The sequence below is a fragment of the Enterobacter cloacae complex sp. ECL414 genome, assembly GCF_021869685.1.
GTDB lineage: Bacteria > Pseudomonadota > Gammaproteobacteria > Enterobacterales > Enterobacteriaceae > Enterobacter > Enterobacter kobei.
This window is the reverse complement of record NZ_CP091481.1, coordinates 2,013,876-2,066,872: the sequence shown is the minus strand read 5'-3', so window position 1 is coordinate 2,066,872 and position 52,997 is coordinate 2,013,876. Positions and strand designations below refer to the sequence as shown.

The 52,997-nt window shown below is 53.9% G+C and carries 72 protein-coding genes and 3 pseudogenes (2 of these 75 cut by a window edge); 54 read left to right on the top strand and 21 right to left on the bottom strand.

Going from position 1 to position 52,997, the window contains the following annotated elements:
- From L3068_RS09860 to L3068_RS09825, 8 genes are all read right to left on the bottom strand, one after another.
- A protein-coding gene (locus L3068_RS09860; protein WP_236904802.1) for a hypothetical protein crosses the window boundary here: on the bottom strand, positions 1-370 show its 5' portion. Its footprint begins 227 nt before the window's first position; 370 of the gene's 597 nt are visible here — the first part of the coding sequence; the start codon lies at positions 368-370; its stop codon lies beyond the left edge, outside the window.
- Positions 367-885, bottom strand: coding sequence for a phiTE_015 family protein (locus L3068_RS09855; RefSeq protein WP_236904801.1), 519 nt, complete (start codon positions 883-885; stop codon positions 367-369). Before L3068_RS09855 ends, L3068_RS09860 begins: the two co-directional genes overlap by 4 nt.
- An 82-nt stretch (positions 886-967) precedes the next feature.
- The gene (locus tag L3068_RS09850; protein WP_236904800.1) at positions 968-1,318 is read right to left on the bottom strand and encodes a DUF7740 domain-containing protein; all 351 of its coding nucleotides are present in this window, start codon (positions 1,316-1,318) and stop codon (positions 968-970) included.
- Positions 1,302-2,675, bottom strand: a complete 1,374-nt coding sequence (locus L3068_RS09845; RefSeq protein ID WP_236904799.1) for a replicative DNA helicase — start codon at positions 2,673-2,675, stop codon at positions 1,302-1,304. The genes L3068_RS09850 and L3068_RS09845 overlap by 17 nt, the downstream gene beginning before the upstream one ends.
- The gene (locus tag L3068_RS09840; RefSeq protein ID WP_236904798.1) at positions 2,672-3,757 is read right to left on the bottom strand and encodes a replication protein; all 1,086 of its coding nucleotides are present in this window, start codon (positions 3,755-3,757) and stop codon (positions 2,672-2,674) included. The genes L3068_RS09845 and L3068_RS09840 overlap by 4 nt, the downstream gene beginning before the upstream one ends.
- Positions 3,750-3,896 (bottom strand): hypothetical protein, encoded by a 147-nt coding sequence (locus L3068_RS09835; protein WP_015571544.1) that lies wholly within the window; start codon positions 3,894-3,896, stop codon positions 3,750-3,752. The genes L3068_RS09840 and L3068_RS09835 overlap by 8 nt, the downstream gene beginning before the upstream one ends.
- A gap of 80 nt (positions 3,897-3,976) precedes the next feature.
- Positions 3,977-4,198, bottom strand: coding sequence for a CII family transcriptional regulator (locus tag L3068_RS09830; RefSeq protein WP_103786716.1), 222 nt, complete (start codon positions 4,196-4,198; stop codon positions 3,977-3,979).
- A gap of 40 nt (positions 4,199-4,238) precedes the next feature.
- On the bottom strand, positions 4,239-4,460 hold the full coding sequence (locus L3068_RS09825; protein ID WP_023296412.1) for a helix-turn-helix domain-containing protein: 222 nt from the start codon (positions 4,458-4,460) through the stop codon (positions 4,239-4,241).
- A gap of 98 nt (positions 4,461-4,558) precedes the next feature.
- Here L3068_RS09825 and L3068_RS09820 point away from each other — a divergent pair, with 98 nt between their 5' ends.
- The 29 genes and pseudogenes from L3068_RS09820 to add all read left to right on the top strand — a co-directional run bounded on the left by L3068_RS09820 (position 4,559) and on the right by add (position 19,912).
- Complete coding sequence (locus L3068_RS09820) at positions 4,559-5,191, top strand: LexA family protein (protein WP_045269903.1); 633 nt, start codon at positions 4,559-4,561, stop codon at positions 5,189-5,191.
- Between the two features lie 424 nt (positions 5,192-5,615).
- Positions 5,616-5,828: pseudogene (locus L3068_RS25315) on the top strand (HNH endonuclease); the annotation flags it as partial.
- 9 nt (positions 5,829-5,837) lie between these two features.
- A complete protein-coding gene (locus L3068_RS09815) occupies positions 5,838-6,035 on the top strand; it encodes a helix-turn-helix domain-containing protein (RefSeq protein WP_230201750.1) in 198 nt (65 codons plus the stop codon).
- Between the two features lie 111 nt (positions 6,036-6,146).
- Positions 6,147-6,773, top strand: coding sequence for an Nmad5 family putative nucleotide modification protein (locus L3068_RS09810; protein ID WP_236904797.1), 627 nt, complete (start codon positions 6,147-6,149; stop codon positions 6,771-6,773).
- A 115-nt stretch (positions 6,774-6,888) separates the two neighbouring features.
- Positions 6,889-7,044, top strand: coding sequence for a hypothetical protein (locus L3068_RS09805; protein WP_013095952.1), 156 nt, complete (start codon positions 6,889-6,891; stop codon positions 7,042-7,044).
- A 161-nt stretch (positions 7,045-7,205) separates the two neighbouring features.
- Complete coding sequence (locus L3068_RS09800; protein ID WP_236904796.1) at positions 7,206-7,475, top strand: hypothetical protein; 270 nt, start codon at positions 7,206-7,208, stop codon at positions 7,473-7,475.
- A 151-nt stretch (positions 7,476-7,626) separates the two neighbouring features.
- Positions 7,627-7,836 (top strand): cell division protein FtsZ, encoded by a 210-nt coding sequence (locus tag L3068_RS09795; RefSeq protein WP_006809788.1) that lies wholly within the window; start codon positions 7,627-7,629, stop codon positions 7,834-7,836.
- A gap of 69 nt (positions 7,837-7,905) precedes the next feature.
- Positions 7,906-8,877, top strand: coding sequence for a hypothetical protein (locus L3068_RS09790; RefSeq protein ID WP_236904795.1), 972 nt, complete (start codon positions 7,906-7,908; stop codon positions 8,875-8,877).
- 8 nt (positions 8,878-8,885) lie between these two features.
- Positions 8,886-9,083 carry a hypothetical protein gene (locus tag L3068_RS09785; protein ID WP_001303341.1) on the top strand — a complete coding sequence of 66 codons (198 nt, stop codon included), beginning with the start codon at positions 8,886-8,888 and terminating at the stop codon, positions 9,081-9,083.
- Positions 9,080-9,238, top strand: a complete 159-nt coding sequence (locus tag L3068_RS09780; protein ID WP_227440458.1) for a phage-type recombination accessory function protein — start codon at positions 9,080-9,082, stop codon at positions 9,236-9,238. The genes L3068_RS09785 and L3068_RS09780 overlap by 4 nt, the downstream gene beginning before the upstream one ends.
- Positions 9,235-9,960: a Rad52/Rad22 family DNA repair protein gene (locus L3068_RS09775; RefSeq protein WP_236904794.1), complete on the top strand. Its 726-nt coding sequence runs from the start codon at positions 9,235-9,237 to the stop codon at positions 9,958-9,960. The genes L3068_RS09780 and L3068_RS09775 overlap by 4 nt, the downstream gene beginning before the upstream one ends.
- A complete protein-coding gene (locus L3068_RS09770; RefSeq protein WP_236904793.1) occupies positions 9,961-10,494 on the top strand; it encodes a single-stranded DNA-binding protein in 534 nt (177 codons plus the stop codon).
- Between the two features lie 246 nt (positions 10,495-10,740).
- Positions 10,741-10,893 carry a DUF1317 family protein gene (locus L3068_RS09765; RefSeq protein ID WP_160180358.1) on the top strand — a complete coding sequence of 51 codons (153 nt, stop codon included), beginning with the start codon at positions 10,741-10,743 and terminating at the stop codon, positions 10,891-10,893.
- On the top strand, positions 10,890-11,117 hold the full coding sequence (locus tag L3068_RS09760; protein WP_059444759.1) for a hypothetical protein: 228 nt from the start codon (positions 10,890-10,892) through the stop codon (positions 11,115-11,117). Before L3068_RS09765 ends, L3068_RS09760 begins: the two co-directional genes overlap by 4 nt.
- A complete protein-coding gene (locus L3068_RS09755) occupies positions 11,087-11,605 on the top strand; it encodes an NUMOD4 motif-containing HNH endonuclease (protein WP_080400678.1) in 519 nt (172 codons plus the stop codon). Before L3068_RS09760 ends, L3068_RS09755 begins: the two co-directional genes overlap by 31 nt.
- 8 nt (positions 11,606-11,613) lie before the next feature.
- Positions 11,614-11,817, top strand: a pseudogene (locus tag L3068_RS09750) (hypothetical protein); the annotation flags it as partial.
- Positions 11,817-12,113 (top strand): DUF4406 domain-containing protein, encoded by a 297-nt coding sequence (locus L3068_RS09745; RefSeq protein WP_047723671.1) that lies wholly within the window; start codon positions 11,817-11,819, stop codon positions 12,111-12,113. The pseudogene L3068_RS09750 and the gene L3068_RS09745, both read left to right, overlap by 1 nt.
- Positions 12,110-12,301 carry a DUF1382 family protein gene (locus L3068_RS09740; protein ID WP_166479196.1) on the top strand — a complete coding sequence of 64 codons (192 nt, stop codon included), beginning with the start codon at positions 12,110-12,112 and terminating at the stop codon, positions 12,299-12,301. Before L3068_RS09745 ends, L3068_RS09740 begins: the two co-directional genes overlap by 4 nt.
- A gap of 91 nt (positions 12,302-12,392) precedes the next feature.
- Positions 12,393-12,584 (top strand): hypothetical protein, encoded by a 192-nt coding sequence (locus L3068_RS09735; protein WP_236904792.1) that lies wholly within the window; start codon positions 12,393-12,395, stop codon positions 12,582-12,584.
- A gap of 236 nt (positions 12,585-12,820) precedes the next feature.
- Positions 12,821-13,042: a TraR/DksA family transcriptional regulator gene (locus L3068_RS09730; RefSeq protein WP_236904791.1), complete on the top strand. Its 222-nt coding sequence runs from the start codon at positions 12,821-12,823 to the stop codon at positions 13,040-13,042.
- On the top strand, positions 13,039-13,710 hold the full coding sequence (locus tag L3068_RS09725; protein WP_431356361.1) for a hypothetical protein: 672 nt from the start codon (positions 13,039-13,041) through the stop codon (positions 13,708-13,710). Before L3068_RS09730 ends, L3068_RS09725 begins: the two co-directional genes overlap by 4 nt.
- Positions 13,688-14,002, top strand: coding sequence for a DUF4222 domain-containing protein (locus L3068_RS09720; protein WP_236904790.1), 315 nt, complete (start codon positions 13,688-13,690; stop codon positions 14,000-14,002). The genes L3068_RS09725 and L3068_RS09720 overlap by 23 nt, the downstream gene beginning before the upstream one ends.
- A complete protein-coding gene (locus L3068_RS09715; RefSeq protein WP_236904789.1) occupies positions 13,992-14,261 on the top strand; it encodes a DUF7694 domain-containing protein in 270 nt (89 codons plus the stop codon). Before L3068_RS09720 ends, L3068_RS09715 begins: the two co-directional genes overlap by 11 nt.
- A 40-nt stretch (positions 14,262-14,301) precedes the next feature.
- On the top strand, positions 14,302-14,472 hold the full coding sequence (sra, locus tag L3068_RS09710; RefSeq protein ID WP_236904788.1) for a stationary-phase-induced ribosome-associated protein: 171 nt from the start codon (positions 14,302-14,304) through the stop codon (positions 14,470-14,472).
- A gap of 108 nt (positions 14,473-14,580) precedes the next feature.
- Complete coding sequence (locus L3068_RS09705) at positions 14,581-14,829, top strand: excisionase family protein (RefSeq protein WP_022650951.1); 249 nt, start codon at positions 14,581-14,583, stop codon at positions 14,827-14,829.
- Positions 14,830-14,861: 32 nt separating this feature from the next.
- On the top strand, positions 14,862-16,142 hold the full coding sequence (locus tag L3068_RS09700) for a site-specific integrase (protein ID WP_039023865.1): 1,281 nt from the start codon (positions 14,862-14,864) through the stop codon (positions 16,140-16,142).
- A 44-nt stretch (positions 16,143-16,186) separates the two neighbouring features.
- A pseudogene (malX, locus tag L3068_RS09695) lies at positions 16,187-17,593 on the top strand (maltose/glucose-specific PTS transporter subunit IIBC); the annotation flags it as partial.
- A gap of 48 nt (positions 17,594-17,641) precedes the next feature.
- Positions 17,642-18,814, top strand: a complete 1,173-nt coding sequence (locus L3068_RS09690; protein WP_117581503.1) for a MalY/PatB family protein — start codon at positions 17,642-17,644, stop codon at positions 18,812-18,814.
- Between the two features lie 96 nt (positions 18,815-18,910).
- The gene (gene add / locus L3068_RS09685; protein WP_014883584.1) at positions 18,911-19,912 is read left to right on the top strand and encodes an adenosine deaminase; all 1,002 of its coding nucleotides are present in this window, start codon (positions 18,911-18,913) and stop codon (positions 19,910-19,912) included.
- Between the two features lie 52 nt (positions 19,913-19,964).
- On the opposite strand, the gene L3068_RS09680 is transcribed toward add, so the two are convergent.
- Positions 19,965-21,005: an oxidoreductase gene (locus tag L3068_RS09680; protein WP_048996078.1), complete on the bottom strand. Its 1,041-nt coding sequence runs from the start codon at positions 21,003-21,005 to the stop codon at positions 19,965-19,967.
- Positions 21,006-21,248: 243 nt separating this feature from the next.
- On the opposite strand from L3068_RS09680, the gene blr reads away from it, so the two are divergent.
- The 12 genes from blr to gstA all read left to right on the top strand — a co-directional run bounded on the left by blr (position 21,249) and on the right by gstA (position 31,524).
- Positions 21,249-21,374, top strand: a complete 126-nt coding sequence (gene blr, locus L3068_RS09675) for a division septum protein Blr (protein WP_168112406.1) — start codon at positions 21,249-21,251, stop codon at positions 21,372-21,374.
- A 231-nt stretch (positions 21,375-21,605) separates the two neighbouring features.
- Positions 21,606-21,821, top strand: coding sequence for a transcription modulator YdgT (gene ydgT / locus L3068_RS09670; protein WP_013096896.1), 216 nt, complete (start codon positions 21,606-21,608; stop codon positions 21,819-21,821).
- An 86-nt stretch (positions 21,822-21,907) separates the two neighbouring features.
- Positions 21,908-22,348: a DUF2569 domain-containing protein gene (locus L3068_RS09665; RefSeq protein ID WP_023337192.1), complete on the top strand. Its 441-nt coding sequence runs from the start codon at positions 21,908-21,910 to the stop codon at positions 22,346-22,348.
- Between the two features lie 76 nt (positions 22,349-22,424).
- Positions 22,425-23,006 (top strand): electron transport complex subunit RsxA, encoded by a 582-nt coding sequence (gene rsxA, locus L3068_RS09660; protein WP_014883581.1) that lies wholly within the window; start codon positions 22,425-22,427, stop codon positions 23,004-23,006.
- Positions 23,006-23,584, top strand: coding sequence for an electron transport complex subunit RsxB (rsxB, locus tag L3068_RS09655; protein ID WP_023337191.1), 579 nt, complete (start codon positions 23,006-23,008; stop codon positions 23,582-23,584). The genes rsxA and rsxB overlap by 1 nt, the downstream gene beginning before the upstream one ends.
- The gene (gene rsxC / locus L3068_RS09650; protein WP_117581506.1) at positions 23,577-25,694 is read left to right on the top strand and encodes an electron transport complex subunit RsxC; all 2,118 of its coding nucleotides are present in this window, start codon (positions 23,577-23,579) and stop codon (positions 25,692-25,694) included. Before rsxB ends, rsxC begins: the two co-directional genes overlap by 8 nt.
- Positions 25,695-26,747 (top strand): electron transport complex subunit RsxD, encoded by a 1,053-nt coding sequence (rsxD, locus tag L3068_RS09645; RefSeq protein WP_023332821.1) that lies wholly within the window; start codon positions 25,695-25,697, stop codon positions 26,745-26,747.
- A gap of 10 nt (positions 26,748-26,757) precedes the next feature.
- The gene (rsxG, locus tag L3068_RS09640; RefSeq protein WP_048996073.1) at positions 26,758-27,378 is read left to right on the top strand and encodes an electron transport complex subunit RsxG; all 621 of its coding nucleotides are present in this window, start codon (positions 26,758-26,760) and stop codon (positions 27,376-27,378) included.
- A 2-nt stretch (positions 27,379-27,380) separates the two neighbouring features.
- A complete protein-coding gene (locus tag L3068_RS09635; protein WP_023337188.1) occupies positions 27,381-28,067 on the top strand; it encodes an electron transport complex subunit E in 687 nt (228 codons plus the stop codon).
- Entirely contained in the window at positions 28,064-28,699 is a 636-nt protein-coding gene (nth, locus tag L3068_RS09630; RefSeq protein ID WP_008500570.1) for an endonuclease III, read from the top strand. Before L3068_RS09635 ends, nth begins: the two co-directional genes overlap by 4 nt.
- 605 nt (positions 28,700-29,304) lie before the next feature.
- Complete coding sequence (dtpA, locus tag L3068_RS09625; protein WP_014883575.1) at positions 29,305-30,813, top strand: dipeptide/tripeptide permease DtpA; 1,509 nt, start codon at positions 29,305-29,307, stop codon at positions 30,811-30,813.
- Between the two features lie 105 nt (positions 30,814-30,918).
- On the top strand, positions 30,919-31,524 hold the full coding sequence (gene gstA / locus L3068_RS09620) for a glutathione transferase GstA (RefSeq protein ID WP_014883574.1): 606 nt from the start codon (positions 30,919-30,921) through the stop codon (positions 31,522-31,524).
- A 77-nt stretch (positions 31,525-31,601) separates the two neighbouring features.
- Here the strand turns inward: gstA and pdxY are convergent, their stop codons facing one another.
- The 5 genes from pdxY to anmK form a co-directional block, all read right to left on the bottom strand.
- Entirely contained in the window at positions 31,602-32,462 is an 861-nt protein-coding gene (pdxY, locus tag L3068_RS09615; RefSeq protein ID WP_014883573.1) for a pyridoxal kinase PdxY, read from the bottom strand.
- Between the two features lie 66 nt (positions 32,463-32,528).
- Positions 32,529-33,803, bottom strand: a complete 1,275-nt coding sequence (tyrS, locus tag L3068_RS09610) for a tyrosine--tRNA ligase (protein ID WP_014883572.1) — start codon at positions 33,801-33,803, stop codon at positions 32,529-32,531.
- A 125-nt stretch (positions 33,804-33,928) separates the two neighbouring features.
- The gene (gene pdxH / locus L3068_RS09605) at positions 33,929-34,585 is read right to left on the bottom strand and encodes a pyridoxamine 5'-phosphate oxidase (protein WP_008500575.1); all 657 of its coding nucleotides are present in this window, start codon (positions 34,583-34,585) and stop codon (positions 33,929-33,931) included.
- A 57-nt stretch (positions 34,586-34,642) separates the two neighbouring features.
- Positions 34,643-34,966, bottom strand: a complete 324-nt coding sequence (gene mliC, locus L3068_RS09600; RefSeq protein ID WP_014883571.1) for a C-type lysozyme inhibitor — start codon at positions 34,964-34,966, stop codon at positions 34,643-34,645.
- 93 nt (positions 34,967-35,059) lie between these two features.
- Positions 35,060-36,184: an anhydro-N-acetylmuramic acid kinase gene (anmK, locus tag L3068_RS09595; RefSeq protein WP_117581508.1), complete on the bottom strand. Its 1,125-nt coding sequence runs from the start codon at positions 36,182-36,184 to the stop codon at positions 35,060-35,062.
- A gap of 255 nt (positions 36,185-36,439) precedes the next feature.
- Between anmK and slyB the strand changes: the two genes are divergently transcribed.
- Together slyB and L3068_RS09585 are read left to right on the top strand one after the other, a co-directional pair.
- A complete protein-coding gene (gene slyB / locus L3068_RS09590) occupies positions 36,440-36,907 on the top strand; it encodes an outer membrane lipoprotein SlyB (RefSeq protein WP_014883569.1) in 468 nt (155 codons plus the stop codon).
- A gap of 200 nt (positions 36,908-37,107) precedes the next feature.
- Complete coding sequence (locus L3068_RS09585) at positions 37,108-38,469, top strand: sensor domain-containing diguanylate cyclase (RefSeq protein WP_117581510.1); 1,362 nt, start codon at positions 37,108-37,110, stop codon at positions 38,467-38,469.
- A gap of 37 nt (positions 38,470-38,506) precedes the next feature.
- On the opposite strand, the gene slyA is transcribed toward L3068_RS09585, so the two are convergent.
- Complete coding sequence (slyA, locus tag L3068_RS09580) at positions 38,507-38,947, bottom strand: transcriptional regulator SlyA (protein WP_021241135.1); 441 nt, start codon at positions 38,945-38,947, stop codon at positions 38,507-38,509.
- 186 nt (positions 38,948-39,133) lie between these two features.
- Here slyA and L3068_RS09575 point away from each other — a divergent pair, with 186 nt between their 5' ends.
- From L3068_RS09575 to L3068_RS09565, 3 genes are read left to right on the top strand one after another with little or no spacing between them, the layout of a single operon-like run.
- Complete coding sequence (locus L3068_RS09575; RefSeq protein ID WP_014883567.1) at positions 39,134-39,370, top strand: DUF1656 domain-containing protein; 237 nt, start codon at positions 39,134-39,136, stop codon at positions 39,368-39,370.
- Positions 39,371-39,372: 2 nt separating this feature from the next.
- The gene (locus L3068_RS09570; protein ID WP_014883566.1) at positions 39,373-40,233 is read left to right on the top strand and encodes an efflux RND transporter periplasmic adaptor subunit; all 861 of its coding nucleotides are present in this window, start codon (positions 39,373-39,375) and stop codon (positions 40,231-40,233) included.
- Positions 40,233-42,266, top strand: a complete 2,034-nt coding sequence (locus tag L3068_RS09565; RefSeq protein WP_117581512.1) for an FUSC family protein — start codon at positions 40,233-40,235, stop codon at positions 42,264-42,266. Before L3068_RS09570 ends, L3068_RS09565 begins: the two co-directional genes overlap by 1 nt.
- Here L3068_RS09565 and sodC read toward each other — a convergent pair.
- The 3 genes from sodC to L3068_RS09550 form a co-directional block, all read right to left on the bottom strand.
- Positions 42,245-42,763, bottom strand: a complete 519-nt coding sequence (sodC, locus tag L3068_RS09560) for a superoxide dismutase [Cu-Zn] SodC (protein ID WP_014883564.1) — start codon at positions 42,761-42,763, stop codon at positions 42,245-42,247. The two genes, L3068_RS09565 and sodC, sit on opposite strands and share 22 nt — an antisense overlap.
- Before the next feature lie 80 nt (positions 42,764-42,843).
- Positions 42,844-43,740 carry an aldo/keto reductase gene (locus L3068_RS09555; RefSeq protein ID WP_014883563.1) on the bottom strand — a complete coding sequence of 299 codons (897 nt, stop codon included), beginning with the start codon at positions 43,738-43,740 and terminating at the stop codon, positions 42,844-42,846.
- A 48-nt stretch (positions 43,741-43,788) separates the two neighbouring features.
- Positions 43,789-44,028, bottom strand: coding sequence for a DUF1289 domain-containing protein (locus tag L3068_RS09550; protein ID WP_045135104.1), 240 nt, complete (start codon positions 44,026-44,028; stop codon positions 43,789-43,791).
- A gap of 149 nt (positions 44,029-44,177) precedes the next feature.
- On the opposite strand from L3068_RS09550, the gene eptA reads away from it, so the two are divergent.
- The 5 genes from eptA to rnt all read left to right on the top strand — a co-directional run bounded on the left by eptA (position 44,178) and on the right by rnt (position 48,849).
- Positions 44,178-45,803: a phosphoethanolamine transferase EptA gene (gene eptA / locus L3068_RS09545; protein WP_023332812.1), complete on the top strand. Its 1,626-nt coding sequence runs from the start codon at positions 44,178-44,180 to the stop codon at positions 45,801-45,803.
- Between the two features lie 41 nt (positions 45,804-45,844).
- Positions 45,845-46,444, top strand: a complete 600-nt coding sequence (locus tag L3068_RS09540; protein WP_014883560.1) for a TetR/AcrR family transcriptional regulator — start codon at positions 45,845-45,847, stop codon at positions 46,442-46,444.
- A gap of 53 nt (positions 46,445-46,497) precedes the next feature.
- Entirely contained in the window at positions 46,498-47,595 is a 1,098-nt protein-coding gene (locus tag L3068_RS09535; protein WP_014883559.1) for an alkene reductase, read from the top strand.
- A gap of 100 nt (positions 47,596-47,695) precedes the next feature.
- The gene (gene gloA / locus L3068_RS09530; protein WP_014883558.1) at positions 47,696-48,103 is read left to right on the top strand and encodes a lactoylglutathione lyase; all 408 of its coding nucleotides are present in this window, start codon (positions 47,696-47,698) and stop codon (positions 48,101-48,103) included.
- A 95-nt stretch (positions 48,104-48,198) separates the two neighbouring features.
- Positions 48,199-48,849, top strand: coding sequence for a ribonuclease T (rnt, locus tag L3068_RS09525; protein ID WP_023332811.1), 651 nt, complete (start codon positions 48,199-48,201; stop codon positions 48,847-48,849).
- Positions 48,850-48,893: 44 nt separating this feature from the next.
- Here rnt and grxD read toward each other — a convergent pair whose 3' ends face one another.
- Entirely contained in the window at positions 48,894-49,241 is a 348-nt protein-coding gene (gene grxD, locus L3068_RS09520) for a monothiol glutaredoxin 4 (protein WP_003832760.1), read from the bottom strand.
- A 338-nt stretch (positions 49,242-49,579) separates the two neighbouring features.
- Between grxD and L3068_RS09515 the strand changes: the two genes are divergently transcribed.
- Together L3068_RS09515 and sodB are read left to right on the top strand one after the other, a co-directional pair.
- The gene (locus L3068_RS09515) at positions 49,580-50,353 is read left to right on the top strand and encodes a C40 family peptidase (protein WP_014883556.1); all 774 of its coding nucleotides are present in this window, start codon (positions 49,580-49,582) and stop codon (positions 50,351-50,353) included.
- A gap of 122 nt (positions 50,354-50,475) precedes the next feature.
- Complete coding sequence (gene sodB, locus L3068_RS09510; protein WP_032636815.1) at positions 50,476-51,057, top strand: superoxide dismutase [Fe]; 582 nt, start codon at positions 50,476-50,478, stop codon at positions 51,055-51,057.
- Positions 51,058-51,096: 39 nt separating this feature from the next.
- Here sodB and L3068_RS09505 read toward each other — a convergent pair whose 3' ends face one another.
- Both L3068_RS09505 and cydH read right to left on the bottom strand, forming a co-directional pair.
- Positions 51,097-52,263 carry an MFS transporter gene (locus L3068_RS09505; RefSeq protein ID WP_117581514.1) on the bottom strand — a complete coding sequence of 389 codons (1,167 nt, stop codon included), beginning with the start codon at positions 52,261-52,263 and terminating at the stop codon, positions 51,097-51,099.
- Positions 52,264-52,426: 163 nt separating this feature from the next.
- Positions 52,427-52,516: a cytochrome bd-I oxidase subunit CydH gene (cydH, locus tag L3068_RS09500; RefSeq protein ID WP_014883553.1), complete on the bottom strand. Its 90-nt coding sequence runs from the start codon at positions 52,514-52,516 to the stop codon at positions 52,427-52,429.
- A 297-nt stretch (positions 52,517-52,813) separates the two neighbouring features.
- On the opposite strand from cydH, the gene purR reads away from it, so the two are divergent.
- Positions 52,814-52,997, top strand: partial view of an HTH-type transcriptional repressor PurR gene (purR, locus tag L3068_RS09495; protein ID WP_014883552.1) — the 5' portion only. Its footprint extends 842 nt past the window's final position; only the first 184 of its 1,026 coding nucleotides appear in the window; the start codon lies at positions 52,814-52,816; its stop codon lies off the right edge, out of view.

Below are 52,997 nucleotides of genomic sequence, written 5' to 3'. Positions count from 1 at the left end.
CATGGGTGCGCTTGAGCTCTGCTTCACAATCAAGTCGATGATTAACCCAGCGCGCCTCGCACTCAATGTCGCAAAACGCGGCATTTCCTTCCCACACGCGCCGCTCTGTCTCGTCATCAACGTGACAACTGCAGTAGGCACATTCTTGCCAAAAACCAAACTCTTCAACCAAATCGCGGGCAGGCACATGGCCCTGTTCTGCGTATTTATCAGCGCCAGGGATGCGCTTGCAGGTTACGCAGTTGAATTCCTCTTCCAGTTCGTTTGCGCCCTCACGGCGAGCTGCGACGTTTGTTTTAGCAAAGCGGATAACGCCATACTCGTCACCCTGGACGTGGTACGCTTTTAACACTTGGATTGATTTGCTCATGCTGCACCTCCCTGGCGAAGCTGGGCGGCGAACTGGTCAGCTGCATTAGCTTGAGCTTCGGCAATAGCATCAAAGAAGGCATCGTCACCTTTGCGACGCAAGACTGCGGCAAACATCTCCACACCCTGCGCCCGCACTTCAGCCAGGAAAGCCTGGTACGCAGGAATCTGCAACACCGCCAGTGAACGAATCATTTTCTGCACTTCCGGCGGGCATTGCTCATAGTGTTCGTCTGTGATGAACACGGCGTCGTTGTGAATTGTTTCAACTGCACTCAGCTCCGCAGCCAGCGCCGCGCACTTGGCTTCGAGTTCGGCGACATGGCATCGTGCATCAACATCGTTGTTTTCTGCGGATTTGAGTTTTGCATCCAGACCTTCACGGCTCGCCTGCCATGATTGCCAGAGCTGTTTAGTAAACTGGCTTTTATATTCCCCTCTAAACAAGTCAAAACGGTCTTTTTTGAATGGGAAGTTAGAATCAACCCATGCTTCAAACGCTTCTCTGCTGCTCATACTGATGCTCTCCCGCCCCTGACAGAAGCCAGGCACTGATTGAATAGGTTGTTAAGAGGGTTAGGTGTGCATGTGAATTTACTCATGCCGCCTCCTCGCTAAATTCGATAACGTCTTCTGCCGTGATATCCAGTTCGCGCATCTCGCGCCCCAGCGCCTTCTCCATCCGCTCTACGCATCCACGAATGCGGGTCATCTGCACTTCCGGGAACTGGCTGCGGCTCATTTCAGTGAGAGTGTTGAACAGGTTGCGGTTCTTAGCTTGGCGGGCTTTAACCTTTGCGCAGGCCCGGAGAGATTCGCCGATCTTGCGACCGTCAGCACGGGCTGCTGCGCGGCAGAGTTCAAGTATCAGAAGCGTTTCAGGGAACTCACGGTACTGTGAGTTCATGATGATTTGCATTGCCGTTGAGTCGTTAGCACTCGTAGTCATTTTCAATCTCCTGCTGCTCGCTATGCGTGAACGCCACCGGATCCAGCCCGGAATAGCGGCTGCTGAAGTGGTAGGTTTTCTCTGCGCCGGGGGCGTGGCGGGATTTAACGCAGATGATTTCGGTGATGCCTTTCAGTTCGGTGTTCGGGTTGTATTTCTCATCCCGGTAGATCATGAAAATCACATCGGCTTCCTGCTCGATAACACCGGACTCGCGGAGGTCAGCTGCGACCGGGCGCTTATTAGCACGTTCTTCGACCTTACGGTTAAGCTGAGCCAGTGCGATGACCGGGCAACGCAATTCTTTCGCCAGGTTCTTCAGGCCGGTGGCGATCTCCCCTACGCTGCGGTTCATGTTCTCAGGGTCAGACATGCGCATCTTCTGGAGGTAATCGACAATGACCACACCAAGTCCACCCAGTTTCTTGCTCATTCGCCTGGCTTCCGCTCGCACCTGATGAACGCTGAGGGATGGCTTGTCGTTGATATAGATCGGGGCTTCGATGAAATCCTTCATGCAGTGGCCGACCTTTCCCCAGGCACCATCCATCACGCCGCTCTGCTTGCTGAGTAAATCCTCTTTGCTTACCCGTGCCCGGTGGAACGCGACACGTTCGGAGATCTGATCAACTGGCATTTCCAGGCTGAAGAACAGCACAGGCTTTTTGTTTTTCAGGCCGACTGTCTCGGTCACGGTGGTGCTGAACATGGTTTTGCCCATGCCAGGGCGCCCGCCAACGACGATAAAATCGGTGTTATTGAATCCCCCAAAAGCGCTATCAATGGTCGCCATGCCCAGCTCGGTTTTGTGCTTCCAGATATCACCGCTGATAATCGACTGGATAGTCTCTAACGACATGTCGATCCCGGTGGTGATGTGTTCAGTTCCGTAGTCAGCGCTGTGCTCAATTCCAGAGATGTCGGCCTGAATGTTGCCAATGATGTCAGCAATACCCTCGGTAGTTGGTTCAGATAGCTTCTGGATCCCAACCTGCAACGCCTGGGTCATGCGGCGGCCAAGGTACATTTCACGAAGCTTTTCGCAGTAGGCCGACAGGTTGGCGAAAGACGGAGTGTTTTTGCTGCATTCAGCCAGGTAAGCGAAACCACCCGCACTCTCAAGCACTCCACGCTGCTCAAGGTCGCTGGTCAGCGTAAGCAGGTCTATCTTCGAACCGGATTCGTTGAGTCGCTTATAGGACCGCAGAGCCACCTTGTGAGGTGTTGCTGTGAAGTGGTCCTCAGTCAGCCCCTCAATCGCGTCAGTCGCCATGTCAACGCCGTCTGTGCGGCCCGCTGCGAGCATGATCCCGCCGATGACGGCCTGCTCAACGTACAAATCGATAAAACGGCTCATGCTTTGACTCCCTTGCGCTCACGGTGCTCGTTGATGGCCTGCTCGTAGACAGATCCCCAGTTCTTCGGATTCAGTATCCAGTCGAGAGTCAGCCATGGCTGATCGCCTCTGGTGCCGAACAGGGAAGACTTGCTAATCAGCTCGAAGGCCATTCCCATGTGCTTCAGTTCTCGCCAGTTGCCCTGGGTGGTTTTGCCGTTCCACACAGCTTCCAGGTCTCGATAGGCCGGACGGCGGCGGTTCCACTCATGCAGTGAAACGGCCTTTGAAGGGAATTTTTCATTCCAGAGCTTGATGATCTCTTCGTGCGGACAGGCTGCCGGATTGCTTCCCTGGCCATCAGCCCATATCAGGGCGTCTGACAGGTATCCATCAAAGCGGGTCATACGGCACAGGTTCTCTGGCTTGAAGCTGTGACCCCAGTTCACATGGGCCCAGCGGATAACGAGTTTCAGCTCTTCAGCGGTGTAGCACTGGTCTTTGCTCTTCACCGTGGAGAGAGCTTTCTCGAAAGGCGCCAGTGCAGCACAACGACTACCGGTTAGCTCGTTGAAGTAATCCATCACTTCCTGAGCGAGTGAGTTTTCCCCCTGGGGGGATTTAGGGGGATCATTTCTTTCTTTCTTTTGAATAGTTTCTTTTGTGTTTAGCTGAGTTGGCTTATTGGTATTAGCTGACTTGGCTAATGTTTCATTAGCTGTTTCGGCTAATGATTTGCCATTTTGGCTAATGCTGAAATTCCAGTCAGAAATCACCTTATTCACCCCGATCGCCAGGCCGTTGGTAACGATGATGTTCATTGCAATCATCTCGTTCTTGGCCTTGCAGACGTGCGTATGGTGAATGCCGGTCATTGCTGCAATCTGGGTATTGGTAATACGGTCAAACTTTTTCCCGAACCCGTAAGTTTTGCGGATCACCGCCAGAACGACCTTCAGCTGGCGAGCCGTTAAATCAGCAGCCATAACCGCTTCCAGCAGCTCGTTAGCGATGCGGGTATACCCATCATCGATATCTGCCACCTGACGCTCCACGACCGTTACAGACGGTCTGAAAGGTATTACTTTTGCGAGGTTATCCACGACCACTCTCCTTACGTTTCAGTTCTTCCAGGATGGCGCGCATCTTCTCTGCCACAATCGGGTTAACCGAGCGGATGAAGCGGTCGCGGGTTATGTTTTTATGTACAGCGGTATGGTAATAGCGTGGATTTTTTGCCATTATTCCTCCTGCAACTACTCTCGTTTTTGCACCTGAAAGCCGTTGGTGTTCCAGCACCGCGGCTTTTCCCCTTTCTACGTTCATGCTTCAAAATCTCCTTTCAATCCATCCCGATTAGAAATCAGGATGGCCAGCAGCAGAGACATGTTCGGTACCAGGTTTTCCCGCCACCGGCTTACGGTTGATTTGTTCACGCCAGCTACTTCGGCGATCCTGGTTGTCCCAAGATCTGCGATTTGCCGCTGCACCCAGCTCTCAATTCGTCGTGCCTCCGCTTTGTTGCGTGTCGTTAAGGTTTCCATTTGCGATACTTCCTCTGAATTAATTGGTTATGGCCGCCGGTCAGGCGGCTGTTGATTTATTTGGCTCGTCGCCAAAGAGAAGCCATTCAGGCTCGCACTTAAGAGCGCGAGCCAGCTCAACCAAGTAACGCGGGCGCTTTGTTGTCCCAGCCTCAATGGCCTGGAGAGATTGCTGTTTCATGCCAGCCAGCTTCGCCAGCTGATCCTGCGACAGATTCATCTCTTCACGTTTTTGCTTGAGTCGTTGAGAAATTGTTTCCATATCTCCTCCACAGTTTTATCTGTATTCTCTGACAGTTATTTCTGTTTGTCAATTACAGTTTTAACTGTGATTATCAGGGAGGACAGAGAGAGGTATTTATGAGCCTTGCGGATCGCGTAAAGCAGAAGAGAATTGAGCTGGGGTTAACCCAGGCAGAAGCAGCTGAAATGGCCGGTATACGGCAGCAATCCTGGCAGAGCATTGAAGACGGGAAAACACTTAAACCTCGGAATATAATTGGTATAGCCAAGGCTCTTAAATCCGATGCTGACTGGCTGATGAATGGCGGCGCCTTTATGCCGGTGGCAGAGGTTAACAGCAGGAGAGTTCCGTTGATAAGCTATGTACAGGCAGGTGCCTTAGCTGAAAAAAATCCCATTGAGGCTTTCGACGGGAACCTCGAATACATCCTCACGGACTCTGATATTTCTGAATATACCTTCGCGCTGCGCATTGAAGGCGATTCGATGGAGCCTGACTTCAAGGCAGGGGACATTATCATCGTTGACCCGGAGATTGAGCCAACGCCAGGTGAGTTTGTGGTTGCCAGGAACGGCGGAGCACAGGCAACCTTTAAGAAATACCGCCCAACATACATTGACCCTATGGGCTGCCAGCACTTTGAGCTGGTCCCCCTAAATGATGATTATCCTGTCATTAACAGCGATCACCAGCCATTGACTATCATTGGCGTTATGATTGAGCATCGCATCTACCGCAGAAAGCGATAGCATCCCTCCTCCTATAAAAAATCACCGGCTCAGGCCGGTTTTTTTTCGCCTGAACAAAAATATTTTCCATTCAAATACAGAAACATATGTATTTAGCGCCATAAAATACAGTTTTGTCTGTTGACGATAATACAGTTTTATCTGTATCTTTACCCCATCGAAACGAAACATCGACAGCTGAGCGAAGTTAGCCAGCGGCGGACAGCAAGTCGCCTGCTTTTTAACAACATGCAGATTTACAGCGTCAATGACCTGTTATGACCCCTACACGTAAACGTGCTGTATCACCGGGTGCGATCCGGTCGGTGAGAGAGTATCCCCGCGCGAGAGCGAGAACGGCGTGAGAACGGGCAACACTGGCAGGGAGTTGGCGCTGACTACACACGAATACTTAACCTAATGATTTTTATCAAAAGAGGTCGATATGTTAAGTGCATGTGTCGAACACAAACAGAACAGAAAATACGGAATTACCACGACTAAGGTTAACGGTAAAACGGTATCAATAAAGCTTCACAGGAAGGCTTATTGCGAGGCAAACGGACTCACATTGGATGACATTCGCGGCTTAATTGTTATGCACGAGTGTGACAACCCAAAGTGTATCAATCCTTCTCACCTACGAATTGGCACCCATCAGGACAATATGAGTGATATGGCACTTAAGGGTAGAAGTTGTCACCGTCACGGCGAGTTAAACCCAAGAGCGAAATTAAGTAGTTCTGACGTTGATGAAATAAAACGGCTTAAGGGAAAGAAAACGCAAAAACAGATTGCCGATATGTTCAACGTCAGCAAATCACATATCGGCAGAATTCAGAGGGGCGATCGCTGGGGTGGTTAACGCCACCTTGCCGCACCGGAATGGTTTGCTGCTCAGTTCCCGAACATCGGGGAAGCTTTACCAGCAGCTCTTTGCGAGGGGCTGACGGTAAATAAAGAGAGAGGTGAGGGTATGTCTTCAACACGATTAACAAATGCTTTCCGGGAGCGCATCGCAAAGAACGCGCTGATCAAATCAGGTGTTATCGCAGAGCTTGAGGCTCTCCAGGTTAAGCGGCACGAGATTGCACGTGATGCCAGGGTGTTCGCGTTTGGCGGGAAAGAGAAAGCTGAAAAGCTTGATCGGCTTTACGAAAAGTTCGAGCGGCTCGAAAAGGAAATAACTGATTCAGGAGTTTCAATGTACAGCTCCGATGGCAAGAGCCAGAACATTTTTATCTCCATCGGTGGAAGGCGGCTTGGGTGGTGCTCATATGGCGATGACAGCGAGGGATCAGGCATCAAGCTTCTTACTCCAGCTCGAGATCGCTGCATGTTTGCGGCTGACCACGAGATTGCTACACGGTTCGATGAAGTTTTCGCGGCAGAGGCAAAACTGGAAGCTCGCAAAAAAGACATCGAAAGCACGGTATGGGCGGCACTGAACTCGGTCACCACCACCAAGCGGCTGATTGAAGTCTGGCCTGAGAGCAAAGAGCTGATCCCTGACGGCGTAGACACCGCCAAGCAAACACTCCCGGCGCTGAAGGTTGAAGACCTCAACCGTCTGATCGGGCTTCCTACAGAACAGGCTGCTTAACGCGGCCTTTTTTACGCGGGTAACGACAGAGGGTAAGGCGATGGCAATAGATGCGACGTTAAAAGTTAAACAAATTAACTCTATTAACCCATACGGCGACGGATGGAATAGGCATATGGAAATCGATATCGACAGTATCGAGTTAGTTGAATGTGTTAAGCCGGAAGAAATTATTTCTGAGTACACGGCGGCATCACTTCTTGATGCAATGGATGAATCTGATGTGGTTCGCTGGCTTGAAAACGAAGGTTACACAGTAACAAACGATTGACCCGCTCCGGCGGGTTTTTTATCGGGCATACCTCAGTCGCTTCACCGAGGCGGCTTAGTTATGACAATCGGCGGCCATCCACCGCCCATTGAAACACTGAATAAATGCGTTGAAGTCTTGTATTAACCGTTCCGTTCGCCGCGATAAGGCCAAGAGGATTTATGACAATTGATTTTGAAGTGAAAGCTACAGGTATTGATGTTTCAACAAGTGGTTACCGTGACCACGTCATTTTAGAAGTTCGCGGCGTGGAACTCTCCGATCTTGTCTCTGAAATTGAAGAAAAAGCGCTCTTTCAGGAAATCGATCTTTATGACTACATAGACTGGGCTGAGGCCGCTGGGCATACCGATGACATTCTGGATCGCCTTGACGCTGATGAAGTAATTGAGTGGCTTCGCAGGAAAGGTCATCTGGAGGCTGAGTCATGACAGTCACCCACAACGGCAAGCAGTACACCGCTAAAAAGCTCAACGATAACGAGTGGCAGCTGACGTAGGTATCGGCACCGCGTGAAAAGCTGACGCTTAACCGCTGGCAGATGCATATCGCTGGCCTCCTGAAACAGGTTGAGGTGAAGGTATGATCAACCACTACGGCACCACCCCGCTCATTCGCCAGTGCGTCACGCCCGGCATGATGGCTATGCATGAAGGCCGCACCTATCGCGTATCAGCAGTCATACAGGAGCGCAAATGGGTATACCTGCACACCGATGCAGAAATCATCCGTCTCAGTGACTGCGTGATTGACGTCCTTCTGGACGGTCACGGCAACCCTATCCAGCACTAACCCCCTATTAAACCGATCGGCCTGGCTTTCTGCGGGCGGGATCTGCACATCCAAATTTCAGGAGAAACCATGAGCGAAGTAACGGACTTAACTGTCATCGAAATCAAGCCGGAGCAGGCGCCAGCACTTTACAGCGCGGGTGGACTTAATGGCTTTCTCGAGCAAATCCGCGAACTGGCTAAAGAAGTGCCAGATGTTACCACTAAAAAAGGCCGTGACCGCATTGGCAGCTTGGCGCGCATGGTTGGCTCCAGCAAAACAGCTATTGAGAAGCCTGGTCGTGAATACCTCAAGCGATTGAAAGAGGCGGTTAAACCGGCAGAAGAGGAGTTGCGCGTATTCACCCGAGAGTGCGATGCCATTCGTGACGCAATCCTTAAGCCCCGCGATGAGTGGGAGGCCGAACAGGAACGCATTAAGGCTGAAGAAGCCATGAACGCGCTGCACGCCGAAGCGCTGGAAATGAACATCAAGTTCGATCAGGAGTTGGCGGCCAAGTTCGAAGCTGACCACGAAATGGCTCTGTTGATGAACAAGGATTTCGACCGTGACCGCGAAGAGCAGCGCCGCCTGGCGGAACAGGCTCAGCGTGAGCATGAAGAGCGAATTAAGCGGGAAGCCGCGGAACAGGCCCGCCGCGATGCCGAAGCGAAGCACAAAGCGGAGATTGAAGCCGCGGCACGCCGTGAAGCTGAGGAGAGAGCGCGTGCTGAAGCTGCGGAGCGCCAGCGCATTGAAACGGAAAAGCGTGCAGAACACGAGAAGAAGGAAACCGAAGCGCGGGCGGAACGCGAAAAAGCCGCGGCGGTTGAGGCTGAGCGCCTGAAGGCAAAACAGGCAGAAGAGAAACGCCTGGCCGAAGAGAAGCGCATCGCCGACGAACAGGCAAAACGTGAAGCTGACGTGAAGCACCGCAAGACGGTCGGCACCAACATCGTTAACGCGCTCACCAGCAACACCAGCTTAACCCGCGAACAGGCTATCGAAGTGCTCATCGCTCTGAAAGATGACCTGATCCCCTGCGCGAAAATTCATTACTGAGGTGAATCATGAATATTACATGCGAGTGCGTAGACATGCGCACATCTGTCGGCCCCCACAACACCATCAAAGTTGAGATGGAAGGCGTTGTGCTGGCCGGTACCGTTAAAACCCGTGACGTACTACCCCAGCTCGACGGCGCAGAAGTCATTGAGTGGCTGGCTGAGCAGGGTTACGTCATCACCCATCAGGAGCGTGCAGCATGACGGCAGCAGAACGGTGGGATGAAGAGTCATTCCTTCGCCTTATGCGCGACGTGCTGCCGGAAAAGCCGGAGGGTGATGACGAGCCAGTTAACCTGGCCGCCGAGCGGCAGAACCCGGTCATTAGCTGGGATGAGTTTGTGGGGAATTACACATGAAACTTGATGAATTAGATGCGCCATTCGCCAGCGAGGATATTGAGTGGCGCATTCAGCAGGTGGGTAAAAACAATAACGGAATCTGGGCAAAGGTGCTGGCCTATGTAACTAACCGCGCAATCATGAAGCGGCTGGATGAAGTATGCGGCAAAGCTGGCTGGCGTAACGAATACCGCGATATTCCGAACAATGGCGGCGTTGAGTGCGGTATTTCCATCAAAGTTGAAGGCGAGTGGATCACCAAGTGGGACGCCGCAGAAAACACACAGGTTGAAGCTGTGAAAGGTGGTCGCTCTGGCGCCATGAAACGCGCCGCTGTGCAATGGGGGATTGGTCGTTACCTCTACAACCTGGAAGAAGGGTTTGCAGAGGTTTCAGCAACGCGCGCGCCTGGGTTCCAGTACGCCAAATCAAAAGAGGTTGGCGTGTTCTACTGGAAAGCACCAGCGCTCCCAGGATGGGCATTGCCATCAGGAACACAGATTGAGCAGAACCAGCAACCTCATGATGGTCACCAGCAGGAAGACCAGGCACCTCAGTCAGTGGATGCGGACAAAATCCTCGCCGAATTCTCTGACTACGCCAGCTCGGAAAATGATAGCGATCGGCTTAAGCATCGCTATGAAGACACATGGAAATTGCTGAACGGATTTGCTGAGCACCAGAGCAAATGCAAAGACGTTACTGGCATTCGACTCAAAGAACTTAAACAGGCGGCGTAAATGGCTAGCAAAGGCGTAAATAAAGTGATCCTCGTCGGTAACCTTGGGCAAGACCCCGAGGTCCGTTACCTGCCATCCGGCGGCGCAGTATGTAGTGTGACGCTGGCAACTTCGGAGTCATGGCGAGATAAAGCCACCGGCGAGCTTAAAGAGCAAACGGAATGGCACCGCGTCGTTCTGTTCGGAAAGTTGGCTGAGGTGGCCGGAGAATACCTGCGCAAAGGCTCTCAGGTCTATATCGAGGGTCAGCTTCGCACCCGCAAATGGACAGATCAGGCAGGCACGGAGAAGTACACCACAGAGGTTGTTGTAAACGTCGGCGGCACCATGCAAATGCTCAGTGGTCGTCAGGGTGGTGGCGTACCAGCAGGTGCTGGCCAGCAGAATGGTAACCAGCCGCAACATAGTAGTAGACAGCGTCAGCAACAACAGCGACCGCAACATGGTGGTGAACAAGGAGGATGGGGAACCCCACAGCAAGCGCATGGACAGCAAGATGCCCCAATGGACTTCGACGACGACATACCCTTTTGAAGCATCTCCCGGCCAGGAGAAACCAATGAACAAATTTACCCCCGAGTATCGAAAATATCTTCTCCGTCCAATCCCTGACAGGAAGCTTTCACCCTCTGAGCGAGCTGATCGCAAAGAGCTTTACCAAATCATCCAGCAAGAAAGAGCTAACGACGATTCACCCCCTGCCCCATCCAATTACACGCCAGCTGACCCATACCTAAACGACAATCGCAAAGGCCTCGGCGGCGCTTCAAGGAGTGACTAATGACTCACGCTCACGACGACATCAGGGTTGGCACACTGTGCCTTCCCTTCATTGGTAACGGCTGGCTAATGCCATTGGGTGAAGTGGTAAGCAATCCATTAAAGGCGCAGCGGCTCGCTGAGGAATATCGGGAAAGGCAGGAGGCGGCATGACAGACGAAGCGATGAAAATGGCATTAGCAAAGCAGTTGACGATTGCTCTGCAAAACCTCGGTGCTCCTGTCGAATTACTCTGCATTGTAGGGAGCTACGGAGATACCCAGACCGACTCAGACATTCTCGAAATGCTCGAGCAGCATAACGAACGCGGCACCTGCATGGATGTGATTATCGCGCCGGAATTCACATGGAAACCAAAACCCGGCGGTGCATCATGACCGATTACACCGGCAGTAACACGCCAGCGGATCAGCGTATTTGGAAGCCAATTCATGGCTATGAGGGTCTTTACGAAGCTTGCTCATCCGGGGAAATTCGTTCAGTTGACAGGCTTGATAGATTTGGCCGGGTACGCACCGGTAAGCAATTGAAGCTGTACGACCATTCGCATGGGTATAGCTCGATAGGCCTATGCAAAAATGGTGTCAAAACTTATTACCTCGTTCATCGAATTGTCGCTTCAACTTTTATCGGCGAGCCACCTGATGGATTTGTAGCCAACCATATCAACGGCAACAAAAAAGATAACAGAGTTGAAAACCTTGAGTGGTGCTCCATGGCGGACAACAACAAACACGCCCACCGCATGGGATTGAATTACATCTCAGAAAAGAACAGAAGCCGCACCTCTGAGCGAATGAAAAAGAGGCATGCCGAGAGCAGAAAAAGAAAGTCGAAACTTCTCGCCCGCCGGGAGGCTGCATGACGCCATAAACTGACAACGCCGTCCGCGCCGCCTGCCGCCGCTGCACCGAGGAAATCCAGCAGGCCATGCGCAAGAAGCCAAAGCCTAACTGGAACGAAACGGTGCCTCCCATCATCAACAAGCATCACAAGAAAATTGAAGCTCTGGGAGTTAGCCTCTTGGAGTTCGTCGTATACACAGGGCGGCTTAATCGCCGCTTCGGAGTTGAATAGTGAAAATATACATCGCTGGGCCAATGAGCGGCCTACCTAATTTTAACCGTGCCGCTTTTAACCATGCGCATTTTCATCTCTGGTCGAAAGGCCATATTGTTCTGAATCCCGCCCGTCTACCAGATGGATTAACCCAGGCCGAGTACATGGACATCTGCCTGTCTATGCTTCGCTGTGCTGATGCTATCTACATGCTTGAAGGCTGGGAGCACTCCGCTGGTGCCCGAGCGGAGAATGCGCTGGCCGAGAAGCTTGAAATGGAAATTATCTTCCAGGAAGAGGATCGCGCCGCATGAACAGAGCCTCACCAGTTGATTTGAGAAAAAGCATCGAAATTGCCAATCACCTGGCCCACATCGGGATTCGATTTGTGCCGATCCCGGTGGCGACCGAGGAAGAGTTCCAGACGCTGGCCGCCGAGCTATCGCGACGGCTTGAAAATATGGCTGTCGAAGCCGAGAAGAATGAAGGCGGTGCCGCATGAAGGCACTAATCACCAGGTCGCTAAAGCGGCCTTTTTTATTGCTGGCATTCACCTTCAACCGAATTAACCGACAGTTCCGGGAGCATTGAAAATGGCTCGCTACAAGTTCACAAACCGTAAGGCTCGCATTGAAAAGAAGTTCAGTAAATCGGCGATGGAGCTGCTTATTCAACTAAGGCCAAGAAGCATTAACGCCGAAGATTTTACCCTTGAGTATGGCGATTTCGAAGGCCGTCATGGAGCGGTGTATCACGACGAATGGCACCTTTGGGGCCCCCCCTGATTACTGGACTGGCGAGTGCGATAGTTACGATGCCTTTTTCGTACTCCACGACCATTTAATTATGCTGACGCACGACCATGAGGGCGAGATGGATGCCCGCAATAAAGTTGGCTGGGACGAAGAAATAGACATCACTCCTTATTGCTCTCCGTGGCGCCTTGGCACCGTCAACCGCGCTCAAATCATTAGGCATTGCCGACAGCTTGTGTCTGCTGGCATCAACTGGGACGCTTAACATGGCTGACATCATCGATACCGCAGCAGAGATTGAAGAGCTTCAGCGTAACGCTGCCCTTTCCGCTCACCGTATTAACCGCAATGCCGTTTCAGCTGAGCATTGTGCGGAATGCGACGAACCAATTCCCGAGCCGCGGCGCGCTGCTGTTCCAGGCTGCCACACCTGCGCGGAGTGCCAAGGCGTTATCGAATTGAGGAATAAGCAGAGGGGGATCCTGTGAAAGAGCGCGGAATGATTTTTAACGGCGAGATGGTCCGGGCCATTCTCGACGGCAGGAAGACGCAGACGCGGCGCATCATGAAAATTCAGCCGTCTGATGGCTTCAGCCCAACGCATAACGGTTACGATCTGGATTTAAACGCACACTGGTACACGCCTGGCGTGGTCGATAAAAACGGATACCTGCAGCCTGCTAAGAAGGATGTATTTGGCGTTGCTGATGAGAATGAAGGATATACCTGCCCGTTCGGTGCCGTTGGCGATCGCATCTGGGTCCGCGAAACTTGGGCAGATGCTGGGGCCAGCGCACCGGATTTGAAACTTTATCGCGCGGATTACCCTAAGCACGTTCCAACTCATTACGAAAATGTGCCGTCGGCTGATGAAATACACTGGACGCCTTCGATTCACATGCCGTGCTGGGCCAGTCGTCTAACTCTGGAGATTACCGGCGTGCGAGTGGAGCGCTTAGCCAGCGTCAGCGATGAAGACGCGGGGAAAGAAGGTTATCCAGCAAATCCTGCGCCTTACGGCGGGACCATGGATAAATGGCTGTGGTTCCGCGGGTTATGGGACAGCATCTATCCGGACCAAAGCTTCAAGCACAACCCTTGGGTCTGGGTAATCGAATTTAAGGTGGTGCCCAATGTTCAGGATAATCCAGCCTAATACCTGGTACGCCGATGATTTCGGCGCGCCCTGCAAAATCCTACGCGCTACCCACGAAGTCATCCATTACATCCGCAACGGTCTCACCTGCATCGCCAGCATGGGCCGCTTTCAGCATGAATTCGAACCGCTAACCAAAGCACAGGCCGAGCGGATCGCCGAAGAAATCGAAACAGCAGAGCACATCGAAAAATTAAGGAGCATGAGACGTGATCGGAATACTCAAGCCGGTACCGGAATCGCAATGGCCGGCACGATGCCACGACCCAAAGCGGAGCAACGTGTGGGCTAACTCTTATTTTCTGGTTCAGGAGTTTCAGGAAGACGGGGGCGTCATCCGCCTGACGGTGAACACCACCAGCATTGGCAGCTCTGGCCGGTGGAAGGATGGCATCAGCTGGGATGCATTGCAGGAGATAAAGTCAGCCGTTGGTTATGGCGATCGTGATGCCGTGGAGGTTTACCCGCGGGATTCTGATGTGGTGAACGTGGCGAACATGCGCCACCTGTGGATTACGCCGGAGCCGATTAGCTTCGCCTGGCGCAAGTAATTTTACGCTGCGCGTCTAGCGTGCGGCATAAGGAGAGATTATGAAGAGTAACGCGGCAGCGCGCCGTCTGCTTGGCATGAACCACTGGCGCAGCAATACGCAGCACATGCAATACGTTTCGTGGCATGTTGCAGCAAGAACAGGAAAACCAGCCCATGGATGGATTGCTGTGCGAACGCGCAGTTCTGACTTCTGCTATTTCACCGACTGACGCAACTGATAGCCAGTTATGAGCTGGCTATTGGGTGCGAAAGCGCCACCTCACATCCCTTGATGTTATTGCCGCCTACGGGCGGCTTCTTTTTGCCTGGAGAAAACCATGAGCGACATTATTCAGTTGGTACCGAATAAATGGGTCACAGAGGAACTTTTAACTGCGACAACCGGCATGTCAAAGCACATGATTCAGCATGCTCGCCGGTCTACCTGGATGGAGGGAAAGCATTATCGCCATGTTGCCCCTGATATGGCACCTAAGCAAAACAGCCCAATCATGTATAACCGCGATGAGATAAACCACTGGATCGAGCACCAAAGCCCAGCGAAACGCCGGAGAATATCTGCTTAAATGTCCTTTGGCACATCAAACGAGGAATGATTATGGCAGCATACCCAACAGGCGTAGAGGTTCATGGCGAATCGTTACGCATATGGTTCATATATCAGGGGAAGCGTGTCAGGGAAAATCTCGGCGTTCCTGACACGCCAAAAAACAGGAAAATGGCAGGCGAACTTCGGGCTTCAGTCTGCTTTGCGATAAAGACAGGCACATTCAATTATGCCTCGCAATTCCCTGATTCATCTAACGCAGAGAAATTCAGCACTGTCAGAAAGCAAATCTCACTACTTGAACTGAAATCGAAATGGCTTGGGCTTAAAGAGATGGAGCTTAGCCTCGGGACGTTGAGGCGTTACGATTGCCACCTCACAACCACTATCGAAACAATTGGTGAGCACAGGTATATCGGCAGCCTGAACACTGAAGATATCCTTAGTGCCAGGAAGGAGCTACTGAACGGCTGGCAGAAGACCAGACATGGCCTAAATCATCCACCCAAAAAGGGAAGAAGCGTTCCTACAGTCAATAGCTATATGGCATGCCTTGGCGGGATGCTGGGCTTTGCTTTCAAAAGTGGATACCTGAAAACCGATCTGATGGCAGGTATTACCCCTCTCGCAAAAGAAAGACCCATTCCAGATCCTCTTACTTCTGATGAGTATCAGAGAGTGGTTGCGGCCTGCCCAACGCTACAGTTTCAGAATATGGTTATCTTTGCGGTAAATACAGGCGTCAGGCATGGCGAACTAAGCGCGTTATCCTGGGAGGATGTGGATACTGTCAACTGGACTGTTACAGTGTCACGGAACTATTCCCTGAAGGGAAACTTCACCCTGCCAAAAACCAACGCCGGGATTCGAACAATACAGCTGACCCAGCCAGCAATTGATGCCCTCAAGGCGCAAATGCCACTGACCAGAATGATGGCATCCCACAAGGTAAGCGTCAGCCTACGGGAATACAAAAAAAAGAGAACCGATGAATGCACCTTTATATTCTCGCCGTCCATTACTTCAATGAACGGTAAGAAGACGATGTGCTACGTCCCCGGATCCATTAATTCAGCCTGGCGCACTGCCCTGCGTCGTGCAGGCGTCCGACAAAGACGGTCTTATGAAACCAGGAACACATATGCGTGCTGGGCACTGGTCGCCGGAGCGAACCCAAATTTCGTTGCGCACCAGATGGGCCATTCGTCAGCGCAAATGCTATTCACGGTTTACGGTAAATGGATGACCGAGAATAACCATGACCAGGTGGGCATTTTGAACGCATCATTTACTCAAAATGCCCCACCGATGCCCCATAGAAAAACCGCATAACCTTAACTATCTGATTTAACATATTAATATCACTTCAATCATGATTCATCTGGATGAGTAAAGTCGGCTCCTTCGCGTTTAGCTTCCTGCCTGTGATGTTCTGTATCGCCATCCCGCTGGGTCTGGCGCGCGAGAACAAAGGTGTGGCGGCGTTTGCCGGTTTTGTGGGTTACGCAGTGATGAACCTGGCGGTTAACTTCTGGCTGACCGCAAAAGGCATTCTGCCGACTACCGACGCTGCCGTGCTGAAAGCCAATAACATTCAGAGCGTGATTGGTATCCAGTCGATTGATACCGGGATCCTCGGCGCGGTGATCGCCGGGGTGATTATCTGGATGCTGCACGAGCGCTTCCACAATATTCGCCTGCCGGATGCCCTGGCCTTCTTCGGCGGTACCCGCTTTGTACCAATTATTACCCTGGTGGTGATGGGTCTGTTTGGTTTGATCATTCCGCTGATCTGGCCAGTCTTTGCGATGGGCATCAACTGTATTGGCCGCATCATTAACGGCGCGGGCGATTTTGGTCCGATGATCTTCGGTACCGGTGAGCGTCTGCTGCTGCCGTTTGGCCTGCAGCATATCCTGGTCGCCCTGATTCGCTTCACCGAAGCGGGCGGAACCATGGAGGTGTGCGGTCACGATGTGAGCGGCGCGCTGACCATCTTCCAGGCGCAGCTGAGCTGCCCGACCACTCATGGCTTCTCTGAAAGCGCCACCCGCTTCCTGTCTCAGGGTAAAATGCCAGCCTTCCTTGGCGGCCTGCCGGGTGCGGCACTGGCGATGTACCACTGCGCGCGTCCGGAAAACCGCCATAAAATTAAAGGGCTGCTGATCTCCGGCGTGATCGCCTGCGTCGTCGGCGGGACCACTGAGCCTATCGAATTCCTGTTCCTGTTTGTTGCGCCGGTGCTGTATCTCATCCACGCCGTGCTGACCGGTCTGGGCTTTACCGTCATGGCGGTGCTGGGCGTCACTATCGGTAATACCGACGGCAACGTGATTGACTTCGTGGTGTTCGGTATCCTGCATGGTCTTTCCACCAAGTGGTATCTGGTACCGGTCGTGGCGGCCATCTGGTTTGCGGTGTACTACGGCATCTTCCGCTTCGCCATTACCCGCTTCAACCTGAAAACGCCAGGCCGTGATGTTGAAACAGCCACCAGCGTCGAACAGGCGGTTGCAGGAACCGTGGGCAAATCCGGCTATAACACCCCTGCCATTCTGGCGGCGCTGGGCGGTGCGGATAACATTACCTCGCTGGATAACTGCATTACCCGCCTGCGTTTGTCGGTGGCGGATATGTCAAAAGTGGACACCAACGCCCTGAAAGCCAACCGGGCGATCGGCGTGGTACAGTTAAATCAGCACAATTTGCAGGTGGTTATCGGCCCGCAGGTACAGTCGGTGAAAGATGAGCTGGCAACCCTGATGCGAACAGTAGAAGCCTGATGCCCCGCCCCCTCGCTCTGAGGGGGTTTTACTTTAAGGACTCACGTGATGTTTGATTTCTCTACCGTCGTGGATCGTCACGGCACCTGGTGTACACAGTGGGACTACGTCGCCGACCGTTTTGGCGCGCCCGACCTGCTGCCCTTCACCATCTCAGATATGGATTTCGCCACCGCCCCCTGCATTACTGACGCGCTGCACCAGCGCATCAACCACGGCGTGTTTGGCTACAGCCGCTGGAAAAACGATGAATTTCTCGCCGCCGTCGCGCACTGGTTCCGCCAGCGCTTTAACAGCCACATTGATACCGAAACCATCGTGTATGGCCCTTCCGTCATCTACATGGTGTCCGAGCTGATTCGTCTCTGGTCCGCTCCTGGCGACGGCGTGGTGGTGCACACCCCGGCATACGATGCGTTTTACAAAGCCATTGAAGGCAATGGGCGTCATGTGGTGCCGGTTGAGATGGAAAAGCATGCTTCTGGCTGGCTGGGCAATATGGCCGCTCTGGAAGCGGCACTGGCGAAACCGGAAAATAGAATCCTGCTCCTGTGCAGCCCGCAAAACCCAACCGGTAAGGTCTGGACCCGCGAAGAATTGACCCACATGGCAGAGTTGTGCGCGCGCCATAACGTTGCGGTCATCAGCGATGAAATTCATATGGATATGGTGTGGGGTGCGCATCGTCACACGCCGTGGAATGAGGTGGCGCGCGGCAAATGGGCGCTGCTAACCTCCGGCTCGAAAAGCTTTAATATTCCGGCGCTGACGGGCGCTTACGGCCTGATAGGTGAAGAAGAGAGCCGTAACGGCTATCTCAGCGCCTTAAAAGGCCGGGACGGACTCTCTTCCCCCTCCGTACTGGCACTGACGGCGCATATCGCCGCCTACCAGCAGGGAGCGCCGTGGCTGGATGCCCTAAGGCACTATCTCGAAGAAAATCTGCTGTATATCGCGCAGGAATTAAACAGTGCTTTTCCGAAACTGAACTGGCAGCCGCCGGAGGCCACCTATCTGGCCTGGGTTGATCTGCGCCCGCTAAATATTGATGACCGCGCGCTACAAAAAGTACTGATCGAGCACCAAAAAGTGGCCATCATGCCGGGATATACCTACGGAAACGAAGGTAACGGTTTCGTGCGCCTGAACGCAGGCTGCCCGCGCAGCAAGCTGGAACTAGGGGTGAAACGCCTCATTGCCGGAATTAACACGCTCCTGTAATCAGTTTGCGCAACGGAATATTCCCTTGCGCAAATAGCTTTTTACCCCGTTTTGTTTTTATAATATGGCGCACTTTAACCAGAAAAGAGTGCGACCATGATTGATACACGCCTGCCTTTAACTGATATTCATCGTCATCTTGACGGTAACATTCGTGCCCAAACCATCCTCGATCTTGGCCGCCAGTACAATTTAACGCTTCCCGCTCAAACGCTGGAGTCATTGATCCCGCACGTTCAGGTCACCTCTAATGAACCTGACCTCGTCAGCTTCCTGAGCAAACTCGACTGGGGCGTGAAGATGCTGGCCTCGCTGGATGCCTGCCGCCGCGTGGCGTTTGAGAACATTGAAGATGCGGCCCGTAACGGTCTGCACTACGTTGAGCTGCGCTTCTCGCCGGGCTATATGGCGATGACCCACAACCTGCCCGTTGCAGGCGTGGTGGAAGCCGTGATTGAAGGCGTCCGCCAGGGGTGTGAAACCTTCGATGTCCAGGCCCGTCTGATTGGTATTATGAGCCGTACGTTTGGCGAAGCGGCCTGCCTGCAGGAGCTGGAGGCGCTGCTGGCCCATCGCGATGCCATCACTGCCGTCGATCTCGCCGGTGATGAACTGGGCTTCCCGGGCAGTCTGTTCCTCTCTCACTTCAACCGCGCACGCGATGCCGGCTGGCACATTACCGTTCATGCGGGTGAAGCGGCAGGCCCGGAAAGTATCTGGCAGGCCATTCGTGAGCTCGGCGCCGAGCGTATCGGTCACGGCGTGAAGGCGGTAGAAGACCGCGCCCTGATGGATTTCCTCGCAGAACAGCGTATCGGGATTGAATCGTGCCTGACGTCCAATATTCAGACCAGCACCGTGGCAACGCTCGCGCAGCACCCGCTGAAAACCTTCCTGGAACACGGCGTGCTGGCCTCGCTGAACACTGACGATCCGGCGGTACAGGGCGTGGATATCATCCACGAATACAATAACGCCGCACCGCAGGCGGGTCTGAGCCGCGAGCAGATCCGTCAGGCGCAGATCAACGGTCTGGAAATTGCGTTCCTGACGCCGGAAGAGAAGCAGGCTCTGCGGAATAAAGTGGCAACCGCGTAAACCTTTTTGCCGGTTGGCGGCTGCGCCTTACCCGGCCTACAGTATCTGAACCCTATGCCAGACAGAGCGTGGCGCGATGTTTGGCAGATTCGATACCCAGCTCAATCAGCTCCATAATCTGAATCGCCTGGCTGGCCGGAACCGGATTTTCTCCTGTTCCGTTCAACGCATCGCGAATAGCCGCATAATAGGCCGGATAGTTGCCCGGCATCGTCAGCAACGTTTCCTCAACCAGTTCCTCACCTTCAACCCGCGTGACCACGCCGTCGCGCATATCATAGCCCCAGTCTTCCTGCGGCAAACGCTCACCGTTTTTAAGACGGTCTTCCTGTGGATCGAGGCCAAACTTCACATAGCTTCCCCGCGTGCCGTGAATGATATAACGGGCAGATTCCGCGGCCGCGACCATCGTTCCATGCAGCACGATGCGGCGCTGCGGATAACTTAACACCGCGTGGAAGTAATCGGTCGTCTGCGCCCCGGGTCTGAGCTGGGCCAGATCGACCGTCATGCTCACCGGCAGACCAAACAGGTTGACAGCCTGGTCCAAAAGATGAGGGGCTAAATCGTACCAGATGCCGCTCCCCGGACCGGCCTGCTCCCGCCAACGGTGTCTTACCTGCGGGCGAAAACGGTCAAAGTGCGATTCAAAAAAGAGGATCTCACCTAACGTACCTTCGCTGAGTAGCGTTTTTACCGTGAGGAAGTCGCTGTCCCAACGGCGGTTATGAAAAACGGAAAGCAGTCTGCCCAGGCCTTTTGCCAGCGCGTCCAGTTCACGCGCCTGTGACAACGTCACCGTGAAAGGTTTATCAACAATGACGTGCTTTCCTGCTTCCAGCGCGGCTTTTGCCAGGGGGAAATGCGTGTCGTTAGGTGTAGGGATGACAATTAAATCAATATTCGGATCGTTGAAGAGATGTTTTGGCTCAGAGACAACCGGCACGGAAGGCCAGTCGGCATGGACTTTGGTAGCATCGCTACTGGATACTGCTGCCAGCATCATTCCGGGCGTTCCGGCTATCAGAGGTGCATGAAACGTTTTGCTCGCGTACCCATAACCTATCAGACCGACGCGGATATTATCACTCATAGTGCCGTCCTCTTTTATGACGTTCTTATTTCACACTGGCAAGCCTGGCATAAGCGCAGATTAATAATGTGCCGTATGACTTAAAATAGCAGGTTGTGGCGGTTGTTTTCGTTACATAGTATTAACCTTCTGATTTTGTTTAAGGGAACCGTTCCCAAAGCGCTTGCCGTTGGTGAGGCCTCGCTGTAACATTTGCGCCCTGTATTTATGGATAAAGTACAATTACGAGTCATGACATCAATTATTAATCGAATCATTGAATTAGCGGGATGGATTGTTCTTGGGGTATCGGTCATTTTGCTCGGCGTTGCCAGCCACATCGATAACTACCAGCCGCCGGAGCCTGTCACAGTCGCCCAACCTAAGTAACCGGTTACTGCAATACCGAGTGACATATTATGTCAGTTACGTATTGCCAGCCCAGGTGAACACGGTTAACCTTCTCTTCCAGGCATCGTCTGATGCCTGAATTTCAGCAAAGAAAACTCCTAATTTCGTCGCGTTACCTGAGTGGGCTGTTTACGTCTTTATTAATCCGTTTATTATTCGAACGAATTACCTTAACGGGTATTACTCACTTTTATATGGAAACTTATTAATATGACAGTTCAGGACTATTTATTAAAATTTCGCAAGATCAATTCGCTTGAGAGCCTGGAAAAACTGTTTGACCACCTGAACTACACCCTGTCGGATAATCAGGACATCATCAATATGTATCGCGCCGCCGATCATCGCCGTGCGGAGCTGGTCTCCGGCGGTCGTTTGTTCAACGTCGGTGAAGTGCCTAAGTCTGTCTGGCGTTACGTTTTATAAGAAAGTAGCCATCCGCGCGAAATGTTATATACTCTCCGCCCTGCAAACTGGCTGTACAACATTTCGCGCAGATTATGGGAGAGTTCATGACCGCAACGCCTGGAGAACGCATTGGAGGCTGGTTAATCGCCCCACTGGCATGGCTGCTGGTTGCCTTGTTAAGCGCATCGCTTGCGCTGCTGCTTTATACTACCGCACTGATCACCCCTCACGCTATTCAGACCCTGATGTCGCAAAGTGTGCTTAATATTGCGATGTGGTTTGTGTCCTTCGTTTTCGCGATCGGCATGTGGTACTACACCCTGTGGCTGACCATCGCCTTCTTCAAACGCCGCAAAGGGGTGCCTAAGCACTATATTATCTGGCTGTTAATCTCAGTCCTGCTGGCAGTCAAGGCGTTTGCGTTCTCGCCGGTGTCTGACGTGCTTGCGGTCCGCCAGCTACTTTTCCCGTTACTGGCCGCGGCGCTGCTGGTGCCCTATTTCAAACGGTCGACGCGGGTAAAAAACACCTTCGTGAACCCGTAATAACCTTACAGATAACCTGTTGTCGCCTGACCCGGTTTGTCCGATAATAGGCGGCTTTTTTATTTCAGGCTAAATAATGACCGATTACTTACTGCTCTTTGTCGGCACTGTGCTGGTTAACAACTTCGTTCTGGTGAAGTTCCTTGGCCTGTGCCCGTTTATGGGCGTTTCCAAAAAGCTGGAAACGGCGATGGGCATGGGGCTGGCAACCACCTTCGTCATGACGATGGCATCGATTTGCGCCTGGTTGATAGATACCTGGATCCTCATCCCGCTGGGGTTAATCTACCTCCGTACGCTGGCCTTTATTCTGGTCATTGCCGTTGTTGTGCAATTTACCGAAATGGTGGTGCGTAAAACCAGTCCGGCGCTCTATCGCCTCCTCGGTATCTTCCTGCCGCTGATCACCACCAACTGCGCGGTACTCGGCGTGGCGCTGTTGAACATCAACCTTGGCCATAACTTTATGCAGTCGGCGCTGTACGGTTTTTCCGCCGCCGTCGGTTTCTCGTTCGTAATGGTCCTGTTCGCCTCGATTCGCGAACGTCTGGCCGCTGCGGATATCCCTGCGCCTTTCCGCGGTAACGCGATTGCGCTGGTCACCGCGGGTTTAATGTCTCTGGCCTTTATGGGCTTCAGTGGTCTGGTGAAGTTGTAATGAATGCTATCTGGATTGCCATCGCCTCTATTAGCGTCCTGGGGTTAGCGTTTGGCCTTATCCTCGGTTACGCCTCCCGCCGTTTCGCGGTAGAGGACGATCCCGTCGTAGAAAAAATTGATGAGCTTCTGCCGCAAAGCCAGTGTGGGCAGTGCGGCTACCCTGGCTGTCGCCCTTACGCTGAAGCGGTGGGCATTCAGGGTGAGAAAATTAACCGCTGTGCGCCCGGCGGCGAAGCGGTGATGCTGAAAATTGCGGCCCTGCTTAACGTTGACCCACAGCCCGTTGATGGCGATGCGGATGTGCAGGAGCCGGTCCGCGCCCTCGCCGTGATCGACGAGGCAAATTGCATCGGCTGCACTAAATGTATTCAGGCCTGCCCGGTTGACGCCATTGTGGGTGCCACCCGCGCCATGCACACCGTCGTGGCGGATCTGTGCACCGGCTGTAACCTCTGCGTAGCCCCCTGCCCGACGCAATGTATTACGCTGCGCCCGGTTGAAGCGACTACCGAAAGCTGGAAGTGGGATCTTCAAACCATTCCGGTTCGCAACATTCCTGTGGAACAACATGCTTAAGTTATTTTCTGCTTTCAGAAAAGAGAAGATCTGGGACTTTGACGGCGGTATTCATCCGCCGGAGATGAAAACCCAGTCTAACGGCACGCCGCTGCGCCAGATTCCGCTGGCGACGCGTTACGTCATGCCGCTCAAGCAGCATATCGGCGCGGAAGGTGAGCTGTGCGTAAAAGAAGGTGATACCGTCCTTCGCGGTCAGCCGCTGACCTTTGGTCGCGGACGTATGCTGCCTGTACACGCCCCAACGTCCGGTAAAGTGATCGCGATTGCCCCTCATACGGTGGCGCATCCGTCGGCACTTTCAGAGCTGAGCGTGATCATTGAAGCCGACGGCGAAGATCGCTGGATCGAACGTGACGGCTGGAGCGACTACCGCAGCCAGAGCCGCGAAGCGCTTATCGAGCGCATTCACCAGTTCGGCGTTGCCGGGCTGGGCGGCGCCGGCTTCCCTACCGGCGTCAAGCTGCGCGGCGGTAGCGATAAAATCCAGACGCTGATTATCAATGCCGCAGAGTGCGAGCCGTATATCACCGCCGACGATCGTCTGATGCAGGATTGCGCCGCTCAGGTAGTGGAAGGCATCCGTATCCTCGCGCATATTTTGCAGCCGCGAGAAGTGCTGATTGGTATCGAAGACAATAAACCGCAGGCTATCTCCATGCTGCGCGCCGTGCTGGCGGGTAGCCATGATATCGCCCTGCGCGTTATTCCAACCAAGTACCCGTCTGGCGGCGCAAAACAGCTGACGCAAATCCTCACCGGGAAGCAAGTGCCGCACGGCGGACGTTCTTCGGATATCGGCGTGCTGATGCAAAACGTCGGCACAGCTTATGCCGTGAAACGTGCGGTAATTGACGGCGAGCCGTTAACCGAACGAGTCGTGACGCTGACTGGCGAATCGGTCTCCCGTCCGGGTAACGTCTGGGCGCGCCTCGGTACGCCGGTGCGTCATTTGCTGGAGCAGGCTGAATTCTGCCCGGGTACCGATCAGATGGTGATCATGGGTGGCCCTCTGATGGGCTTTACCCTGCCATGGCTGGATGTCCCGGTAGTCAAAATCACGAACTGCCTGCTTGCTCCCTCTTCCACCGAGATGGGCGAAGTGCAGGAAGAGAAAGGCTGCATCCGCTGTAGCGCCTGTGCCGATGCCTGTCCGGCGGATCTGCTCCCGCAGCAACTTTACTGGTACAGCAAAGGCCAGCTACACGATAAAGCCAAAGCACATAACCTGGCCGACTGCATCGAATGCGGCGCCTGCGCCTGGGTCTGCCCAAGCAATATTCCGCTGGTGCAATACTTCCGCCAGGAGAAGGCCGAAATTTATGCCATCTCCATGGAAGAAAAACGTGCAGCAGAAGCCAAAGCGCGCTTTGAAGCACGTCAGGCGCGGCTGGAACGTGAAAAAGCGGCCCGTCAGGAGCGTCATAAGCAGGCCGCCGTCCAGCCTGGCGAAAAAGATCAGGATGCCATTAACGCCGCCCTGGCACGCGTTCGCGAGAAAAAAGCCAATGCTGCCCAGACGGTGGTGATCCCTGCAGGTGAGAAGCCTGACAACAGTGAAGCCATCGCCGCGCGTGAAGCACGCAAGGCTGCGGCTCGCGCACGTCAGGCAGAAAAAGCGCAAACAGCGCAACCGGATGGGGAGGTCGATCCACGCAAAGCCGCTGTCGAGGCGGCGATTGCCCGTGCCAAAGCCCGTAAGGCCGGGGATCAGCAGGTGATGGTTGAACAGGACGCGGTCGATCCGCGTAAAGCCGCTGTTGAAGCCGCAATTGCCCGCGCCAAAGCGCGTAAAGCAGCGCAGCAGGCACCTGCAGCAGAACCAGAAGCACCGGTTGATCCGCGTAAAGCCGCCGTTGAAGCCGCGATTGCCCGCGCCAAAGCGCGTAAAGCGGCGCAGCAGGCACCTGCAGCAGAACCAGAAGCACCGGTTGAGCCGCGTAAAGCTGCCGTTGAAGCGGCGATAGCCCGCGCCAAAGCGCGTAAAGCAGCGCAGCAGGAAGAGCAGCCGCAGGCCGCTAATGATGACCCGCGCAAGGCCGCCGTCGCTGCCACAATTGCGCGCGTTCAGGCGAAGAAAGCCGCACAGCAAGCCGTTAACGAGGATTAAATGGTTTTCAGAATCGCAAGTTCCCCTTACACCCATAATCAGCGTCAGACATCGCGTATTATGATGCTGGTTTGCCTGGCCGCGCTGCCGGGTATTGCCGTTCAGTGCTGGTTTTTCGGCTGGGGAACCCTGTTCCAGATAGCCCTGGGCTGTATCAGCGCCGTAGCGGCAGAGGCGCTGGTGCTGAAGCTTCGCAAGATGACGGTCTCCCGCATTCTTGCCGACAACTCCGCGCTGCTGACCGGCCTGCTGCTGGCCATCAGTATTCCGCCGTTTGCCCCGTGGTGGATGGTCGTCCTCGGTACCGTTTTTGCCGTGATTATTGCCAAACAGCTGTATGGCGGGCTCGGCCATAACCCGTTTAACCCGGCGATGATCGGCTATGTGGTGCTGCTGATCTCCTTCCCGGTACAGATGACCAGCTGGCTGCCACCGCATGACATTGCCGCCACGGTGCCAGGCTTTATGGATGCCCTGCACGTGATCTTTACCGGCCATACGGCGCTCGGCGCGGATATGAACGCGCTGCGTATGGGCGTGGACGGCATCAGCCAGGCGACGCCGCTCGATACGTTCAAAACGTCCCTGCATGCCGGGCACAGCGTCGAGCAAATCATGAAATCCGCCATCTACAGCGGTATGCTCGCGGGCGCAGGCTGGCAGTGGGTTAACCTGGCGTATCTGCTGGGTGGCCTGTTCCTGCTGCAGCAGAAGGCCATCCGCTGGCATATTCCGGTCAGCTTCCTCGTGACGCTGGCGGTTTGTGCCACCCTTGGCTGGGTCTTCTCCCCTGAGTCGCTGGCCAGCCCGCAGATGCATTTGCTCTCCGGTGCAACGATGCTTGGCGCGTTCTTTATCCTGACCGATCCGGTGACGGCGTCTACGACTAACCGTGGTCGCTTGATCTTCGGTGCGCTGGCAGGACTGCTGGTCTGGCTCATCCGTAGCTTTGGCGGTTATCCGGACGGGGTGGCGTTTGCCGTCCTGCTCGCCAACATCACCGTTCCACTCATCGACTATTACACGCGCCCGCGCGTGTACGGCCATCGTTAAGGGTGTCGCGATGCTGAAAACAATGCAAAAACATGGCGTCACGCTGGCCGTTTTCGCCGCCGTACTCACCGGAATGACGGCGCTGGTGAATGAGCTGACCAAATCGACCATTGATGAACAGGCGGTGAAGCAGCAAAAAGCGCTGTTCGATCAGGTGATCCCGTCGGATTTTTACGATAATGACCTGCAAAAGAGCTGCTTCGTGGTAGACGCGCCGCAGCTTGGAAAAGGCCCACACCGCCTGTTTATCGCCCGCAAAGGGGATAAACCGGTTGGCGCGGTAATGGAGGCGACGGCGCCCGACGGCTATTCCGGCGCCATTCAGCTGCTCGTCGGCAGCGATTTCTCCGGCACCATACTGGGCACCCGCGTGACGCAACATCATGAAACGCCGGGCCTGGGCGATAAAATTGAAACCCGTCTGAGCAACTGGATTTTAGCTTTCGCTGGTAAAGTGATTCATGGCGAAGGTGACACCGCGTTTGCGGTGAAAAAAGACGGCGGCGAGTTTGACCAGTTCACGGGCGCGACCATCACGCCGCGCGCGGTGGTGAACGCCGTAAAACGGGCCGGGCTGTATGCTGAAACGCTGCCCGCGCAAATCAACAATCTTGCGGCCTGTGGAGAGTGATCATGAGCCAGGTTAAAGAGGTTATTGTCCAGGGACTGTGGAAGAACAACTCCGCGCTGGTTCAGCTGCTGGGGATGTGCCCACTGCTGGCCGTGACGTCAACGGCCACTAATGCGCTCGGTCTCGGTCTGGCAACAACGCTGGTACTGACTCTGACCAACCTCTCCATCTCCGCCCTGCGCCGCTGGACCCCGTCGGAAATCCGTATTCCGATTTACGTTATGATCATTGCGTCGGTGGTCAGTATCGTCCAGATGCTGATTAACGCCTACGCCTTCGGTCTGTATCAGTCGCTCGGAATTTTTATCCCTCTGATCGTGACCAACTGTATTGTGGTCGGGCGTGCGGAAGCCTTCGCCGTGAAAAACAGTCCGGCCATGTCGGCGCTGGATGGTTTTTCAATTGGTATGGGTGCGACCGGTGCGATGTTCGTGCTCGGCTCACTGCGCGAGATCCTCGGCAACGGGACGCTGTTTGACGGTGCCGATGCGCTGCTGGGCGGCTGGGCCAAATCGCTACGTATCGAGGTGTTCCATACTGATACGCCATTCCTGCTGGCGATGCTGCCACCTGGCGCGTTTATTGGCCTTGGCATGATGCTGGCAGTAAAATACCTGATTGATGAAAAACGTAAGCGCCGCGCAGCAGAGCGTAGCGTCCAGGAAGGGATACCCGAGAAGGCCTCATGAATAAAGAAAAGCGCATTGCGATCCTGACCCGTCTGCGGGACGAGAACCCGCATCCGACGACGGAGCTGAATTTTACCTCCCCGTTTGAGCTGCTGATCGCCGTGTTGCTCTCTGCACAGGCTACCGATGTGAGCGTCAATAAAGCGACCGCCCTGCTCTATCCGGTCGCTAATACGCCAAAAGCGATGCTTGAGCTCGGCGTGGAAGGCGTGAAGTCTTATATCAAAACCATCGGATTGTTTAACAGCAAAGCAGAGAATGTGATTAAAACCTGCCGGATCTTGCTGGAACAGCACGGCGGTGAGGTGCCGGAAGACCGCGCAGCGCTGGAAGCGTTGCCGGGTGTAGGACGCAAAACCGCGAACGTGGTGCTTAATACGGCGTTCGGCTGGCCGACGATCGCCGTGGATACGCATATCTTCCGTGTTTCTAACCGCACCAACTTCGCCCCCGGTAAAAACGTTGAGCAGGTTGAAGAGAAGCTGTTAAAAGTGGTGCCCGCCGAATTCAAGGTTGACTGCCATCACTGGCTGATTTTGCACGGCCGTTATACCTGCATCGCCCGTAAACCTCGTTGCGGCTCCTGCATTATTGAAGACCTCTGTGAATACAAAGAAAAAGTTTATCCCTGAATTGCTGGTCTGAACAATCACAATCCCACATCAGGAGAAGGCCTTCCAAACGTCCCTCTCCTGACCATAAATCATCCGCCTCTTGCCCCTGCTGACTTGTCACTTGTTCGGCGCGTTAACGCTCAAACAGGTTAATACTTTTTTCATAGCCAAAAATTTCTATACATCTGTGATCGCGATCACTCTGATAACTTCATGTTGATTTTTTGTTGTCAAAATCATCCCAAAGCCTTTGCCAGACAAGATATAACCGATCAGAACCGGAAGATAAGACCAGCTATTTTTCAGAATATGGGCTATATCACTGCCACAAACGGCAAATAGCAGAACATATCGCCAAAAGCCGATCGGGGAGGGGGAATACCAGTTGAAAAAACTACCTTTACTCACCGTATGAAATTTAACGCTGAATAACATTTGCATGAACCGACGATTATACCACCCCAGATAAATGTAACAGATTATTACAAACGTATTGCCAGACGGGTCAGGATAGTGAACATTACCCGCCGTTTCTCCTCCCAATATAACTATAAGGCGGATGGACTACGGCCATCACGCTATGAACACCCCCGTTAATATGGGATGTAAAAAAAGAGGTATATGTGTCGACTGCAAACAATAAACCAACAGATGAAAGCGTGAGTCTTAACGCTTTTAAACAACCGAAAGCGTTTTATCTCATCTTCTCTATCGAGTTATGGGAGCGTTTTGGTTACTACGGCCTGCAAGGGATCATGGCGGTTTACCTGGTAAAACAGCTGGGTATGTCCGAAGCCGATTCCATCACGCTGTTCTCCTCCTTCAGTGCCCTCGTGTACGGCCTGGTTGCTATCGGCGGCTGGCTGGGTGATAAAGTTCTCGGCACCAAACGTGTCATCATGCTGGGCGCCATTGTTCTGGCTATTGGCTATGGTCTGGTCGCATGGTCTGGCCATGACGCCGCAGTGGTGTATATGGGTATGGCGACCATTGCGGTCGGTAACGGATTGTTTAAAGCGAACCCGTCTTCCCTGCTCTCTACCTGTTACAGCAAAGATGACCCACGTCTGGACGGTGCATTCACCATGTACTACATGTCCATCAACATCGGTTCATTCTTCTCCATGCTGGCAACACCATGGCTGGCCGCTAAATTCGGCTGGAGCGTGGCCTTTGCGCTGAGCTTCGTGGGTATGCTGATCACCGTAGTGAACTTCTTGTTCTGCCGCAACTGGGTCAAAGACTACGGTTCAAAACCCGATTTCGAACCCGTCCATATGGGCAAACTGCTGGCGACCATCGTGGGCGTTGTGATTCTGGCGGCAATCGCCACCTGGCTGCTGCATAACCAGGGTATCGCACGTGCGGTGCTGGGCGTGGTTGCGCTGGGTATCGTGGTCATCTTCGCAAAAGAAGCGTTCGCGATGCAGGGTGCTGCGCGCCGTAAGATGATTGTGGCCTTCATTCTGATGCTGGAAGCGATTATCTTCTTCGTACTGTACAGCCAGATGCCAACCTCTCTGAACTTCTTCGCCATTCGTAACGTTGAGCACTCTATCCTGGGTATCGCGTTTGAGCCGGAGCAGTATCAGGCACTGAACCCGTTCTGGATTATGATTGGCAGCCCGATTCTGGCAGCTATCTATAACAAGATGGGCGACCGTCTGCCAATGCCGCACAAGTTTGCGATTGGTATGGTGCTGTGCTCCGGTGCGTTCCTGGTGCTGCCGCTGGGTACGAAATTTGCGACCGACGCCGGTATCGTCTCCGTAAACTGGCTGATTCTGAGCTATGCGCTGCAGTCTATCGGCGAACTGATGATCTCCGGTCTGGGCCTGGCGATGGTGGCACAGCTGGTTCCACAGCGTCTGATGGGCTTCATTATGGGTAGCTGGTTCCTGACCACTGCCGGTGCAGCAATTATCGCAGGTAAGATTGCGAACCTGATGGCCGTGCCGGAAAACGTCACTGACCCACTGGTCTCCCTGAATGTCTACGGCACCGTGTTCATGCAGATTGGTATCGCGACAGCGGTGATTGCAGTTCTGATGCTGCTGACCGCGCCGAAACTGAATCGTATGACTCAGGACGACGACAAGACGGCCAAGGCAAGCGAAACCGCGACTGCGTAAGATTATTGAGAAACGACTGTTGAGAAGCCGCTAATGCATTAGCGGCTTTTTTTTTGCCTGTTCGCGCACTAACATAGCTGAAACCTCAGCAAAAAGGAGTTACCGATGAAACTGTTCTACAAACCGGGCGCGTGCTCTCTTGCTTCCCATATCACCCTGCGCGAGAGCGGCAAAGATTTCACGCTCGATGGCGTTGATCTGATGAAAAAGCGTCTGGAGAATGGCGATGATTTCCTTGCCATTAACCCGAAGGGACAAGTTCCAGCGCTGTTGCTGGATGACGGAACTCTGCTGACAGAAGGCGTTGCCATCATGCAATTCCTGGCGGACAACGTACCGGATCGCCAGCTTCTTGCCCCCACCGGCAGCATTGCACGTTATAAGACCCTGGAGTGGTTAAACTATATCGCTACCGAGTTACATAAAGGCTTTACTCCCCTGTTCCGCCCGGATACGCCGGAAGAGTACAAACCGACCCTGCGCGCGCTTCTTGAGAAAAAGCTGCAGTATGTAAACGCGTCGCTGAAAGACGATCAGTGGATTTGTGGTTCCCGTTTCACGATTGCCGATGCCTATCTGTTTACCGTGCTGCGCTGGGCGCGGGCGGTTAAGCTCAATATGGAAGGGTTAGACCATATTACATCGTATATGACCCGTATGGCGGAGCGCCCTGCTGTTGCTGCGGCGCTGAAAGCGGAAGGTCTTAGCTAATATCGCCCGGCGGCGCTTCGCTTGCACGGGCCTACGAGTTTTGTAGGCCGGGTAAGCGCAGCGCCACCCGGCATCGTTTAAAGCCGGGTGGCGCTGAAATAGTGCTCCGGCTTCGCAATACGATCCTGTGCCGCGACGACCTGAAGTTCATATTCCTGCATCTCTTTCGTCGCAATCATGATTTCGTACACCGCCGCAGTCACATGCTCAAGCGCGTCTCTGACCGTTGCACCCTGCAGCAGTTTCACCAGCAGCAGACCGCTGGTCACATCCCCCACTCCCACTGGCTGACGCAGGCCAAAATCCACCAGCGGACGGCTAATATGCCAGGCGTCATCTTTCGTCACCAGCAGCATCTCAAAACGCGACTGGCTCAGCCCGGCGCGGGCGAGATGTTTTACCAGTACAATCTCTGGCCCCTGGGCTATCAGCTCGCGAGACGCGCTTACCGCCTCTTCTACGCTGTTAACCGGGTGCTCGCAGAGGATCTCCAGCTCAATAAGGTTTGGCGCAATGATATCGCTGGCAGGCAGCGCATGGCGAACGTGAAACTCTGCAACACCGGGCGCTACGATACAGCCTTTCTCCGGGTGTCCCATGACGGGGTCGCAGAAGTATTTTGCCGCCGGGTTCGCTGCTTTCACCTGACGCACAATGCCAAGGATGTGCTCCCCCTGCTCGGCTGAGCCCAGATAACCGCTCAGAACGGCGTCACAGCGTTTGAGCTGGTCAATATCCGCAATGCCCTGAACCACCTCGGTGAGGTGCGAGGGCGGCATCACGCAGCCGGCCCATTTACCATACTGCGTGTGGTTGGAAAACTGCACGGTGTTGAGGGGCCAGACGTTAGCACCGAGGCGGCGCATCGGGAATTCCGCTGCACTGTTGCCCGCATGGCCAAAAACAACGTGGGACTGAATGGCGAGGATGTTCTTCATCTTTTTCTTACCAAACCCTGAAAAAACAAAAAGGGCGTGGTTTCCCACGCCCCTGGAGACTGTTAATTATTTCCAGCAAACAAGGCAGTAATTTTTCTTACCGCGGCGCAGCAGCGTGTAGCGTCCATACAGACGGTCGCCGTCAACGAAGGTGTATTCCGGGTCAGCCTGTTTCTCACCGTTGATGGTGATCGCGTTAGACGCGATGGTTTTACGCGCCTGTCCGCGAGACGGCTGCAGCTCGGAGTCCACCAGCGCCTGCATCAGGTCAGCCCCTTTTTCCATCTCAACCATCGGCACGCCGTCCTGCGCCAGCTGTTCGAAGTCCGCTTCGCTCAGATCGCTCAGCGTACCGTTGAACAGGCTTGCCGTAATGCGTTTCGCCGCCGCCAGACCTTCTTCACCGTGAACCAGTTTGGTCACTTCATCGGCCAGCACATACTGTGCACGCGGTGCTTTACCGCTGTTTTTGTCTTCTTCTTCCAGCGCATTGATGTCTGCAATATCCATGAAGGTGAAGAACTTCAGGAAGCGGTAAACATCGGCGTCCGCCGTGTTGATCCAGAACTGGTAGAATTTGTACGGACTGGTTTTCTTCGGATCCAGCCACACCGCGCCGCCTTCCGTTTTACCGAATTTGGTGCCATCTGCTTTGGTGATCAGTGGAACCGTCAGGCCGAAGACCTGGTTCTGGTGCAGGCGACGGGTCAGATCGATACCGGACGTGATGTTACCCCACTGGTCAGAACCACCAATCTGCAGGGAAACGCCATGCAGTTTGTTCAGGCAAGCAAAGTCATAGCCCTGCAGCAGGTTATAGGAGAACTCGGTAAAGGAGATACCCTGATCGTCACGGTTCAGGCGCTGCTTCACCGCTTCTTTGTTAATCATCTGGTTAACAGAGAAGTGCTTGCCAATATCACGCAGGAAGGTCAGCACGTTCATGCTGCCAAACCAGTCATAGTTGTTGGCAGCAATGGCAGCGTTATCGCCGCAGTTGAAGTCAAGGAACGGTGCAACCTGTTTGCGGATCTTATCCACCCACTCCTGCACGGTATCTTCGGTATTCAGTTTACGCTCAGCGGCTTTAAAGCTTGGGTCACCAATCAGACCGGTTGCACCACCCACCAGAGCAACAGGCTTATGGCCCGCCATCTGGAAGCGTTTCAGGCATAACAATGGAACAAGATGCCCCAAATGCAAGCTGTCAGCGGTGGGATCGAAGCCGCAATAGAGCGCGATCGGGCCTTGCGCCAGTCGCTCTGCTAACGCTTCCTCGTCCGTCACCTGGGCCACGAGGCCCCGCTCTTGCAATTGTTTAATCAAGTTACTGCTTGCCATCAAATTCTCCATGTATAAACGACTGCACCTTTGCCGGTACACGACTTTTCGCCTGATGCGAAAGGACCATAGAATAAAGCGCAAGCGCGGTGTGCGCTAGCGCTTAAATCAACAAATTTCGGGGATTACGGTGCCAGTCTGTCGATTTTCCAGCCGCCATTCTCGCGCTGGTATAAAAAGCGGTCGTGCAGGCGATGTTCACCGCCCTGCCAGAACTCAATCTGCTCAATCGGGATGCGGAAGCCGCCCCAGAAGCTTGGCAGTGGGATTTCCCCCTGCTGGAACTTCTGTTTCAGTTCCAGGAACTTGCTCTCCAGGACACCGCGTGCAGAGATTCGGCTGGACTGTTTTGAAACCCAGGCACCAATCTGGCTGTCACGCGGACGGCTGTGGAAATATTTCACCACCTCAAGGGTCGAGAGACGTTCCGCTTTGCCGGTGACCATGACCTGACGTTCCAGCATGTGCCAGGGGAACAGCAGGCTGATGCGCGGATTGTTTTCTAAATGGTGCGCTTTGCGGCTGCCGAGGTTGGTATAAAACACCAGCCCTTTCTCATCATAATGCTTGAGCAGGACGATGCGCTGATACGGTTGACCGTTTTCATCTACCGTTGCGACAACCATGGCCGTTGGGTCGGCCAGTTTCGCTTCACAGGCCTGTTTCAGCCAGCGTTCAAAAAGCACGAGGGGTTCAGCGGGAAGATCCTGGCGACGCAGGCCGCCTTTGGTGTATTCACGGCGCAGATGCGCAATTTGCTGCAGTTCGTCGTTATCTGACATGGCGTTAGCTGACGTTGAGATTGGGTGGCGCTATTGTGCGCCGCCCCTGTAAAAATCTCAACGCTTCGGATTTTCAAGCTGGCAATTGTTCAGCACGATGCGGTCGCGTTTGTAGACCGTGGCGCTATCCCCTTTCGACCAGAAGACGTAGATACCGTCGGAATAACGTGCCCCGGAGGCCGACATGCCCTGCTTGAGGGTCAGCAGTTTATTGTCATAAACAAAACTGGCTTCCTGACGTGGATTATTCAGCTTCACGGTCAGCGGTTTTTCATCGCAGCGATACTCCAGCGTATCGGTCTGCATACGCTCAAGGAACTGGTTGTAGACGCTGCATCCTGACAGCAATAAAGGCGCGACAATAAGAAGAATTTTTTTCATGGGCGTATTCCGAAGACTTTCCTGGTCCTGGAGGGCATGGCTGCCCTCCTGTTTCATTCCATTCTAACGACGAGACGCCGCGCTGAATTTCAGTTAACTCTGATTATGACGAGGATTTGCCGGGTAAATCGCCCCGAGGACGCTGGCCTCGCGCGCGCCGGTCACCGACGGTAAATTACCCGGAAGCCCGGCGATGGTGCGCCAGGCAAGCCAGGCGAAAGCCAGCGCTTCCATATCATCCCCACTGATACCCGCCTCGTCTGTCGTGGTCACTTCCGTACCCGGCAGTAACGCGGCCAGACGCGCCATCACCAGCGGATTTCGGCCTCCACCGCCGCACACCAGCAGACGTTCGCATCCGCCGCTGAGAAGTACCTGCTCAGAGATCGACACCGCCGTTAATTCGGCAAGCGTCGTCTGCACATCCTGCGGAGCCAGTGCCGGGAATGGCGCCAGCTGACGTTCAAGCCAGCCAACGTTGAAGTATTCACGCCCCGTGCTTTTCGGCGCCGGTAAAGCAAAGTAGGGATCGCTGAGCATCGACTGCAACAGCGGGAGAATCACTTTACCCTCGCTCGCCCACTCGGCGTTTTTATCATAGGGTTGCCCGCACTGCCGCCAGATCCAGGCATCCATTAACATATTACCTGGACCGGTATCGTAGCCGCGGACAGGCTGCCCGGGAATGAGCATTGACAGGTTGGCAATTCCGCCGATATTCAGCACCATCCGGCGTTCTGAAGGGTGTGCCAGTAGCGCCTGATGGAACGCCGGCACCAGCGGTGCCCCCTGGCCGCCAAGCGCAATATCGCGACGACGGAAATCGCCGACGACCGTGACGCCCGTCTTCGCCACAATCTGGTTGTTATCACCGATTTGCATCGTATGCGGCGCATCACCAACCGGCTCATGCCAGACGGTCTGTCCATGGCATCCGATGGCAACCACATCCTGCGGTCGAAGATTTTCTTTTTGCATTAACGCCTGTACCGCATCAGCAAACAGTGCTCCCAGGCGGACGTCAAGTTGCCCTAGCTGAGAGAGCGTCAATTGCTGCCCCTGACAGATACTCAGAATATCCTCTTTCAGTGAAATGGGAATGGGCCAGGTCAGGCTCGCCTGCTGAGCGACCATACGTTCATCAATGGCGGCCAGAACGACATCTACCCCATCCAGACTGGTGCCCGACATCACACCAATGTAGCGACCCGATTTCATGCGCTTTCCTTACGTTGCGTGGGCTAAGGTTATCCACTCAACCATAAACAGCACGGCTTTGCCATCCAGCGATAATATTTTTTAACAATGTCATGCGGGTGACATGAGCAGAACCTGTTTATGTCTCGTTAAGTCAAATTCAAGTACAATTTTCTTATTGTTAGTGCAAAGATATGAACTATGGCCCCTTATGCCATATAATTTAGCCATAACGGATGCCTCCAATTGGGCGTTTTTGGTGAACAGGAGATTCAAATGATTGTACGTGTACTGGGCGTTTCGCTGATTGGTTTAACCCTGGCTGGCTGTGTGAATGACAGCTCACTGTCTGGCGACGTTTACAGCGCTTCTGAAGCAAAACAGGTTCAGAGCGTGACTTACGGTACCGTTGTTAACGCCCGTCCTGTACAAATTCAGGGTGGCGATGACAACAACGTTATGGGCGCAATCGGCGGTGCTGTTCTGGGTGGTTTCCTCGGGAATACCGTTGGCGGCGGTACAGGCCGTTCTCTGGCTACCGCTGCGGGCGCTGTGGCGGGTGGTGTTGCAGGCCAGGGCGTTCAGGGTGCAATGAACAAAACGCAGGGTGTTGAGCTGGAAATTCGTAAAGACGACGGCAGCACCATTATGGTTGTTCAGAAACAGGGGAATACCCGTTTCTCTGCTGGTCAGCGTGTCGTGCTGGCAAGCAACGGAAGCCAGGTGACCGTTTCCCCACGTTAATTAAAACGGGATGTGGCTATCAGGCCACATCCCTTTACAATATATATCATTTTCATGAATATATTTACAAAACATATTCACCCGCCCATTATTTACCCCACCGTATATTGTTTCTGCGCAAAGTAATTATTGTTTCAATTGATTAGACTCTTCGCTATTACCTCCTGTTCATTCATTTTTAATTATTTAAAAAAATTTATATGCTTGCGAATCGTCTTACTGTAAAAGGTCGTTATCTCTCGTTCTGTTTCGGTTGTGTTGTTGTCATCGGAATATTACAGGGTTTATTTTCAACACTGGTTGAATGGGTTCCTTCCTTTTCGCCGCTGTTGTTCCCTACGCTCACCATTTTTCTACTGGTATTTCACCTGTTTATTGCCTGTTTTATGGCAATGAAATACTGGTGTGATAAGAGGCGTCTGTATCTGGTTGCCATCGCTTTTGCCTTTGCCGGTTCGGCATTGCTAATGATTGGAACGTTGTCCAGTTTTCCCGCCTGGCTGGATCTCTACCAGTTCAACGTCGTGAACTATAACGATGCGATGATCTACTATATGTTCCGCCATCTCATCATGGCGGTCCTGTTCATCGCTTCGGCCCTGCTGTTTCCCCTGCGTAATCAGCCCCTTTCGAGGCTGACGCATATCGCTATCGTCAGCACGACATTTCTTTTTACTGCCGGTGGCGTGATGGTGGCGTGGATGTATTCCAGCCATTTTGATTTTTTATCCCTCGACCTGGTTGATAATGAAACGCGGCAGTTTATGGTTCTCTGGAGCCACAGCATTAATATTTCATTAATTGTCTTCTGGGTGGTGACATTAGCAACGCTGATGTTTATGACGCGCGTACGTAATCTGTTCTGGGTGACCGGTAATTTTCTTTGTGTCTGCTATATCGTCACGCTCTTAATGCTGTTATTGGGTGGGCATGCCGAAGACATATCGTGGTATCGCGCCCGGTTATTTGAAACCGTCGCCACGCTGCTGATTATTTTTGTTCTGCTCTGCGATGTCTTCAGCTTGTACCGTGAATCGCATTTAAAGTATCAGCAGTCGTATCAGAATTCGATTCGCGATCCGCTTACGCGCCTGTATAACCGCAGCTATTTTTATGAATCGTTAAATCAGGCGCTGGCTGTCGCAAAATCCAGCCGCCCTGTTTCGGTTATCGTCAGCGATCTCGATCGCTTCAAGCGCATCAACGACAACTACGGTCACCTGCAGGGGGATAAAGTCTTACAGTTTGTCGCCAATCTGCTGGTGGATTCCGTGCGCCCGCAGGACATCGCGGCGCGTATCGGTGGTGAAGAGTTTGTCCTGATGCTGGCAAATACCCCTTCAGACGCAGCATGCCAGGTGGCGGAACGCATACGGCTGAAGCTGAGCAGCTTTGATAAAACCACCAGCGAAGGTCAGCTACCGGAGCCCATTACCATCAGCATGGGTGTGTTTACGGCAACATCATCGTCCGTGGCCGCAGAAGAGTGCGTGGAAAGCGCCGATAAAGCGATGTATGAAGCGAAAGAGACTGGCCGAAACCGCGTCGTTGTCTTTAGATAGGAAAAAGGCCTTGCAGATGCAAGGCCTTGTTGTCTGATCAGTCGCGAGACTGCAGCTCGTGGATGTTCTGCTCAAGGCGAGCAATGAGGCTGATGAGCATTTCCAGCTCCGCCGGTGAAACGCCTGAAAGGATTTCACCGCGCGTTTTGGTAATCACAGCTTCCATTTCGGTAATAATGGGCGCTGCTTTCTCGGTGAGTTTAATCCGCTTGGCGCGACGATCGCTGGCGCAGGTTTGCCGGGAGATCAGCCCCTTCTCTTCCAGTTGATCAAGCGTACGCACCAGCGACGGTTGCTCAATACCTATCGCTTTTGCCAGTTGAATTTGCGACTGGTCAGGCGGCAACTGATGAATGTTGTGCAGCGTGACCCAATGCGTCTGTGTCAATTCCAGAGGTTTCAGGCGATGGTCAATCAGAGCACGCCAGACGCGTACCAACCTTGCCAGATCAGAACCTAATGGCGATTCCAATTTCATCTCCTTATAATTAGCTTGCTAAGTTATTATACTGATTTTAGAATAGTGTGCAGCATTTGTTTTGGCAAAACAAATGCAATACTGCATTCATCTAACTCAAAAGTATGACTTACACTGAATTCTGATGCTTCTTTATACTCAGACAAGCCAACGTGGCATTCTGTTCACTGCAAAGGATCTCTGCTTGTGACCTTTTTTCATCGCTCAGAGGGTTTACCCCTCCAGGACCTGATCTTCGGTGCGTCAGTCTACTTTCCTCCCCTGTTTAAAGCCGTGCTGGTGGGCTTTATCCTCTGGCTCGTTGCGCACCGCCTGCTTCGCGACTGGATGTATTCCGGCGAAATCTGGCATCCCATGTTGATGGATCTCTCCCTGTTCGCCCTCTGTGTCAGTCTGGGCCTTGCTGTTTTGACCGTGTGGTGAATATGCCTCTGAAAACGCTGAAGTACTTTTCCACCCTGTTTGTCCTGGTCCTCGCGCTGATCGCCGGCTGGTGGCTCTGGAATTTTTATATGCAGTCCCCCTGGACGCGTGACGGCAAAGTTCGCGCCGAGCAGGTCAGCATCACCCCGCAGGTGTCGGGAAGTATTACCACGCTCCTGGTGAAGGATAACCAGTATGTTAAAAAGGGAGAGGAACTGTTCCGTATCGACGATACCCCCTACCATATTGCCGTTCTGAATGCCCAGGCGCAGCTGGCGAAAGCCCAGTCAGACCTGGCGAAGGCCAATAACGAAGCCAATCGCCGCCGTCACTTATCGCAAAACTACATCTCAGCGGAAGATTTGGATACCGCCAACCTTAACGTCAAGGCCATGCAGGCAAGCGTCAACGTAGCCCAGGCGACGCTTAAGCAGGCACAGTGGGAACTGACCCAAACCGTGATTACCGCACCTGTAGATGGATGGGTGACTAACCTCTCTGCCCGGGTGGGTAACTACGCCACCACCGGCCAGCCTGTTTTTGCCCTTGTCGACAGCCACTCCTTCTACGTGGTGGGCTATTTTGAAGAGACCAAGCTTCGCCACATTCGCGAGGGTTCACCTGCGGCCATTACCCTTTACAGCGGTTCGCAAACGTTACAGGGTCACGTCTCCAGCATCGGTCGCGCCATTTACGATCAAAGCGTTGAAACGGATTCCGGCCTCGTACCGGACATAAAGCCGAACGTCCCCTGGGTGCGCCTGGCTCAACGTGTGCCTGTGCGCGTGGAGTTTGACCGTTTACCCGAGGGCATCACGCTGGTATCCGGCACCACCTGCACCGTCTCCATCGGAAGCCGTTAATGAAGCTGCAGGCGCTCTCCTGGCAAAACACGCCGTGGATGAAAGCGACGCGTCCTCAGTGGCGCTACGCGATGCGTAATGGCATCGCCATGTGTCTGGCGCTGACGGTCGCCTATTACCTGAATCTTGACCAACCCTACTGGGCGATGACCTCAGCCGCGGTGGTGAGTTTCCCTACAGTTGGCGGAGTGATCAGCAAAAGCCTTGGGCGCATCGCGGGGAGTCTGTTAGGCGCCACCGCGGCGTTAATTATCGCGGGGCATACGCTGAACGATCCGTGGCTATTCCTGCTGAGCATGGCGGCGTGGCTGGGATGTTGTACCTGGGCCTGCGCCCATTTTACCAATAACGTGGCCTACGCTTTCCAGTTAGCGGGCTATACCGCGGCCATCATTGCCTTCCCGGTCGTCAATGTGCTCGATACCACCGAACTGTGGGATATTGCACAGGCGCGCGTCTGTGAGGTGATTGTCGGGATCCTCAGCGGCGGGTTTATGATGATGATCCTGCCCAGCACCTCCGACGGTACGACGCTGATTACCGCGCTGAAGACCATGCATACCCGGTTGCTGGAACATGCAAGCCTGCTGTGGCAACCGGATACCAGTGATGACATCCGTCTCGCGCATGAAAAGGTTATCGGGCAGATCCTGACCATGAACCTGTTGCGCATACAGGCTTTCTGGAGTCATTACCGTTTTCGTCGTCAGAACACGCTGCTCAACTATTTGCTGCACCAGCAGCTGCGTATGACCAGCGCCATCTCCAGCCTGCGCCGGATGCTGCTCAACTGGCCAACGCCCCCTGAAAATACCCGCGCCGTCATTGAGACGCTGCTCGCGACGCTTGCGCGTCCGGACGCGGATATTTACACCGTCGCGAAGATCATCGCCCCGCTCGCCCCGACGGATGAGTATGATTATCGCCATCGCGCATTCTGGCAGCGCCTGAATTACTTTTGCCGGTTATATCTGCGCAGTAGCCGCTGGATTAACGCCGTCGAGAATGCCACGCCGGTAACGGAATTTAATGTCCCCGGCAGCCCGGCTCTCGCCCGACATACCGATTATCTGGAAGCGCTGTGGAGTGGTTTTCGCACCTTTTGTGCGCTGACGCTGGTTGGGGCGTGGAGCATCACCACGCAGTGGGAATCTGGTGCAGCGGCCCTGACGCTTGCCGCCATCAGCTGCGTGCTTTACTCCGTCGCGGCCTCGCCGTTTAACTCTCTTACGCTACTGCTGCGCACGCTGGTACTCCTGTCATTGTTCAGTTTCGCCGTGAAGTTTGGCCTGATGGTGCAGATAAGCGATCTCTGGCAGTTCCTGCTGTTCCTGTTTCCGCTGTTAACGACGATGCAACTCCTCAAGCTGCAAATGCCGAAACTGGCGGGCCTGTGGGGCCAGTTGATTGTCTTTATGGGCTCGTTTATCTCCGTGACGAATCCGCCGGTGTATGATTACGCCGATTTTCTCAATGATAACCTGGCAAAGATCCTGGGCGTGGGGCTGGCATGGCTCGCATTCGCGGTATTACGTCCCGGCTCTGATGCACGTAAGAGCCGACGACATATCAGGGAATTACGCAGAGGGTTTGTCGATCAGCTCAGCCGCAAACCGCATCTGCGTGAAAGCGAGTATGAATCGCTGGTGTATCACCATGTCAGCCAGCTCAATAACAGCCATGACGCGCTTTCCCGCCGCTGGCTGCTGCGCTGGGGCGTGGTGCTGTTGAACTGTTCGCATGTGGTCTGGCAGCTTCGCGCATGGGAAACGCGGTCCGACCCGCTGTCGCAGGTGCGCGATGTTTGCATTTCCCTGCTACGCGACGTGATGAGTGAACGCGGTGTCCAGCAGCGGCCTCTGGAGGTCACGCTGGCTGAACTGCAACGGATCTGCGATACCCTCGCGCATCACCATCTTCCCGCAGCCCGTGATTTAGCCTCAATCATCTGGCGCCTGCACTGCTCGCTGTCGCAGCTGGAACAGGCTCCCCCACCGGGCACCATTGGAGATCAGATCACGCCGCAGGCATAACGTGCCCCGCCGCCGCCAAGCGGTTTAGGCTGATCGGACATGTTATCGCCGCCCACATGGATCATCAGCGCTTTGCCTTTTACTTCATCGAGTTTTTTCAGGCGCGGGGCCACGACCGGATCGGTGGCTTTACCGTCATTGTTCACCACCAGCACCGGCAGATCGCCAAGGTGCCCCATACCGTCTGGCCCTTCATGTTTGCCTGAATGTTGCGGATCGAGATGCCCCCCGGCGGCTTCCGCCGCGGACGGTTTACCCTCTTTCATGGCAGGCTGGCAGCTTCCTTTGGCATGAACATGAAAGCCGTGTTCGCCGGGCGGGAGTGCTTTGAGATTGGGCGCGAATTCCAGCCCCTTGTCGGTCTCAGTGATTTTCACCGTCCCGATAGACTGACCCACACCCTGAGAGGTGACGAGATTCATTTCCACTTCGTCGCTGGCCGCCTGCGCTCCTGCGCAAACAACCAGCGTGACCAATGCCAGAGCAAAACGCTTCATATGACCTCCGCGGGTTATTTTTTGCCCCTTAAGTGTATACCAGAGGCAAAGATTTCACCGGAAAGTCAGATTATGGCGGTTTAAGGCACGTCGTAACCCAGCGCGGCCTTGCGGATGCGGAACCACTGCTGACGTGTCATCTCCAGCTCTTCCGCGGCCAGTGCAGAACGAACGCGTTCGATTTTTCCGGAGCCAATAATCGGCAGCGGTTTTGACGGCAGACGCAGGATCCACGCATACACCACCTGTTCAATGCTCTCCGCGTTCAGCTCACGGGCGATGGTTTCCAGTTCATTGCGCAACGGCTGGAACGCCTCATCATTAAACAGGCGTCCGCCTCCCAGGCAGGACCAGGCCATCGGGCGAATACGCAGCTGTTGCAGCTGGTCGAGCGTACCGTCCAGCAGCAGCGGCTGATGGACAGGGGAAATTTCCACCTGGTTAGTGGCCAGGGTAAACGGCAGCCGAGACTGAAGCAGTGCAAACTGTGCCGGGGTAAAGTTTGAGACGCCGAAGTGACGCACTTTCCCACTCTGATGCAGATGTAGGAACGCTTCCGCCACCTCATCGGCGTCCATCAGCGGGTCTGGGCGGTGAATCAGCAGCAGGTCGATGCGATCCGTCGCCAGATTGACCAGCGACTGCTCAGCGCTCTTAATGATATGCGCGCTGTCGGTGATGTAATGGCCGAGGGCGTGCTCAGGTTTTGCGGTGGTGGCAATCCCACACTTCGTGACGATCTCCATACGGTCGCGGAGTGCCGGAACAAGCTTGAGCGCCTCGCCGAATGCAGCTTCACACAGGTAGCCACCGTAAATATCCGCATGATCGACGGTCGTGACCCCTAAATCGATATGCTCTTCAATAAAGCTCGCCAGCTGGAGGGGGGACATATTCCAGTCCATCAGGCGCCAGTAGCCCATCACAAAACGGGAGAATTCTGGCCCCTGGGGGGCAAGGGTAATTCGCTGAACCATAACATTTTCCTCAAGGACGTGATGTCATGAGTATACGCAATTACCGTGTTAAAACAGTGAAGGTTGCTGAGGTTCTTCGGTCTCAGCGGCTTTGTTTGCGCGGATTTTGCGCAGAAGTCGCTGCCGGCATAGCCGGAGCACCTCCTGTTTTTTCGTGTCGCTGAAGTTTTGCCAGTTAAAGCGCTCGTCACGGGTGCGCATGCACCCGCGGCAATATCCGCGTTCATCTACCTGACAAATACCCCGGCACGGGCTCTGGATGGGGAAAAACTCCAGTTGCTCTGCCACACTGACCTCCGCATGACCACTCTCATCTACAGTGAAGACGCTAAACGCGTCAGGTGCAAGGGCTTTACCACAGTTTTGTGGCATTAAGGTTTCACTAATCTTCCCTCTCTATACTCAGCCCATCATCATAAGAACAGGTTTTTCGATCGATGCAGTTAATCAAAAAGTTACAATGTAACGATATTAAATTTACTCTGGGCTGTGCACTCTTTTTTACCCTGCTGAACGGGCTGTTTATCCAGCGCAGCTGGGCCATTATTGCCCCTTCTCATCTGCACGACATTCTCTTTGCCGCGTCCGTGCCGGTGGTGCTGTTTTGTGGCTGGGTAATTGTTTTTAGCCTGCTCAATATCCCGTACATCCGTAAGCCGCTGCTGATCGTTTTAACTGTCGGTTGCGCTGCGGCAACCTATTTTATGTATACCTACGGCGCGGTCATCGATCAGAACATGATCGTCAACGTGTTCGAAACCAACTCTCAGGAAGCCACCGCCCTGGTGACCCCGCAGATGATTCTGTGGATTGTTGTTGCTGGCCTCGTGCCCTCCGTGGTGCTGGCTCTCACCCGAATTCGTACCGGAAAATGGTGGTACGCGCTGCTGACGCGCGTAGCCGCGATGCTGGGCGCTCTGCTGGTGATCATCCTGATTGCCGCACTGTTTTATAAAGATTACGCGTCGCTGTTCCGCAATAACAAAAGCATCGTCAAAATGGTTACCCCGGCGAACTATGTCAGCGCCGTGGTGAAGTACAGCAAAATGCGCTGGTTTGCCGGCGATCAAACGCTGGTGCGCATTGGCGAAGATGCGCATAAAGGCTCGCTGATTGCGGGTCAGCAAAAGAAAACCGTTCTGGTGCTTGTCGTCGGCGAAGCCTCTCGCGCGGCAAACTACTCCCTGAACGGTTACGGGCGCGAAACCAACCCCGAGCTGAAAAAGCAGGACGTGATTAACTTCCCGCAGGCCTCTTCATGTGGCACCGAAACCGCGGTTTCCGTTCCCTGCATGTTCTCCGGCATGACGCGCAGCAAATACGATGCCGACCTGGCTCGGCATCAGGAAGGGCTGCTTGACGTGCTCAGGCACGCGGGCGTCAACCTGCTGTGGCGCGATAACGACGGCGGCTGTAAAGGCGCCTGCGATCGCGTGCCTCATACCGACATGACGCAGTGGAATCTGGATCAGTTCTGCAAAGACAAATCCTGTATTGACGATGTGAACTTCTACCGTCTGGACAACGTGCTGGATGGCGTGAAGCAAGATACGGTGCTGGTTATCCACCTGATGGGCAGCCACGGTCCGGCGTACTATCGCCGTTACCCGGACAATTTCCGTAAATTCACCCCAACCTGCGACACGAACGAAATTCAGGATTGCGATCATCAGGCGCTGATGAACACCTATGACAACACCATCCTGTACACCGACAGCATGGTCAGCAAAACCATTGACGCACTGAAAGCCCGTCAGGCGAACATGAACACCGCCCTGATTTATTTGTCAGACCACGGTGAATCGCTGGGTGAAAGCGGTATTTACCTGCACGGTACGCCATACATGCTGGCACCCGAGCAACAAACGCACATCCCGTTTATGTTCTGGCTATCGCCGGATTATGCAAAAAACTTTGGCATCAACGCGCAGTGCTTACGCGACTATGCGGCAAAAAATGCGGTTTCGCAGGACAATTTATTCTCAACGGTGCTGGGTATGATGGACATTAAATCAAAGGTTTATCAACAGCAGCTGGATATTCTGAATGGGTGTCGGCAGTAAACAGGCTTGCATTAGACCGAACGGTCTATTAGAGTGAGGCCATGAGCAGAAATACTGAACACGATACCCGCGAACATCTACTGGCGACTGGCGAGCGGCTTTGCATGCATCGCGGTTTCACCGGCATGGGGTTAAGCGAGCTATTAAAAACCGCTGAGGTACCGAAGGGGTCGTTTTATCACTACTTCCGGTCCAAAGAGGCGTTTGGCGTGGCGATGCTGGAGCGGCACTATGCGGGCTACCATCAGCGTCTCGCGACCCACTTCGCCACGGGTGAAGGTAACTATCGGGATCGTGTTCTTAACTACTATCAGGAAACGCTGAATCAGTTCTGTCAGCAGGGCATTATCAGCGGATGCCTGACGGTAAAACTGTCTGCCGAAGTGTGCGATCTCTCCGAAGATATGCGCACGGCGATGGATAAAGGTGCCAGCGGTGTTATCGCCCTGCTGGCCCAGGCGCTGGAAAAAGGCCGCAATGAAAAAACGCTGGCCTTTTCGGGTGAGCCTCTGACTCAGGCGCAGGTGTTATACGCGCTATGGTTAGGCGCTAACCTGCAGGCCAAGATTTCGCGCAGTGCCGTGCCGCTGGAAAGCGCGCTGGCACATGTGAAAAACACAATTACTGCGCCTGGCATTTAACAGGCGTTTTTATTTATCTTATTACTAGTCGACTGGTCTACTCAGGAGTCTTTATGTCAGCTGAAAAATTATTTACCCCCTTAAAAGTGGGTGCCGTTACCGCGCCAAACCGCGTGTTCATGGCTCCGCTTACCCGTCTGCGCAGCATTGAGCCGGGTGACATCCCCACCCCACTGATGGGTGAATACTATCGTCAGCGCGCCAGTTCCGGCCTGATCATCACCGAAGCTACGCAGATTTCTGCTCAGGCCAAAGGTTATGCGGGTGCGCCGGGGCTGCACAGCCCGGAACAGATCGCCGCATGGCAGAAAATTACCGCGGGCGTGCATGCTGAAGAGGGACGCATTGCCGTCCAGCTGTGGCACACCGGGCGTATCTCCCACAGCAGCATTCAGCCTGGCGGCCAGGCACCGGTTTCAGCCTCTGCCCTGAATGCTAACACCCGCACCTCACTGCGTGATGAAAACGGTAACGCGATCCGCGTCGATACCTCAACGCCGCGCGCCCTGGAGCTGGATGAGATCCCGGGTATCGTGAACGATTTCCGTCAGGCCGTGGCCAACGCCCGTGAAGCAGGTTTTGATTTGATTGAGCTGCACTCCGCGCACGGTTACCTGCTGCACCAGTTCCTGTCACCGTCATCTAACCAGCGTACCGACCAGTATGGCGGCAGCGTCGAGAACCGCGCCCGTCTGGTGCTGGAAGTGGTTGATGCCGTATGCCAGGAGTGGAGCCCGGATCGTATCGGCATTCGCGTCTCCCCGATCGGTTCTTTCCAGAACGTCGACAACGGCCCGAACGAAGAAGCGGATGCGCTCTATCTGATTGAAGAGCTGGCAAAACGCGGTATCGCCTATCTGCACATGTCTGAGCCAGACTGGGCCGGCGGTAAACCTTATACGGAAGCCTTCCGTCAGAAAGTGCGTGAGCGCTTCCACGGGGTGATCATCGGTGCGGGTGCCTATACGCCTGAGAAAGCGGAAGACCTGATCGGCAAAGGGCTGATCGATGCCGTTGCGTTTGGCCGCGACTATATCGCCAACCCGGACCTGGTCGCCCGCCTGCAACAGAAAGCCGCTCTGAACCCGCAGCGTCCTGAAAGCTTCTACGGCGGCGGCGCTGAAGGTTACACCGACTACCCTTCTCTCTAATCTCGCCATTGTTCATTGATAGCGGCGACACTTCGCCGCTATACTAAAACATCGTTTCTGTTCAAAAAAATATTCAAATCCATTGGTTAATGAGGAAATTATGCGCCTACTTCACACCATGCTGCGCGTTGGCGATCTGCAACGTTCTATTGATTTCTACACTAACGTACTGGGCATGAAACTGCTGCGCACCAGCGAAAACCCGGAATACAAATACTCGCTGGCGTTCGTGGGTTACGGCCCGGAAACGGATGAAGCGGTGATTGAGCTGACCTATAACTGGGGCGTGGACAGCTATGACCTGGGCAACGCCTACGGCCATATCGCGCTGGAAGTGGACAACGCAGCCGAAGCGTGCGAACGCATCCGCAGCAACGGCGGTAACGTCACCCGTGAAGCGGGTCCGGTTAAAGGCGGCACCACTGTGATTGCATTTGTGGAAGATCCGGACGGTTACAAAATCGAGCTGATTGAAGCCAAAGATGCCGGTCGTGGTCTGGGCAACTGATCCCTCAGGGCGCAATATGCGCCCGTAGTTTTACTGCATCACCCCGCAAAATTTGCCATAATGCGCTCTGCTTTTTCCCCTTGTAAGAGACCCTGATGTCCGATAACGCTCAATTTAGCGGTCTGTGCGACCGTTTTCGTGGTTTTTATCCCGTTGTCATTGATGTAGAAACAGCCGGATTTAACGCTAAAACCGATGCGCTGCTCGAAATTGCCGCCATCACGCTGAAGATGGATGAACAGGGCTGGCTTACACCAGACACCACGCTGCATTTCCACGTTGAACCTTTCGAAGGGGCAAACTTACAGCCAGAAGCGCTGGCCTTTAACGGTATCGATCCGCATAACCCACTGCGCGGTGCGGTAAGCGAATATGATGCGCTGCACGCCATTTTTAAAATGGTGCGTAAAGGCATGAAAGAGAGTAACTGCAGCCGCGCCATCATGGTGGCGCATAACGCCACCTTCGATCACACCTTTACCATGGCCGCAGCGGAGCGCGCCTCGCTCAAACGCAACCCTTTCCACCCGTTTGTGACCTTCGACACGGCAGCACTGAGCGGTCTGGCGCTGGGGCAAACGGTATTATCAAAAGCCTGTATTACGGCGGGTATTGAATTTGACGGCACACAGGCGCACTCGGCTCTGTATGACACGGAGCGCACCGCAGAGCTGTTCTGTGAGATCGTCAACCGCTGGAAGCGTCTGGGCGGCTGGCCGCTGCCGACAGGTGACAGCGAAGAATAAAAAAAGCGACCTTAACAGGTCGCTTTTTTATTTGCGCAGCAAACTTACTCTGCGTCCGGCTCTTCGGTTTTGTACTTCGCCGCGGTCTCTTTGATCAGCTGCTGCAGTTCACCGCGCTGATACATTTCAATCAGGATATCGCAGCCGCCTACCAGCTCACCGTCTACCCACAGCTGCGGGAAGGTTGGCCAGTTAGCGTATTTTGGCAGCTCAGCACGGATGTCCGGGTTCTGCAGGATATCAACGTAAGCAAAACGCTCACCACAGGCTGAGAGCGCCTGAACCGCTTGCGCGGAGAAGCCGCAGCTTGGCAGCTTCGGAGAACCTTTCATATACAGCAGAATCGGGTTTTCAGCGATCTGGCGCTGGATTTTTTCAATAGTGGTGCTCATGTCTTGCTTCCTTTAACTTCTGTTACGGCAATAGTCTGACATTGTAGCGGGTCAGGCTGGCATCGGAAAATAACATTTTCGTCACGTTTATACATTTTACCGCGACTCTACAAAAGTTGCATTGCAAATGGTGTTTAACCCTGCGGCAGTCAGGGTTTTGCTTAGGGAGTGAACAATTGTGCGACAGAACGATGAATTTTTTTGCACTTGCTAACGAAACAGGTTTTTAGATTGAAAAATGCTATTAACTTCTCGGGTTTTTATGGATTAGAATCGACGGGCTTTGTAAATCACTCGCGGGTATTATTGATGACCTGCATTTATCAGGGGACTGCCCAGTGGCGCGGATAACAAAAATCTCGATCACGCTCTGTGCTTTACTGTTTACATCACTCACTCTCACGCCAGTGGCAAACGCCTCTCAGCAGGCGCGGCATTCTGCTGTACAAAAAAGCCATCTGGTGAAAGCCACAGAACGTAAGAAAAAAACCACCACAAAGAACGAAAAGAAAAAGACGACCACCAAGACGACACAAACCGCTTCCAGCAAGACCAAAACAAAATCTTCCCGCACTGCCCACACCACCAAAAGTAAAACTTCGCTGACCGCTGCTAACCTCGTCACTGAAAAATGCATTACGCGTAAAGGCCACAAAGCGAAATGCACCAAAGTCACGAAAATCGCGGAAGTACATAAAGTCCGTGTACAGAAAGCGCAAAAAACCGCGATGAATAAACTGATGGGGCAAATTGGCAAACCTTATCGCTGGGGTGGCAGTTCGCCACGAACCGGCTTCGACTGTAGCGGCCTGGTCTATTACGCCTATAAAGATCTGGTTAAGTTCCGCATTCCGCGTACCGCTAATGAGATGTACCACCTGCGCGACGCCTCTCCGGTGAGCCGTGGTGAGCTGGAAAACGGCGATCTGGTCTTCTTCCGCACGCAAGGCCGCGGCACGGCTGACCATGTGGGTGTCTATGTCGGCAACGGGAAATTTATCCAGTCACCGCGCAGCGGCCAGGATATTCAGATCACCTCCCTGAGTGAAGACTACTGGGTACGTCACTACGTCGGCGCACGTCGCGTGATGACGCCGAAAACTATTCGCTAACCCCTGCCCTGCCGCATCCGTGGTAGGGTAAGTTCCTCTTTTGCATACCCTTTCAATTTGCTATCCTGTCCTTGTTGTCTGTGTGGTTATTGGCAACGCTAAATACAATAAGGAGAGAAGCAATGTCGTTCGAATTACCTGCACTACCGTATGCAAAAGACGCCCTGGCACCGCACATTTCTGCGGAAACCCTGGAATATCATTACGGCAAACATCACCAGACGTATGTCACCAACCTGAACAATCTGATCAAAGGCACCGATTTCGAAGGCAAAACGCTGGAAGAGATCGTCCGTAGCTCAGAGGGTGGCGTATTTAACAACGCGGCTCAGGTGTGGAACCACACCTTCTACTGGCACTGCCTGGCACCCAATGCCGGTGGTGAACCTGCCGGTGAACTGGCTTCCGCGATTAACGCCGCCTTTGGCAGCTTCGCCGATTTCAAAGCGAAGTTTACGGATGCCGCCATCAAGAACTTCGGCTCTGGCTGGACGTGGCTGGTAAAAGAAGCGGATGGCAAACTGGCAATCGTGTCCACCTCTAATGCAGGCACCCCGCTGACCACCAGCGCTACGCCGCTGATGACCGTGGACGTGTGGGAGCACGCTTACTACATTGATTACCGTAACGCGCGCCCGAACTACCTGGAGCACTTCTGGGCACTGGTCAACTGGGACTTCGTCGCGAAGAACTTCGCCGCGTAAGAGAGACGCAGAAGGGGTCCCCCTTCTGCGTTATTTTTATTATTCCGCCGTGCAAACGGCTTCTGGCTGTTTTCGGCCGGACATCATCACCAGCAGCAGGCCGAGAGCGGCAATAATCGCCCCCATCACCGGCACAAAGCTGTATCCCAGACCGCCAGAAATGACGGCGCCGCCCGCCGCAGCACCCAGGGCGTTCCCCAGGTTAAACGCACCGATATTCACCGAAGAAGAGAGTCCCGGCGCCTCGTGGGCGACACGCATCACGCGCATCTGCAGCGGCGGCACCACGGCGAAGGTGGCCGCGCCCCAGACAACCATCGCGATGGCCGCGCCAAACTCGTTACGCGCCAGCCACGGAATCGCGATCATGATGGCAATCAGCAAGGTTAAAAAGCCTTTCAACGTTCCGGTCACTGAACGGTCAGCAAATTTCCCGCCAAGGTAGTTACCCATTGAGAACCCTACGCCAATCAATACCAGCATCGCGGTAATAAAGATCGGGGTTGCATGGGTGATATCGTGCAGCACCGGTGAAATGTAGGTATAGAGCGTAAACATCGCCCCGGCCCCCAGCACGGTGGTCAGCAGTGCAGAAAGCACCTGCGGGCGCACCAGTACCGACAGCTCTTTGCGCACGTCCGGACGTTCACCCGCGCTGCCTTTCGGCAGGGAGAAGAACAAGGCCACCATCGCCACCACGCCCAGCCCGGCGGTTGCCAGGAATGACATACGCCAGCCGATCGCTTCACCCAGCCAGGTCGCAGCCGGTACGCCGCCAATGTTGGCAATCGTCAGCCCCATAAACATGGTCGCCACGGCGCTTGCCTGCTTATGTACCGGCACCACGCTTGCGGCCACGACCGAGCCCAGCCCAAAGAACGCGCCATGGTTCAGGCTGGTCAAAATGCGCGACAGCATCAGGGTGGTGTAGTCAGGTGAAATGGCAGAGAGCACGTTGCCCAGGGTGAAAATCGCCATCAGGAAAATCAGCGCATTACGGCGCGCGCGGTGTGAAAGCAGTAGCGTCATCAGCGGCGCCCCCACCATCACGCCGATGGCATAAGCGCTGATTAACATCCCGGCCGCAGGGATCGAGACATCCACGCCCCGGGCGATAACAGGCAGTAACCCCATCGGGGAGAATTCGGTGGTGCCAATCCCAAAAGCGCCAATCGCCAGGGCCAGCAGGGGAAAATTGATTTTCATGCGTCAACTCCGGATGCCGTGTCATGTCGTGACACAGAAAAAAGAAGCGGAAAGCATGACATCAATCACAAAAAATGAGAAGTTAACAAAATGGCAAAAGATTTTTGCCTGAGAAGTAACAATCCGGTAAACCGGGAGGGAGAAGATTCTCCCTCCGCGTAAATCAGTGCAGCGCAGCCGTCAGGCCAGCCGCCACAATCAGCGCCAGCACAACGATGGTGGTGAACAGCGAAAACTTCAGATCGGAACTCATCAATTTTTCTCCTTTTAATCCCCCCACGAAAAGTGAGCTTGCTCATTTTTGCACAGTTTACGTCAAAAATCTTCCCGGATTTAAGCTGATAACCACTTTACCTCTTCCCCTTTTCATCAAGATAGGACAAAATTCCACGCTAAATTTATTAGCGTACCGGCCATTGACCCCCTCCTGACGTCCCGTGTCGTTTTCCTGGCGTACCGCAATCTAAAATTGCGTGATAAGGGTGAGAGAAGGCAAACGTTTACCTTCAAGTATTTCAGGAGTTTAGGATATGGTCTGGAGTGACATTTAATGGCAACAATTAAAGACGTAGCAAAACGCGCAAACGTTTCCACTACAACCGTATCACATGTAATTAACAAAACCCGCTTTGTGGCGGAAGAGACGCGCAACGCCGTCTGGGCAGCGATCAAAGAGCTGCACTACTCGCCAAGTGCGGTTGCGCGCAGCCTCAAGGTGAATCACACCAAATCGA

Coding starts and splice junctions, on each gene's coding strand:
- gloA (WP_014883558.1), top strand. CDS start 47,696: ATGCGCCTACTTCACACCATGCTGCGCGTTGGCGATCTGCAACGTTCT.
- nth (WP_008500570.1), top strand. CDS start 28,064: ATGAATAAAGAAAAGCGCATTGCGATCCTGACCCGTCTGCGGGACGAG.
- L3068_RS09855 (WP_236904801.1), bottom strand. CDS start 885: ATGAGCAGCAGAGAAGCGTTTGAAGCATGGGTTGATTCTAACTTCCCA.
- sodC (WP_014883564.1), bottom strand. CDS start 42,763: ATGAAGCGTTTTGCTCTGGCATTGGTCACGCTGGTTGTTTGCGCAGGA.
- pdxH (WP_008500575.1), bottom strand. CDS start 34,585: ATGTCAGATAACGACGAACTGCAGCAAATTGCGCATCTGCGCCGTGAA.
- L3068_RS09755 (WP_080400678.1), top strand. CDS start 11,087: ATGGAAACCAAAACCCGGCGGTGCATCATGACCGATTACACCGGCAGT.
- cydH (WP_014883553.1), bottom strand. CDS start 52,516: ATGAGTTCCGATCTGAAGTTTTCGCTGTTCACCACCATCGTTGTGCTG.
- ydgT (WP_013096896.1), top strand. CDS start 21,606: ATGACAGTTCAGGACTATTTATTAAAATTTCGCAAGATCAATTCGCTT.
- L3068_RS09720 (WP_236904790.1), top strand. CDS start 13,688: ATGTTCAGGATAATCCAGCCTAATACCTGGTACGCCGATGATTTCGGC.
- sodB (WP_032636815.1), top strand. CDS start 50,476: ATGTCGTTCGAATTACCTGCACTACCGTATGCAAAAGACGCCCTGGCA.
- rsxA (WP_014883581.1), top strand. CDS start 22,425: ATGACCGATTACTTACTGCTCTTTGTCGGCACTGTGCTGGTTAACAAC.
- L3068_RS09775 (WP_236904794.1), top strand. CDS start 9,235: ATGAAACTTGATGAATTAGATGCGCCATTCGCCAGCGAGGATATTGAG.
- L3068_RS09505 (WP_117581514.1), bottom strand. CDS start 52,263: ATGAAAATCAATTTTCCCCTGCTGGCCCTGGCGATTGGCGCTTTTGGG.
- L3068_RS09835 (WP_015571544.1), bottom strand. CDS start 3,896: ATGGCAAAAAATCCACGCTATTACCATACCGCTGTACATAAAAACATA.
- L3068_RS09820 (WP_045269903.1), top strand. CDS start 4,559: ATGAGCCTTGCGGATCGCGTAAAGCAGAAGAGAATTGAGCTGGGGTTA.
- rsxG (WP_048996073.1), top strand. CDS start 26,758: ATGCTGAAAACAATGCAAAAACATGGCGTCACGCTGGCCGTTTTCGCC.
- rsxB (WP_023337191.1), top strand. CDS start 23,006: ATGAATGCTATCTGGATTGCCATCGCCTCTATTAGCGTCCTGGGGTTA.
- L3068_RS09680 (WP_048996078.1), bottom strand. CDS start 21,005: ATGAGTGATAATATCCGCGTCGGTCTGATAGGTTATGGGTACGCGAGC.
- L3068_RS09805 (WP_013095952.1), top strand. CDS start 6,889: ATGGAAATCGATATCGACAGTATCGAGTTAGTTGAATGTGTTAAGCCG.
- L3068_RS09740 (WP_166479196.1), top strand. CDS start 12,110: ATGAACAGAGCCTCACCAGTTGATTTGAGAAAAAGCATCGAAATTGCC.
- L3068_RS09705 (WP_022650951.1), top strand. CDS start 14,581: ATGAGCGACATTATTCAGTTGGTACCGAATAAATGGGTCACAGAGGAA.
- L3068_RS09555 (WP_014883563.1), bottom strand. CDS start 43,740: ATGGTTCAGCGAATTACCCTTGCCCCCCAGGGGCCAGAATTCTCCCGT.
- L3068_RS09765 (WP_160180358.1), top strand. CDS start 10,741: ATGACTCACGCTCACGACGACATCAGGGTTGGCACACTGTGCCTTCCC.
- rsxC (WP_117581506.1), top strand. CDS start 23,577: ATGCTTAAGTTATTTTCTGCTTTCAGAAAAGAGAAGATCTGGGACTTT.
- L3068_RS09795 (WP_006809788.1), top strand. CDS start 7,627: ATGATCAACCACTACGGCACCACCCCGCTCATTCGCCAGTGCGTCACG.
- mliC (WP_014883571.1), bottom strand. CDS start 34,966: ATGAAAAAAATTCTTCTTATTGTCGCGCCTTTATTGCTGTCAGGATGC.
- L3068_RS09700 (WP_039023865.1), top strand. CDS start 14,862: ATGGCAGCATACCCAACAGGCGTAGAGGTTCATGGCGAATCGTTACGC.
- rsxD (WP_023332821.1), top strand. CDS start 25,695: ATGGTTTTCAGAATCGCAAGTTCCCCTTACACCCATAATCAGCGTCAG.
- eptA (WP_023332812.1), top strand. CDS start 44,178: ATGCAGTTAATCAAAAAGTTACAATGTAACGATATTAAATTTACTCTG.
- sra (WP_236904788.1), top strand. CDS start 14,302: ATGAAGAGTAACGCGGCAGCGCGCCGTCTGCTTGGCATGAACCACTGG.
- L3068_RS09780 (WP_227440458.1), top strand. CDS start 9,080: ATGACGGCAGCAGAACGGTGGGATGAAGAGTCATTCCTTCGCCTTATG.
- L3068_RS09535 (WP_014883559.1), top strand. CDS start 46,498: ATGTCAGCTGAAAAATTATTTACCCCCTTAAAAGTGGGTGCCGTTACC.
- L3068_RS09540 (WP_014883560.1), top strand. CDS start 45,845: ATGAGCAGAAATACTGAACACGATACCCGCGAACATCTACTGGCGACT.
- L3068_RS09825 (WP_023296412.1), bottom strand. CDS start 4,460: ATGGAAACAATTTCTCAACGACTCAAGCAAAAACGTGAAGAGATGAAT.
- L3068_RS09730 (WP_236904791.1), top strand. CDS start 12,821: ATGGCTGACATCATCGATACCGCAGCAGAGATTGAAGAGCTTCAGCGT.
- L3068_RS09665 (WP_023337192.1), top strand. CDS start 21,908: ATGACCGCAACGCCTGGAGAACGCATTGGAGGCTGGTTAATCGCCCCA.
- L3068_RS09785 (WP_001303341.1), top strand. CDS start 8,886: ATGAATATTACATGCGAGTGCGTAGACATGCGCACATCTGTCGGCCCC.
- L3068_RS09845 (WP_236904799.1), bottom strand. CDS start 2,675: ATGAGCCGTTTTATCGATTTGTACGTTGAGCAGGCCGTCATCGGCGGG.
- L3068_RS09760 (WP_059444759.1), top strand. CDS start 10,890: ATGACAGACGAAGCGATGAAAATGGCATTAGCAAAGCAGTTGACGATT.
- L3068_RS09815 (WP_230201750.1), top strand. CDS start 5,838: ATGAGTGATATGGCACTTAAGGGTAGAAGTTGTCACCGTCACGGCGAG.
- slyA (WP_021241135.1), bottom strand. CDS start 38,947: ATGAAATTGGAATCGCCATTAGGTTCTGATCTGGCAAGGTTGGTACGC.
- anmK (WP_117581508.1), bottom strand. CDS start 36,184: ATGAAATCGGGTCGCTACATTGGTGTGATGTCGGGCACCAGTCTGGAT.
- L3068_RS09850 (WP_236904800.1), bottom strand. CDS start 1,318: ATGACTACGAGTGCTAACGACTCAACGGCAATGCAAATCATCATGAAC.
- L3068_RS09635 (WP_023337188.1), top strand. CDS start 27,381: ATGAGCCAGGTTAAAGAGGTTATTGTCCAGGGACTGTGGAAGAACAAC.
- L3068_RS09770 (WP_236904793.1), top strand. CDS start 9,961: ATGGCTAGCAAAGGCGTAAATAAAGTGATCCTCGTCGGTAACCTTGGG.
- L3068_RS09735 (WP_236904792.1), top strand. CDS start 12,393: ATGGCTCGCTACAAGTTCACAAACCGTAAGGCTCGCATTGAAAAGAAG.
- grxD (WP_003832760.1), bottom strand. CDS start 49,241: ATGAGCACCACTATTGAAAAAATCCAGCGCCAGATCGCTGAAAACCCG.
- L3068_RS09790 (WP_236904795.1), top strand. CDS start 7,906: ATGAGCGAAGTAACGGACTTAACTGTCATCGAAATCAAGCCGGAGCAG.
- L3068_RS09585 (WP_117581510.1), top strand. CDS start 37,108: ATGCTTGCGAATCGTCTTACTGTAAAAGGTCGTTATCTCTCGTTCTGT.
- add (WP_014883584.1), top strand. CDS start 18,911: ATGATTGATACACGCCTGCCTTTAACTGATATTCATCGTCATCTTGAC.
- slyB (WP_014883569.1), top strand. CDS start 36,440: ATGATTGTACGTGTACTGGGCGTTTCGCTGATTGGTTTAACCCTGGCT.
- L3068_RS09830 (WP_103786716.1), bottom strand. CDS start 4,198: ATGGAAACCTTAACGACACGCAACAAAGCGGAGGCACGACGAATTGAG.
- pdxY (WP_014883573.1), bottom strand. CDS start 32,462: ATGAAGAACATCCTCGCCATTCAGTCCCACGTTGTTTTTGGCCATGCG.
- L3068_RS09570 (WP_014883566.1), top strand. CDS start 39,373: ATGCCTCTGAAAACGCTGAAGTACTTTTCCACCCTGTTTGTCCTGGTC.
- tyrS (WP_014883572.1), bottom strand. CDS start 33,803: ATGGCAAGCAGTAACTTGATTAAACAATTGCAAGAGCGGGGCCTCGTG.
- L3068_RS09800 (WP_236904796.1), top strand. CDS start 7,206: ATGACAATTGATTTTGAAGTGAAAGCTACAGGTATTGATGTTTCAACA.
- L3068_RS09810 (WP_236904797.1), top strand. CDS start 6,147: ATGTCTTCAACACGATTAACAAATGCTTTCCGGGAGCGCATCGCAAAG.
- L3068_RS09690 (WP_117581503.1), top strand. CDS start 17,642: ATGTTTGATTTCTCTACCGTCGTGGATCGTCACGGCACCTGGTGTACA.
- gstA (WP_014883574.1), top strand. CDS start 30,919: ATGAAACTGTTCTACAAACCGGGCGCGTGCTCTCTTGCTTCCCATATC.
- rnt (WP_023332811.1), top strand. CDS start 48,199: ATGTCCGATAACGCTCAATTTAGCGGTCTGTGCGACCGTTTTCGTGGT.
- L3068_RS09565 (WP_117581512.1), top strand. CDS start 40,233: ATGAAGCTGCAGGCGCTCTCCTGGCAAAACACGCCGTGGATGAAAGCG.